The sequence below is a fragment of the Propionispira raffinosivorans DSM 20765 genome (genome assembly GCF_000381065.1).
GTDB classification, from domain to species: Bacteria; Bacillota; Negativicutes; order Selenomonadales; family Selenomonadaceae; genus Propionispira; species Propionispira raffinosivorans.
In genome coordinates this window covers 1-57,671 of sequence record NZ_KB905857.1, presented here as the reverse complement: position 1 = coordinate 57,671, position 57,671 = coordinate 1, and the positions used below count along the sequence as shown (strand labels likewise).

At 37.9% G+C, this 57,671-nt stretch carries 46 protein-coding genes, 4 tRNA genes, 1 pseudogene and 1 other annotated feature (1 of these 52 running past the window's edge); of the genes and pseudogenes, 39 read left to right on the top strand and 12 right to left on the bottom strand.

Going from position 1 to position 57,671, the window contains the following annotated elements; genetic code table 11:
- Positions 1-100: the beginning of a GDSL-type esterase/lipase family protein gene (locus F606_RS21205; RefSeq protein ID WP_019554537.1), read on the bottom strand. 1,334 nt of this gene lie to the left of the window's left edge; the window shows 100 of its 1,434 coding nt (coding positions 1-100); it begins with the start codon at positions 98-100; its stop codon lies off the left edge, out of view.
- 320 nt (positions 101-420) lie between these two features.
- Between F606_RS21205 and F606_RS0114125 the strand changes: the two genes are divergently transcribed.
- The 8 genes from F606_RS0114125 to nifJ all read left to right on the top strand — a co-directional run bounded on the left by F606_RS0114125 (position 421) and on the right by nifJ (position 14,465).
- Positions 421-1,677, top strand: a complete 1,257-nt coding sequence (locus F606_RS0114125; RefSeq protein WP_019554536.1) for an efflux RND transporter periplasmic adaptor subunit — start codon at positions 421-423, stop codon at positions 1,675-1,677.
- Positions 1,674-4,811, top strand: a complete 3,138-nt coding sequence (locus F606_RS0114120; RefSeq protein WP_019554535.1) for an efflux RND transporter permease subunit — start codon at positions 1,674-1,676, stop codon at positions 4,809-4,811. The genes F606_RS0114125 and F606_RS0114120 overlap by 4 nt, the downstream gene beginning before the upstream one ends.
- A 214-nt stretch (positions 4,812-5,025) precedes the next feature.
- Positions 5,026-6,081 carry an AbrB family protein gene (locus F606_RS0114115; RefSeq protein ID WP_019554534.1) on the top strand — a complete coding sequence of 352 codons (1,056 nt, stop codon included), beginning with the start codon at positions 5,026-5,028 and terminating at the stop codon, positions 6,079-6,081.
- A gap of 53 nt (positions 6,082-6,134) precedes the next feature.
- Positions 6,135-6,593: a tripartite tricarboxylate transporter TctB family protein gene (locus F606_RS0114110; protein ID WP_019554533.1), complete on the top strand. Its 459-nt coding sequence runs from the start codon at positions 6,135-6,137 to the stop codon at positions 6,591-6,593.
- 34 nt (positions 6,594-6,627) lie between these two features.
- Positions 6,628-8,100, top strand: a complete 1,473-nt coding sequence (locus tag F606_RS0114105) for a tripartite tricarboxylate transporter permease (RefSeq protein ID WP_019554532.1) — start codon at positions 6,628-6,630, stop codon at positions 8,098-8,100.
- Between the two features lie 99 nt (positions 8,101-8,199).
- Positions 8,200-9,012 (top strand): flagellin, encoded by an 813-nt coding sequence (locus F606_RS0114100; RefSeq protein ID WP_019554531.1) that lies wholly within the window; start codon positions 8,200-8,202, stop codon positions 9,010-9,012.
- A gap of 175 nt (positions 9,013-9,187) precedes the next feature.
- Entirely contained in the window at positions 9,188-10,576 is a 1,389-nt protein-coding gene (locus F606_RS0114095) for an amino acid permease (RefSeq protein WP_019554530.1), read from the top strand.
- Between the two features lie 370 nt (positions 10,577-10,946).
- The gene (gene nifJ, locus F606_RS0114090; RefSeq protein WP_019554529.1) at positions 10,947-14,465 is read left to right on the top strand and encodes a pyruvate:ferredoxin (flavodoxin) oxidoreductase; all 3,519 of its coding nucleotides are present in this window, start codon (positions 10,947-10,949) and stop codon (positions 14,463-14,465) included.
- Positions 14,466-14,544: 79 nt separating this feature from the next.
- Here nifJ and F606_RS0114085 read toward each other — a convergent pair whose 3' ends face one another.
- Complete coding sequence (locus tag F606_RS0114085; protein WP_019554528.1) at positions 14,545-15,390, bottom strand: MurR/RpiR family transcriptional regulator; 846 nt, start codon at positions 15,388-15,390, stop codon at positions 14,545-14,547.
- 366 nt (positions 15,391-15,756) lie between these two features.
- Here F606_RS0114085 and F606_RS0114080 point away from each other — a divergent pair, with 366 nt between their 5' ends.
- The gene (locus tag F606_RS0114080; RefSeq protein ID WP_019554527.1) at positions 15,757-17,160 is read left to right on the top strand and encodes a glycoside hydrolase family 1 protein; all 1,404 of its coding nucleotides are present in this window, start codon (positions 15,757-15,759) and stop codon (positions 17,158-17,160) included.
- Positions 17,161-17,226: 66 nt separating this feature from the next.
- Here the strand turns inward: F606_RS0114080 and F606_RS0114075 are convergent, their stop codons facing one another.
- Together F606_RS0114075 and F606_RS0114070 are read right to left on the bottom strand one after the other, a co-directional pair.
- Positions 17,227-18,153 carry a response regulator gene (locus tag F606_RS0114075; protein WP_019554526.1) on the bottom strand — a complete coding sequence of 309 codons (927 nt, stop codon included), beginning with the start codon at positions 18,151-18,153 and terminating at the stop codon, positions 17,227-17,229.
- A gap of 9 nt (positions 18,154-18,162) precedes the next feature.
- A complete protein-coding gene (locus F606_RS0114070; RefSeq protein WP_019554525.1) occupies positions 18,163-19,449 on the bottom strand; it encodes a sensor histidine kinase in 1,287 nt (428 codons plus the stop codon).
- Positions 19,450-19,793: 344 nt separating this feature from the next.
- On the opposite strand from F606_RS0114070, the gene F606_RS0114065 reads away from it, so the two are divergent.
- The 12 genes from F606_RS0114065 to speE all read left to right on the top strand — a co-directional run bounded on the left by F606_RS0114065 (position 19,794) and on the right by speE (position 32,601).
- A complete protein-coding gene (locus F606_RS0114065; protein WP_026329404.1) occupies positions 19,794-21,200 on the top strand; it encodes a DASS family sodium-coupled anion symporter in 1,407 nt (468 codons plus the stop codon).
- A gap of 106 nt (positions 21,201-21,306) precedes the next feature.
- Positions 21,307-22,386 carry a type II asparaginase gene (locus tag F606_RS0114060; protein WP_026329403.1) on the top strand — a complete coding sequence of 360 codons (1,080 nt, stop codon included), beginning with the start codon at positions 21,307-21,309 and terminating at the stop codon, positions 22,384-22,386.
- 278 nt (positions 22,387-22,664) lie between these two features.
- Positions 22,665-22,878: a binding site (T-box leader), on the top strand.
- A gap of 64 nt (positions 22,879-22,942) precedes the next feature.
- Positions 22,943-23,473 (top strand): acetolactate synthase small subunit, encoded by a 531-nt coding sequence (gene ilvN, locus F606_RS0114055; RefSeq protein ID WP_019554522.1) that lies wholly within the window; start codon positions 22,943-22,945, stop codon positions 23,471-23,473.
- On the top strand, positions 23,454-24,461 hold the full coding sequence (gene ilvC, locus F606_RS0114050; RefSeq protein ID WP_019554521.1) for a ketol-acid reductoisomerase: 1,008 nt from the start codon (positions 23,454-23,456) through the stop codon (positions 24,459-24,461). Before ilvN ends, ilvC begins: the two co-directional genes overlap by 20 nt.
- A gap of 119 nt (positions 24,462-24,580) precedes the next feature.
- On the top strand, positions 24,581-25,837 hold the full coding sequence (gene leuC / locus F606_RS0114045) for a 3-isopropylmalate dehydratase large subunit (RefSeq protein WP_019554520.1): 1,257 nt from the start codon (positions 24,581-24,583) through the stop codon (positions 25,835-25,837).
- A 4-nt stretch (positions 25,838-25,841) separates the two neighbouring features.
- Complete coding sequence (locus tag F606_RS0114040) at positions 25,842-26,330, top strand: 3-isopropylmalate dehydratase small subunit (protein WP_019554519.1); 489 nt, start codon at positions 25,842-25,844, stop codon at positions 26,328-26,330.
- 1 nt (position 26,331) lies between these two features.
- Entirely contained in the window at positions 26,332-27,399 is a 1,068-nt protein-coding gene (gene leuB, locus F606_RS0114035; protein WP_019554518.1) for a 3-isopropylmalate dehydrogenase, read from the top strand.
- A 62-nt stretch (positions 27,400-27,461) separates the two neighbouring features.
- Entirely contained in the window at positions 27,462-29,117 is a 1,656-nt protein-coding gene (gene ilvB, locus F606_RS0114030; RefSeq protein WP_019554517.1) for a biosynthetic-type acetolactate synthase large subunit, read from the top strand.
- A gap of 135 nt (positions 29,118-29,252) precedes the next feature.
- On the top strand, positions 29,253-30,125 hold the full coding sequence (gene rfbA / locus F606_RS0114025; RefSeq protein WP_019554516.1) for a glucose-1-phosphate thymidylyltransferase RfbA: 873 nt from the start codon (positions 29,253-29,255) through the stop codon (positions 30,123-30,125).
- A gap of 14 nt (positions 30,126-30,139) precedes the next feature.
- On the top strand, positions 30,140-30,706 hold the full coding sequence (gene rfbC, locus F606_RS0114020; RefSeq protein ID WP_019554515.1) for a dTDP-4-dehydrorhamnose 3,5-epimerase: 567 nt from the start codon (positions 30,140-30,142) through the stop codon (positions 30,704-30,706).
- The gene (gene rfbB, locus F606_RS0114015) at positions 30,707-31,726 is read left to right on the top strand and encodes a dTDP-glucose 4,6-dehydratase (protein ID WP_019554514.1); all 1,020 of its coding nucleotides are present in this window, start codon (positions 30,707-30,709) and stop codon (positions 31,724-31,726) included.
- 41 nt (positions 31,727-31,767) lie between these two features.
- Positions 31,768-32,601: a polyamine aminopropyltransferase gene (speE, locus tag F606_RS0114010; protein ID WP_019554513.1), complete on the top strand. Its 834-nt coding sequence runs from the start codon at positions 31,768-31,770 to the stop codon at positions 32,599-32,601.
- Positions 32,602-32,679: 78 nt separating this feature from the next.
- Here speE and F606_RS0114005 read toward each other — a convergent pair whose 3' ends face one another.
- The gene (locus F606_RS0114005) at positions 32,680-33,792 is read right to left on the bottom strand and encodes an aminopeptidase (RefSeq protein WP_019554512.1); all 1,113 of its coding nucleotides are present in this window, start codon (positions 33,790-33,792) and stop codon (positions 32,680-32,682) included.
- A 146-nt stretch (positions 33,793-33,938) separates the two neighbouring features.
- On the opposite strand from F606_RS0114005, the gene F606_RS0114000 reads away from it, so the two are divergent.
- The 4 genes from F606_RS0114000 (at position 33,939) to F606_RS0113985 (ending at position 35,331) form a co-directional block, all read left to right on the top strand.
- Positions 33,939-34,014: transfer RNA gene (locus F606_RS0114000), tRNA-Asn, on the top strand.
- A gap of 4 nt (positions 34,015-34,018) precedes the next feature.
- Positions 34,019-34,093 (top strand) — tRNA-Glu (locus F606_RS0113995).
- Positions 34,094-34,098: 5 nt separating this feature from the next.
- Positions 34,099-34,174, top strand: a tRNA-Val gene (locus F606_RS0113990).
- 221 nt (positions 34,175-34,395) lie between these two features.
- Complete coding sequence (locus tag F606_RS0113985; RefSeq protein ID WP_019554511.1) at positions 34,396-35,331, top strand: hypothetical protein; 936 nt, start codon at positions 34,396-34,398, stop codon at positions 35,329-35,331.
- Positions 35,332-35,382: 51 nt separating this feature from the next.
- Here F606_RS0113985 and F606_RS0113980 read toward each other — a convergent pair whose 3' ends face one another.
- The gene (locus tag F606_RS0113980) at positions 35,383-36,267 is read right to left on the bottom strand and encodes a LysR family transcriptional regulator (RefSeq protein WP_019554510.1); all 885 of its coding nucleotides are present in this window, start codon (positions 36,265-36,267) and stop codon (positions 35,383-35,385) included.
- 373 nt (positions 36,268-36,640) lie between these two features.
- Here F606_RS0113980 and F606_RS0113975 point away from each other — a divergent pair, with 373 nt between their 5' ends.
- The 6 genes from F606_RS0113975 (at position 36,641) to F606_RS0113950 (ending at position 42,196) form a co-directional block, all read left to right on the top strand.
- Positions 36,641-37,969, top strand: a complete 1,329-nt coding sequence (locus F606_RS0113975; protein ID WP_019554509.1) for an amidohydrolase — start codon at positions 36,641-36,643, stop codon at positions 37,967-37,969.
- Positions 37,970-38,084: 115 nt separating this feature from the next.
- The gene (gene dcuC, locus F606_RS0113970; RefSeq protein WP_019554508.1) at positions 38,085-39,335 is read left to right on the top strand and encodes a C4-dicarboxylate transporter DcuC; all 1,251 of its coding nucleotides are present in this window, start codon (positions 38,085-38,087) and stop codon (positions 39,333-39,335) included.
- A gap of 144 nt (positions 39,336-39,479) precedes the next feature.
- Positions 39,480-40,013, top strand: coding sequence for a transcription repressor NadR (locus tag F606_RS0113965; protein ID WP_019554507.1), 534 nt, complete (start codon positions 39,480-39,482; stop codon positions 40,011-40,013).
- Between the two features lie 174 nt (positions 40,014-40,187).
- On the top strand, positions 40,188-41,531 hold the full coding sequence (locus tag F606_RS0113960; RefSeq protein WP_019554506.1) for an MFS transporter: 1,344 nt from the start codon (positions 40,188-40,190) through the stop codon (positions 41,529-41,531).
- A gap of 82 nt (positions 41,532-41,613) precedes the next feature.
- Positions 41,614-42,021, top strand: coding sequence for a double zinc ribbon domain-containing protein (locus F606_RS21200; protein ID WP_019554505.1), 408 nt, complete (start codon positions 41,614-41,616; stop codon positions 42,019-42,021).
- A 100-nt stretch (positions 42,022-42,121) separates the two neighbouring features.
- A tRNA-Arg gene (locus tag F606_RS0113950) sits at positions 42,122-42,196 on the top strand.
- A gap of 437 nt (positions 42,197-42,633) precedes the next feature.
- Here the strand turns inward: F606_RS0113950 and F606_RS23970 are convergent.
- From F606_RS23970 to F606_RS22380, 5 genes and pseudogenes are all read right to left on the bottom strand, one after another.
- Positions 42,634-43,674, bottom strand: a pseudogene (locus F606_RS23970) (recombinase family protein); the annotation flags it as partial.
- 160 nt (positions 43,675-43,834) lie between these two features.
- Complete coding sequence (locus tag F606_RS0113945; protein WP_019554504.1) at positions 43,835-44,065, bottom strand: type II toxin-antitoxin system MqsA family antitoxin; 231 nt, start codon at positions 44,063-44,065, stop codon at positions 43,835-43,837.
- Between the two features lie 6 nt (positions 44,066-44,071).
- Complete coding sequence (locus F606_RS0113940; RefSeq protein WP_019554503.1) at positions 44,072-44,398, bottom strand: DUF4258 domain-containing protein; 327 nt, start codon at positions 44,396-44,398, stop codon at positions 44,072-44,074.
- A gap of 105 nt (positions 44,399-44,503) precedes the next feature.
- Entirely contained in the window at positions 44,504-46,168 is a 1,665-nt protein-coding gene (locus F606_RS23500; protein ID WP_211210077.1) for a GIY-YIG nuclease family protein, read from the bottom strand.
- A 193-nt stretch (positions 46,169-46,361) separates the two neighbouring features.
- The gene (locus F606_RS22380; protein WP_019554501.1) at positions 46,362-46,862 is read right to left on the bottom strand and encodes a helix-turn-helix domain-containing protein; all 501 of its coding nucleotides are present in this window, start codon (positions 46,860-46,862) and stop codon (positions 46,362-46,364) included.
- Positions 46,863-46,995: 133 nt separating this feature from the next.
- On the opposite strand from F606_RS22380, the gene F606_RS0113925 reads away from it, so the two are divergent.
- From F606_RS0113925 to F606_RS0113895, 7 genes are all read left to right on the top strand, one after another.
- Positions 46,996-47,247 carry a hypothetical protein gene (locus F606_RS0113925; protein ID WP_019554500.1) on the top strand — a complete coding sequence of 84 codons (252 nt, stop codon included), beginning with the start codon at positions 46,996-46,998 and terminating at the stop codon, positions 47,245-47,247.
- A gap of 75 nt (positions 47,248-47,322) precedes the next feature.
- Entirely contained in the window at positions 47,323-47,910 is a 588-nt protein-coding gene (locus tag F606_RS0113920; protein ID WP_019554499.1) for a hypothetical protein, read from the top strand.
- 58 nt (positions 47,911-47,968) lie between these two features.
- On the top strand, positions 47,969-48,691 hold the full coding sequence (locus F606_RS0113915; RefSeq protein ID WP_019554498.1) for a DNA-methyltransferase: 723 nt from the start codon (positions 47,969-47,971) through the stop codon (positions 48,689-48,691).
- Between the two features lie 411 nt (positions 48,692-49,102).
- Positions 49,103-49,843 carry a hypothetical protein gene (locus F606_RS0113910; protein ID WP_019554497.1) on the top strand — a complete coding sequence of 247 codons (741 nt, stop codon included), beginning with the start codon at positions 49,103-49,105 and terminating at the stop codon, positions 49,841-49,843.
- 551 nt (positions 49,844-50,394) lie between these two features.
- Positions 50,395-51,861 (top strand): adenylate/guanylate cyclase domain-containing protein, encoded by a 1,467-nt coding sequence (locus F606_RS0113905; RefSeq protein ID WP_019554496.1) that lies wholly within the window; start codon positions 50,395-50,397, stop codon positions 51,859-51,861.
- A 19-nt stretch (positions 51,862-51,880) separates the two neighbouring features.
- A complete protein-coding gene (locus F606_RS0113900; RefSeq protein WP_211210076.1) occupies positions 51,881-52,351 on the top strand; it encodes a hypothetical protein in 471 nt (156 codons plus the stop codon).
- Positions 52,352-52,354: 3 nt separating this feature from the next.
- Positions 52,355-53,083 carry a DUF3307 domain-containing protein gene (locus tag F606_RS0113895; RefSeq protein ID WP_019554494.1) on the top strand — a complete coding sequence of 243 codons (729 nt, stop codon included), beginning with the start codon at positions 52,355-52,357 and terminating at the stop codon, positions 53,081-53,083.
- Positions 53,084-53,589: 506 nt separating this feature from the next.
- Here the strand turns inward: F606_RS0113895 and F606_RS0113890 are convergent.
- Complete coding sequence (locus F606_RS0113890; protein WP_154651167.1) at positions 53,590-53,991, bottom strand: hypothetical protein; 402 nt, start codon at positions 53,989-53,991, stop codon at positions 53,590-53,592.
- Positions 53,992-54,341: 350 nt separating this feature from the next.
- Between F606_RS0113890 and F606_RS0113885 the strand changes: the two genes are divergently transcribed.
- The gene (locus F606_RS0113885; RefSeq protein WP_019554492.1) at positions 54,342-56,975 is read left to right on the top strand and encodes a KAP family P-loop NTPase fold protein; all 2,634 of its coding nucleotides are present in this window, start codon (positions 54,342-54,344) and stop codon (positions 56,973-56,975) included.
- The last annotated feature ends 696 nt before the right edge of the window (positions 56,976-57,671 follow it).

Below are 57,671 nucleotides of genomic sequence, written 5' to 3'. Positions count from 1 at the left end.
TATCTTGATCCATCGCTAGAACCAACGGTGTTTTAATCGAAAAAATACTTATTATACTGACAATACTTAAAATAAAAATTTTTTCTTTTCGGTTCAACATCAAACTACCTTCTTTTTTTCATTTTCATTGTTTATCATAGCATTATAGGTATAGGTCTACAAGCAGCAAATCTTTTTCGTTGTTGAAAAATTAGCTATAGCTAAGATGTATACATTATAAGGATCGGAGGGGGAGCTCAAATTACGGTTACTGTCTAGTAAATTCCATAAAATAGAATTTACTAGACAGTATAGGCTAAATGCAGTACTATTCATATAAATAGGAATTATAAATTATAGAGAGTCACGAAAAATTGATGAGGCAGATTTTGGATTCACTGTAGTAAAATTTTGATTTGGTAAAAAGAAGGGACCGGGAGAATGAAGTATAACTTTTTTGTGCAAAATAAAAAAAGTAAAAATATTCTAATTGTTAGTGTTTTTATCCTTGTTTGTTTGAGTATTTTTGGTATCTATCGTTTATCCGTACAGAATGTTGTTGTGTCTAAAAAAAATGTTCAAACTACAGTGATGGTTGCTGCAGTTACGCGTACTGATTTAATTAAAACAATATCTTTGGTTGGGCAGACGCTGCCACAGGCACAAGTTGATATTGCTGCAAAATATCAGGGCAAAGTGAATACAGTCAATGTAGAATTGGGACAGGTAGTTACACCTGGGCAGATTCTAGTTGTTCAGGATACCGGCGATGCCGATATTTCTATTGGACAAAATCAAGCATCCTATCAGCAGGCTTCTGCCGATGCAATGACAACGGCTTCAACGGTAAATGCGAATTATGATAAAGTGCAGGCCGATTATGATAAAGCCTTGGCAAGTTATCGCCGCAATAAACAAGTTTTTGATGTTGGAGGCATATCGCTTGAGGAGTTTGAAACAAGTCAGCAGGCATTGGCTGATGCAAAAGCAAATTTGGATGTAATTGCAAACCAAATGAATCAAGGTGTACCGGCTTCGATTGTATCCGCACAGGCGAATGCTCAAAAAGCACAGACTACAATTGCCGCAGCGCAAAAACAACGGGATGATCTAGTATTGAGAGCACCACGGGCTGGCATAATTGGTTATCGGCAAGTGGAAGCTGGCGACATTGTTTCGCAGGGACAAAAATTATTGAGTATTTATGATAATCGAAAACTGTATGTTGATTGTCAGGTCTCTGAACAAGATTTAGCAGCGTTCTCTATTGGCATGAATGTAGATGTAGGTATTGAATCGATTGGTCAGAGTATTGCAGGACAAGTTATCTATATTAGTCCCAGTGTTGATACGACGAATTTAACCTATACCGTGAGAGTTTTGATTGATAATGAAGCTGGAACCTTAAAAAGTGGCATGTTTACGCGGTCTATTCTAAATACAGTACTGCGTCCGAATACCTTGGTTATTAGTAAAGATGCATTGCTCGAAAAAAATGGTGAACAATATGTATTTGTTGTTGATGATAAGAATGCAGTGCATCAACGAACTGTTAAAATTGGGGCGCGTGGTGATGCAACCGTAGAAATTTTATCAGGGCTTGACGAGGGGGAACAAGTAGCAACAAATAATTTGTCACGGTTAAGAGAAGGCATGACGATTTTGCCAGCGAGTGATGAAGCAGGTGACAGTAATTGAATTTAACACGTTATGCCATCAAGAAACCAATCGGTATATCAATGATTGTTCTGCTGTTCGTTGTTTTAGGACTTTATAGTTTTTATCGCATTGGCGTAGAACTTTTACCAGCTATCAATATACCTTATGTTACGGTCACCGTAAATTATCCAGGGGCGGGTACGGAAGAAATTGAACAAGATGTAATCAAGCCATTAGAAAATTCACTTTCTTCGTTATCGAACTTAAAACATATGACAGCCGTGGCTCGTCCAGAAAAAGCGCAAATTACGTTGGAATTTGAATTTTGGGCGAATGTAGATACCTCGGCGATTGATGCCACCCAGTATGTAAATTCAGTGTTGAATAAATTGCCGACGGGCATAAAAACACCTACCGTTATTAAGCGCGATGTCAATGCTTCACCAATCATGGAAATCTCAGTTATGGCAGATAAACCATTAGGTGATGTTTATACGGTGGCGAATGATGTTTTTGTCGAACGACTGCAACGAGCAAGTGGTGTCTCCGATGTACAGCTCGACGGCGGGCGGGATAAAGAAATTGCGGTAGAGGTTGATAAAGATAAATTAGCCTACTTTGATATTGCCTTGAATCAAATCGCAACTCGAATTGATCAGGAAAATGTATTGACACCGGCAGGGTCTGTATTTAATAATAAACAGGAAACAAATGTTCGATTGGCGGCGCAGTTCAGCTCTCCCTCTGAGCTTGAATCAATCCATCTTGCCAATAGTAAAAATGTAGCGATTCCGCTTAGCAGTCTGGCTACGGTACGTGAACAAGACAAGCGGGTAACGCGTTATGCCAGAACCAATGGACAGGATGTTGTTTCTTTATCTGTTTATAAAAACAGCAATGCAAATATTGTTGAAACAGCGAAAGCGACAATGGCACAATTGGCTTCTTTACGTAGTGAATACCCAGAATACCAATTTGTAATTATTACGAATTCGGCAACGTATGTAGATGATTCTTTGCACAATACATTAGAAGCGTTAATTGAAGGTTTATGTACAACTGGTTTGATTTTATTCCTCTTTTTAAGAGGCTGGAGATCGACCGTTGCTGTCTTGATTGCCATTCCAACCTCGTTAATTACGACGTTTTTTGTGATGTATATGGCAGGGTTTACGTTTAATATGCTGTCACTCATGGGAATGTCATTATGTATCGGGATTTTGGTGGATGACTCGATTGTGGTTTTAGAAAATATTCACCGGCATTTGGCGATGGGCAAGTCTTCCGATGTTGCAGCTGAAGATGGGCGGAGTGAGATCGGTATGGCGGCGATTGTTATCACGCTGTGCGATGTTGTTGTATTTATGCCAATTGCCTTTATGACAGGTATGACAGGACAGTTTTTCCGTCAATTTGGTCTAACGATCGTTTTTGCGACATTGTGTTCCTTATTTGTATCCTTTACCTTAACACCGATGCTTGCATCTAAATTTTATAAAAATGGCTTGTCTGAACCGACAGGAGTCTTTTGGGATCAACTCGCTCGAATGGAGCAGGGATTAATTAACGCTTACGAACGTTTTCTGCGTTGGAGTTTGCATCATCCAAAAAAAATAATCATCTCAGTTACGATTATCTTTTTTGCATCTTTAGCGTTATATTACCCTACCGGGATCATTGGCGGCGAATATATGCCAAAAACGGATGAAGGTAGTTTTCGAATCTCCGTTCAATTCCCAGTTGGTCAAAATATAGATACAACAAATGTTATGGTCAGGGATATTGAAACCTATTTGACGCAAATCCCTGAAGTTACGAATTATTTATCCAGTGTGGGGCAACCAGCCGGAAATTATGGCGGGGTTAGTGTGCAAATGGTTGACCGAAAAGACAGGGATAAAACAGTTTGGCAAGTTACCGATGAAGTGCGGCAATTTTTAAAAACAAAATTTCCGCAGGCCGTAGCACAGGTGAATGAAACGCAAAGTTCAATGCCAGGGGTTTCGGGCGGAACTGGAACTGGTGGCGGTGGCGGCGGAAATTCTGCACCGGTACAGATTGAAATTCGCGGTTCAAACTTAGAATCAATTGTCAAAGCTTCTTATTATGTGCAAGATGTTTTGAATAAAATCGATGGAATTAAAGATGTTCGCAGTTCGTATACAGAAGGTGCACCGGAACTTCGTTTAATGGTGGACCGTGAAAAATTGAAATTTTTCAATACATCAGCGAACGATGTACAAAATGTATTTTCTGGAGCCATTACAGGAACGCTGGCTGGGTATCTGGTCAATGATCCCAATAATGATGGGCAGGATACCGACATTTATGTCCGTCTAAAAGATAGTGATGGTTATAAAGCTTCGGATATACGTTCTATACCCGTTAAGACGAATACAGGTTTTGTAAAAGTTGGCGATGTAGCCTCGGTTGAAGATAAAGTGGGTCCGGTTATGCTGCGCCGTGTTGATAAGCAAGAGTCCATCAATATCGCCGCGAATATTACGGATCGGCAGCTGCAGGCTGTACTCGATGATATAGCTAAAAATATTAGTTCTAAAGAATTGGGCAACAATGTAACATATCGGTTTATCGGACAGGCTGATAATATGAATAGCACCTTTACCGAAATGGGACAGGCACTGCTATTATCACTTCTCTTAGTGTATATGCTATTGGCGACACTTTATGAATCGGTATCTACACCGGCTATTCGGATGCTTTCTCTGCCATTTGGCTTGATTGGGTCACTTGTTTTCTTAGCGATTACCCATAATTCCATCAATCTTTATTCTTTAATTGGTATATTGGTTATGGATGGACTGGTATCGAAAAATGGTACATTACTGCTCGATTATACATTAACATTAATGGAGCGTGGTAAAACAGCTGAACAGGCAATCATTGAAGCTGGTAAAACAAGGCTGAAGCCTATTTTTATGACAACAATCACGATGATTACGGGGATGCTGCCAACGGCTCTGGCTATTACACCTGGAGCTGAAACCAGAGTTAGTATGGCCTGGGTCGTAATCGGTGGGTTATTGTCTTCCACCTTTTTCACCTTGATTGCAATTCCAATTGTTTTTTTGTATTTTGAGAATCATGATATTTCACCTTGGCATATCATACGGGCTTTCTATAAGAAAATACGAGCCTTGCTGAAAATTTAACAAAAATATGCCTTGCCGACTATCATTTGAGCCGGTAGGGCATATTTTTATTATTTTAATTTTTTAAGATATATTCATGAATGGATGCGGCAACGCCGTTTTCTATAATTCGATAGAGCATATTTTTATATTTATGATAAGGTGATTTGACGATGGGGTCTATTCTATCGTAAAATGGAGGGATGAAATACATAGAAAATCAGGTGTTGAGTGTATGATGAATATATGTAAGGTGCTCTGCCTTGGAATTCCGGTTGGTCTTTTGTTTGAATTTTTGCAAGTTCCGCTGCCTTGGACTTTAGGACCTATCGTGGCGGTTTCACTTTATTCGTGGAAAACAGGTCAGCGCATTTATTGGCCGCTAAAGGTTCGGGATACTGCGTTGATTTTATTGGGGTATGCCATGGGGCGCCCATTTACGATTGAAACAGGTCATAAAATTATAGATCAATTGCCGACGATGCTTTGTGCGACATTGATCACAGTGTTTGCTGGTGTTGTGGTTGGGTATATTACGCACAAAAAAACGAACATCAGTCTTACCACTTGCTTATTGGGATGCGTGCCGGGCGGTCTTTCACAGATGGTTGTGTTAGCTGGAGAAATGGATGGAACTGATCAGACGGCTGTGACCATTATGCAGACGATGCGAATGCTATCCGTTGTTTTTGTAATACCATTTCTTACTATGCATATTTTACATGATGGAAATTTAAATATGGTAGAGGCGGCAGCCAGTATGCCAGCGGCGAGTCTTACGACTATTTTTGTTTTTTCTAGTGTGGCAATTGGCGGGGCAGTGCTGGGACGAATCGTCCATTTGCCTACTGCTTATTTGTTGGGACCGATTTTGAGTACAGGGTTTTATATTTTATTGACAGGAACGGAGGCCCCTATCGTTCCTATTTTTTATATCAGTATTGCGCAGATTTGTGTGGGCAGTTACATTGGGTCAAGTATCAATCTGGCTAAAATCAAACAATATCATGGCCTTTTATCCTGTTTATTCAGCGGCGTTGGCGTCGTTCTTTTAATATCTTTGCTTATGGGGTATATTGTGGGCGAATTGACAGGGATGGCCTTCGTTACAGCTTTTTTGAGTACCGCACCAGGCGGCTTGACGGAAATGGGAATTACAGCGTTATTAGTTGGTGCGGATATATCAACAATGACCGCATATCAATTGGTAAGACTTTTGTTTATTATGCTTGCTTTTCCGCATATTGCTAAAATTTTTGTCATTCTTTTTGATAAAAAAGTTACTGTGTAAAAATGTTATGATTCTAGACTGCCCGTTTTGGCAGAGGAGGAAGGAGCAAAGTGATGAAGATTGGTGATAGTATTATCTCTTTTTTTGGACTGGGTCTGTGTGCAGGGGCGTGGATGCTGAATAGTAAAATGCCGAAGGATACTATAAACCATGTAGGTACCGATTTTTTCCCAAGTAGTGTCATTTTATTATTGACTGTGGCTTTTTTGGTTAATTTTGTTCAGATTATACGAAGTAAAAATGGTGATAAGTCCCAACTGGCAGCGGGCGGAACGTGGCGGGTTAGTTGCTTGATCATACTTTGTTTGCTTTATCCAATCGGTTTTAAAGGAATTGGTTTTATTTTATCAACAGGAATATTTACATTTATTATGCTGTATTTAACGAATATGCGAAATATTGGCACAGCTATTTTGGGGGCAGCAGCTACCCCTGTGATTGTGCATAGCTTATTTTGTCGTTTTTTCGATATAGAATTACCACTGGGTGTTTTGCAGATGCTGCTGCATTAATAAAAAGTACAAAGAAATACATAGGTGATTGTTTATGGATACAGGAATTTTTTTGAGTCAGTTTCGCGTGAGTTTGTTTTTGGAGTTATTGCCAATTCTATTTTTAGGTGTGTTTTGTGGAATGTTTTTTTGTCTTACAGCTAAACTCCAAGCGGAAGCTGTTGCAGCTTTTGTACTGCCCTTTACAATCCATTTGCCACTAGCTATAGCTGTTGGCTTAGTACTGGCTGTTTATGGGGGTGGTCGGTACGGGGCATTACTTTTGGGGTCTATGAGAGCGCGTTTTGATTTATCGGTGGCTGCGGCTTCTGTTGCTTCGAGGTTTAGCCACCGAGAAACAACAGAGAAAATTTTTTTTATCGGTCAACTGGCTTCAATTTTTGGTTTTACTACGAGTCTTGTTGTTTTATTTTATGGCATACCAGTGGTGGCGCAATGGAATATAGATCTTGCAACGGCGGATCTGTTTGCAGCACTTGTTTGCATTCTTTGTGTGGCAATCGTTGTTTCGGGGAAATCGGTGGGGAAAGGATTGATTTCAGCGTTACTAGGTTTACTGCTTTGCACAATTGGTTCAGATCCAATTTCGACATATTCAAGGTGGACTTATGGTGTTGAAAGATTATTTAATGGAGTGCCTCCGCTGCCGCTCATTTTAGGTGTTATGGTATTATCGGACATCCTTACCAGTCTGGAACGCTTTGTCTTGTTTGAAAAAACGAAGCATATTGCTGCTTTTTTGCCAAACTGGGGGCAGTTGAAAATGATGTTGCTGCCGATGGTTACAGGAAGTATCCTTGGTCTTCTCATCGGTGTTATACCGGCGGCCGCTCGTGCTGCGGCATTTATTTCATGTTATGATACGAAACGCGCTGCCAGGCGCAAGAAAAATCCTTTTGTTCTTGCTGCCGCCAGTCAGGCAGCTCAGGCTTCAAGCAGTGTTGGCTCTATGTTTTCGTTGCTGTTATTTGGGATACCGGGGACTCGGTTGGGGGTAATTCTTTTTATGACATTTCTTTTACACGGCTTGTCGCCAGCTTCCTTTTTCGGACAGCCTAATATTGAGGTGATTGACAGTGTTTTAGGAGGAGCCTTTGTAACGGGAATGCTCCTCATTGGGCTTGGCTTTTGTGGCATGCATTTTTTTGCTGTATGCAGTCGTTTGGATGGACGGATCTTGCTGCCAATTCTTTTTGTAATAACGGTTGCCGGGGTCTATTTAATTCATCAGAGTTTTTTTGATGTTTATTTGACTATTTTGTTTGGAATCATAGGTTATATTAGAAATCGTTATCGGTACCCTTTGCTGCCATTTTTGTTGGCCTTTATTTTAGGTCCAATTATCGAGGTGAATTTACGACATACCTTAGCTTTTTCGGCGGGTGACTTTTCTATTTTATTAACAAATCCGCTGGCACTGATACTGCTTATTACAGCGATACTTTTATTACTAATGACCTTTTTGAAGCAATGGAGTTATACACGATATATTAAAGAAAATATGTAGTGCTTTTACAGAATTTACATTGATTTACCAGTAAAAATCAATGTATAATACTATATAAGTTCTTAAGTTTCCAGATGAATTGACAAGGAGGCGAAAATAATGGGAATTTCTATTCAGAACTCAGCAGGGATGCTTAAAACACTGAATTCATCATCAAGTGCTATTCAGTCTAGCATGAAGAACATTGCTACGGGTCTTAAAATCAATAGTGCAGCAGATGATGCCTCGGGGTATCAAATCTTAACAAGGATGAATGTGTCAGCGGGAACTTTGGCACAGTCGAGTCAAAATACGCAAACATCCAATGCCTTATTGAAAACAGCGGATGGAGCTATTGGCTCAACTGTCAGTTCTTTAAGTTCACTCCATGACCAACTCTTGAAAGCCGCAAATGGAACAAATAATGATGCGGATATCAGTGCGTTACAGCAGCAAGTGAATCAAACGGTTTCACAGATTAGTGACAATGCAGGAGTTACGTTTAATGATAAGTCACTTCTCGATGGGTCAGCAAAGATTACCGTTGCTGGTGATAATGGTTACAAAAATGTGAGCCTTCCTGATATGAGTGCTCAGACGCTTGGTCTGCAAGATTCTAAAGGGAATTCAACTCTCGATCTTTCTACATCTAAAGGTATATCAAATGCACTAGATGTGGTCGATACTGCTTTGCAAAATGCCTTATCACAGCAAACAAAGATTGGTGCGACACAAGAGGGTCTTGACTTTTCGGCAAGTAATTATACGACGCAGGCGGCTAGTGTAACGGAGGCTGCTTCGACAACGGGTGACAGTGATATGGCAAAACAAATTACAAATCTGAAATCGAGTCAAACACAGCAAACAATTGCTCTACATCTCATGACTCTCAGTAATCACCGTAATACCGATGTTTTAGCGCTTCTTGGTTAAATTTTTCTAATGTTTGACTTTATTGATAGGTGCCTTTTGCAGGCATCTATTTTTTATGCGAAAATTTTGATATGTAAAAATGATACAATTTTACATGTCAAAGAAATATATTATATGATATAATCAGTATTCGTGTAGAGTTTTTTGAGCAAAAGGAATTTAGGGGGAAGCAAATTTGAATATTTTTCGAACAAAAACAATTAAAGCCTATCAAAAAGATGCAGACGGGTCAGCTTTAAAACGTTCCTTAAGTGCAGTGGATATCATTATGCTTGGTGTAGGTGTTATTGTTGGTACCGGGATTTTTGTATTGACAGGAGTAGCAGCAGCAGAATATGCGGGGCCGGCACTTATGTTGTCTTTTGTTATAGCAAGTATTACCTGTGGTTTTGTTAGTATGGCATACTCGGAACTAGCTTCCATGGTTCCGGTTGCTGGCAGTTCATACGCCTATGCTTATACATCGGTGGGGGAATTTTGGGCATGGCTTGTGGGCTGGAATATTATTTTAGAATATACGGTGGGAGCTAGTGCGGTAGCTGGTGGTTGGTCAGCCTATGTTGTTGGTCTCTTGAAATCGGCTGGAATTGAACTTTCCAAAACATGGACGGCTGTACCAGCTGATGGCGGCATTATGAATTTACCAGCGATTTTGATTACGCTATTTTTGTCCTATTTATTGATTCGAGGCATTAGAGAAAGTGCTACAGTTACAAAGACGCTGGTTGGTATTAAGATTGCCGCAATTTTCCTTTTCTTGTTTTTAGCTGGTCCAAGTGTAGATGTTACAAACTGGCAGCCATTTATGCCGTTTGGTTTTGCGGGTGTTTCAGCGGGAGCGGCGTTTATCTTTTTTGCTTATCTTGGGTTTGATGCTATCTCGACCGCAGCCGAAGAAACGAAAAATCCGGCAAGGGATATGCCGATTGGCATCATTGGATCGCTTATTATATGTACAATTTTATATATTGCAGTTACAGGTGTTATGACGGGCAATGTTTCTTATACACAGCTTGATACGGCGGAACCGGTTGCTTATGTGCTTAGGCTGCTTGGTTATAATTTTGGTTCAGCAGTAGTTGGAACAGGAGCTATTGCCGGGCTTACGACAGTACTGCTTGTTATGATGTATGCTCAGACTAGGGCTTTTTTTGCGATGGCTCGTGACGGACTTATACCACAATCTGTTTGTAAAATCCATCCTCGTTATGCTACCCCGCATCGTATTACGATTGTGGTTGGTGTTGCCGTTGCTTTGATTAGTGGTTTTACACCTATTCATATTGTTGCAGAAATGTGCAGCATTGGTACATTGTTTGCATTTATAATATCATCGATTGGTGTTATGGTTATGCGATATAAATATCCAGAAGCAAAAAGACCATTTCGTTGTCCCTGGATTAAAACCATTGGCTGCTTAGCAGTAATTAGCTGCAGCTATGTGATGTATAATTTATCGGCTATGACGTGGGAACGTTTCTTTGTTTGGAGCTTTATTGGTATTATTATCTATTTTTATTATGGGCGCTCCCATAGTAATCTCAATAAAGAAGTTACAAAATAATATGGATTCCTTTATTATAACTGCATAAAAATTCTATTTATGCAGTTATAATATTATTAATATAAAATATACAACATTGGAATTCATCTCAAATTAAGCAATGAATCTTTTGATAAAACGCGGAAATATTATTTACATTGAAATAATCACGGTGTATAATGAACGTGTATATAGTTCAATGAATATGAATAAAATATAAATTGTATTCATAAATATACATAGCATTCTAACACTTTGTCAGGTTGTACATTGTGATGTAGTTTCTATATCTTACATCACTATTTTATTACATTATTTTATGTGAGGGAGTACTTTTTTTGTTAGAAGTACGGTAAAACAGATTTTATCAAATGAGGGGAGCTATTTAAACATGAGTAAAAAAATGAAAACTATGGATGGTAATGCCGCCGCTGCATATATTTCCTATGCATTTACAGATGTGGCTGCAATCTATCCAATCACTCCGTCTTCACCAATGGCAGAAGATGTTGATGAAATGGCAGCCAAAGGCATCAAAAACTTGTTTGGACAAAAAGTGAGAGTTATCGAATTGCAATCAGAAGCAGGCGCAGCAGGAGCTGTTCATGGTTCTTTGCAGGCAGGAGCTTTGACCACAACATATACAGCATCACAAGGTCTGCTGCTGATGATTCCAAATATGTATAAAATTGCAGGCGAACTTTTGCCAGGTGTATTTCATGTAAGTGCTCGTGCACTCGCAGCATCATCTTTAAATATTTTTGGTGATCATCAAGATGTTATGGCAGCGCGGCAAACTGGCTGTGCAATGCTAGTTGAAAGCAGTGTCCAACAGGTTATGGATTTAAGTGCTGTAGCTCATTTAGTAGCTATAAAAAGCAAAGTCCCATTTGTTAATTTCTTTGATGGTTTCAGAACGTCACATGAAATTCAAAAAATCGAAGTCATTGATTTTGCTGATCTTGGCAAGATTCTGGACTGGGATGCTGTTAAGAAATTTAGACATAATGCACTCAATCCGGATCATCCAGTAATTCGCGGTACTGCACAAAATCCTGATATTTATTTCCAGGAACGTGAAGCCGTTAATAAATATTATGATGCATTGCCGGAACTTGTAGAACAGGCTATGGCAGATCTTGCAAAAATCACGGGTCGTGAACATCATTTATTTGATTATCATGGTGCCAAAGATGCAGATCGTCTTGTTATTGCTATGGGTTCTGTCTGTGAAACGACAAGAGAAGCGGTAGATTATTTAAATGCCAATGGCGAAAAGGTCGGTGTACTTACGGTACATCTTTATAGACCATTCTCAATCGATCATTTCTTTAAATATATTCCAGAAACAGTAACGAAAATTGCTGTTTTAGATAGAACAAAAGAATTAGGGGCACTCGGTGATCCATTATACCTTGATGTAAAAGCTGCTTTTTATAATACAGATAAACATCCGGTTATTATTGGCGGCCGCTATGGTCTTGGCGGTAAAGATATTACACCAGATCAGATTTTGGCTGTCTATGAAAACCTTAAACTGGCTGAACCAAAACGCGGGTTTACAATTGGGATTGAAGATGATGTAACATTTAAATCTCTGCCAGCTTATACCAAAGATGTTGATATGACACCAAAAGGGACAACGGCATGTAAATTCTGGGGTCTTGGTTCCGATGGTACAGTTGGCGCAAATAAAAGTGCCATTAAGATTATTGGTGATAAAACAGATATGTATGCACAAGCGTATTTTGCGTATGACTCCAAAAAATCAGGCGGGATCACGATGTCGCATTTGAGATTTGGTAAATCGGCAATTACGTCGCCATATCTTATCAATAAGGCAGATTTCATTTCCTGTTCACAGGAATCTTATGTAATGAAATATGATCTTCTTGCTGGCTTAAAACCAAATGGAACATTTTTGCTTAATACGATTTGGACCGGCAAAGAATTAGATGATAATTTACCAGCCGCGATGAAACGTTATATTGCGAAAAATAACATTAGTTTCTATATTGTTAATGCCGTAGCGATTGCGCAAAGCCTGGGTCTTGGTGGACGTTTCAATATGGTAATGCAGTCTGCATTCTTTAAACTTGCTAATATTATTCCACAAGAAACAGCCGTTCAATATTTGAAAGATGCTGTAGTCACGTCTTATGGTAAAAAAGGTCAAAAAATCGTTGATATGAATAATGGTGCAATTGATAAAGGGATTGAAGCGGTTGTTAAGGTCGAAATTCCGGCAAACTGGAAAGATGCAGTCGATCCAGTTACTACGAAAAAGGCAGTACCAGCATTTGTTAAAGATATTCTTGAACCAATGAACCGTCAAGAAGGCGATAAATTAGCAGTTAGTGCTTTCAATGATCTTGCTGATGGTACATTCCCATCGGGTACGGCTGCCTATGAAAAACGTGGGATTGCAATCAATGTTCCTGAATGGCAGGTTGATAACTGCATTCAGTGTAACCAATGCGCGTTCGTGTGCCCACATGCAGTTATTCGTCCAGCACTCATGACAGATGCTGAAAAAGACGCTGCTCCAGCTGTGATGACTTCGAAACCAGCTGCTGGTGCGAAAGGTCTGCATTACGCAATTACGGTATCACCGCTTGATTGTACTGGCTGCGGCAATTGTGCGCAGGTTTGTCCGGCTAAAGAAAAAGCTCTTGTTATGAAACCTTTAGCAACACAAGAAGCAAATGGTGCATCTTTCGAATATGCAATCAATGAAGTAGCACCAAAAGAAAATCCAATGAATAAAAATACGGTAAAGGGTAGTCAGTTTGAAAAACCTTTACTTGAATTCTCCGGCGCTTGTGCTGGTTGTGGTGAAACACCATATGCAAAACTCGTTACACAATTGTTTGGTGATCGTATGATGATTGCGAATGCAACTGGTTGTTCGTCCATTTGGGGCGCATCGGCACCAGCTATGCCATATACGACAAACCAATTTGGTCGTGGACCAGCATGGGCCAATTCTCTATTTGAAGATAATGCAGAATATGGATTTGGGATGTTCTTAGGAGCGAATGCTGTACGCGAAACATTAGCAACCGATATTCAAACAGCAGTTGATGCTGGTGGTATGAGTGAAGAACTCAAAGCTTCTTTTGCTGATTGGATTGCAAATATTCATGAAGGTGAAGGCACTCGTGATCGTGCTGATAAACTTACAGCTTTACTCGAAGCTGAAAAAGCGGATAATGCTGTATTAAACAGTATTTATGAAAATAAAGATTTCTTTGTGAAACGTTCCCAATGGATCTTCGGTGGTGACGGCTGGGCTTACGATATTGGTTACGGCGGACTCGATCATGTACTGGCATCCGGTGAAGATGTGAATGTGCTTGTATTTGATACGGAAGTTTATTCCAATACTGGCGGACAATCTTCTAAATCAACACCAGCAGCAGCAATTGCTCAGTTTGCGGCAACTGGTAAGAAAACGAAGAAAAAAGATCTTGGTATGATGGCAATGAGTTATGGTTATGTTTATGTAGCTCAGATTGCTATGGGTGCTGATAAAAACCAAACGCTGAAAGCAATTGCTGAAGCAGAAGCTTATAAAGGACCTTCTTTGATTATTGCTTATTCACCTTGTATCAATCATGGTTTACGTTTGGGTATGGGTAACAGTCATCTTGAAACAAAACGTGCTGTAGAATCAGGATACTGGTCTATGTATAGATTCAACCCAACGTTAAAAGATTCTGATAAAAATCCGTTTGTTTTAGATTCGAAAGAACCTACTGCGGACTTTAAAGAATTTATTCTCGGTGAAGTTCGTTATTCTTCATTGAAACGTGCTTTCCCTGACACTGCAGATGCACTTTTTGATAAGACAGCTGCTGATGCCAAAGAAAGATATGAAAATTATAAAAAATTGGCTGGTAAAGAATAAAGCTTAAAATGAGTACAGACCTGTATCTTTTATAGATGCAGGTCTGTTTTTTCATTTCAGGATTATATGTTAGCCGATTTTACTTTAGCAGCATATGTTTTACATTTTTTTTATAGGCTTGTAAGATGTTTTTATTGTTTTCATAGTTATTGCTATATAAAATACCACATAAAACATTTAAAATGTATTGGCAGCAGGTGTCATAAACAATATTTCCAATGGATTCTCGGTGTATATCATTTTGAATTTCAATCCATTCCGTCGCCAATTGTCCTAGTGTTGAGTCGCGAGAAGGCGTCAATAAGATGATTGGGGTGCGGCGTTCTTTTAAGTGGTTTCCAATCTCGACCAGACGACGATTTTCACCAGTACGTGACATGATGATTGCAACGGCTTTGCTTGATGACTGGATTGCCTGATAATATTGTGCATTGGCAGAGTCATGGATGGATACTTGTTTGCCTAGTGCCATCATGCGATAAAGATAGGTTTTTACGAGATGCAGGTTATCATCAAACCCAAAAAATTCAATCTGCGTGCTGCTGTTGAGTAGTTTTGATACATTGGCAATGGTTGTGTAGTTGATGGAAAGTCGAGTCTTTTCGATTGTTTCAATTTCTAAATTGGCAACCTTATTGATAATCGAATAATTCGTCTCATTGATATTAATTGCCGTAGCTGGCGTAGCGTGTGCGGCCAGCGAATTGATTTCATTAAAAAATGTGGCTTTGAAATGCGAAAATCCTTTTTTATTGTTTAGTTTATTGACGAGTCGTATCACGGTCGAGGGACTTGTATAGCTGACTTTTGCCAAATCTTTGATCGAAAAATCGAGGATTGTTTCCGGTGCATTTAGTAGATAGCGGATAATGGTTTGTTCTGATTCAGAAAAATTTTTAGTATGTTGCAGTTGTTCTAAAATCATAAGGTTTTCCTTTCTGTTAGCATGCTATATAGAACGCATTAAAGAAATTACATCCAGTCTATCAGTCTGCCAGAAATTGGGTATAGGGCATCGTTTGCTTCCTGCGTAACGCCACTCAACCCTACACCCCATTCCTGACGAGTGTCATATAAAATGTTTAATGCCATATATATTGTTATTATAGCATAGCTATACCTTGTTTTTGCGGCAGCGGTTTACGGTAATTTGACATACAAATGTCAGGTAATCTACACTTTTTTAGGAAATAGATGAAACAAAGCATCAACTTTTCTGATTTTATAGAGATGTCCGATTTGATTTGTTATACTGCAGTTGCAGAGAAAAAATGATGGGAGCGATTTGCTTATGAAACAGTTTAAACAGGATTTTTTATGGGGTGCTTCTACTTCGGCTTATCAGGTTGAGGGAGCATACGGTGAAGATGATAAAGGTTTGTCCGTGCAGGATGTTAAGGCAGTTTTGCCAGGAACACCAGATTTTAAAGTGGCATCGGATCATTACCATCATTTCAAAGAAGATATAGCTTTGATGGCTGAAATGGGATTTAAAACATATCGTTTTTCGATTGCTTGGACAAGAATCATTCCCGACGGTGATGGGGCAATCAATCCTAAAGGCATTGAATTTTATAGTAAACTAATCGATGAATGTCTAAAATATAAAATTGAACCGTTAATTACGATGTACCATTTTGATTTACCTTTTGAACTGGAAAAAAAAGGTGGCTGGTCAAATCGTAAAACAATTGATGCGTTTTTAAAATATGCCAAAGTGTTATTTGAGGAATTTGGGACGCGTGTAAAATATTGGCTGACCATCAATGAGGAAAACATGATGATCTTGCATGGTGCTGCAATTGGCACGGTAAATGGAAGTGCGGCGGAGGTCCAAAAAATATTATATCAGCAAAATCATCATATGCTGATTGCCCAAGCACTTACAATGAAATTACTGCATAAGATGGTGGTTGGCGCCAAAATCGGTCCAGCACCAAATATTAGTTATGTATACCCTAAAACCTGCAAACCGGAAGATATTTTAGCTATGCAGAACTTTACGGCAATTCGCAATTGGTTGTATCTGGATATGGCGGTATATGGTCGTTATAATACGGTTGCATGGAATTTCATGGAAAAAACAGGAATTACACCAGCGATTGAAGCTGGTGATATGGAAGTGCTAAAGGATGCGAAACCAGATTTTATTGCTTTTAATTACTATGCGACGGCTACCGTAGCCGATGGCAGTGCAATTTTTGAGGATGATGAAAGTGGCGATCAACAGATTTCGATTGGTATGAAAGGTTTTTATGCGGGCTCTAAAAATGAATATTTACAAAAAACACAGTTTGGCTGGGAAGTTGATCCAGAAGGTTTCCGCATTACACTAAGAGAAATCTATGATCGGTATCATTTACCGCTCATTGTTACGGAAAATGGTTTGGGTGCGTATGATGAAGTCAATGAAAATGGTGAAATCATCGATGATTATCGCATCGAATATTTGCAAAAACATATCATGCAGGCTAAGCTCGCGGTAGATGATGGTGTAGAACTGCTGGGGTATTGTCCGTGGTCGGCCATTGATCTTATTAGTACTCATCAGGGGTTTGTTAAACGTTATGGGTTTATATATGTGAATCGTACGGAAGACGACTTGAAGGATATGAAACGTTTGAAGAAAAAATCTTTTTACTGGTATAAAAAAGTAATTGCCAGTAATGGAGAAGATTTAACAAATAACAAATAGGACATAAAATAAAAGGCACACGATCTCAAATTATTGGTTTGAAATTGTGTGCCTTTTTGTGGTGAATCAATCTTTTTTCGCTTCCATAAATAATACTTTGATGAATTTTTTACTATTGATATGAATCTGCGACATATTTACTTTTTCGTTGCTTTCGAGAGTCAGCATAATTTTACGTACTTCCGTAAAATCAAAAAATTTGGCAGCATATTCCTCGAACTTTGGATTTGCATAATCAATGATGCCCATTGAGGCAAGATTAACCAGAGCTTGAAAAATGGTGCGGCGCAAACGTTGCTCCAAAGCTTTGTATTCTTTCTGAATTTCAATTGTATTTTCCTGGCCTAGTTTTGCTTCGGCAATTTTTGTGAATATAATTTTAAGTGAGGGAAAATCTTTTTGCATTAGAGTTTCCTGTTCCTGTTTTTGTAAAAATTGCAGGATATCCAAAAGATCTTTACAGCCTTTTTCACCGCCAATACCCATTTCTGTTAACATCATTTCGCCTTTTTGTCGAATGGTCAGCGGCAGGGGCGTATGTCTTATCGTATTAGCTATTTCGGCAGAATGATTGGATCGTAAAGCCGTATGAAGATTTTTTTCGATATTGTGAACAAGATTTTTAAGCTGCATGTGTTCACTGACCGCTCGGATGACACTAACAACTTCATTACGGTTGATTGGTTTGGTAATATAGTAATCGACACCTAAACTATAGGCATTGCCAATCATTTCTTTGTTTTCAACTTGTGATAACATGATGATCTTTCCTGTAAAATCGGCTTTGATTGATTTTACCGTTTGTACACCATCGCGTATCGGCATGAGCATATCAATTACTAATATATCGATTTTTTTCCTTTCCAGCAAAGCTGTATCAATCAGCGAACCGTTGTCAGCTTCGCCCGCAATTTCACCAAGGTCATAATCTTCAATGATGTCTGAGAGCATCGTACGGATGACTTCATCGTCATCCACAATCATAAAACGCATAAAAGGGAATCATCCTTTCAAATTTAGTAAAGGGATTGATAAGAGAAAAGAGGTCTTATCTTCAACCGTTACAATTATATTTCCATGCAGTTCTTCCGTGAGATGTTTTACATAAGCAAGACCAACTCCCGTCGATGGATTGCCTATCGAGTCGAATTTTGTTGTATAACCAGGTTTAAAGAGTAACGGTACTTTTTGCGGTGAAATACCTATGCCAGTGTCCGAAATCTGTATTTTTATCATATCAGCCATTTTGGTAAAATGAAGTTCAATGGTACCAGATTTCTCGATTGCTTCTACGGCATTTGCAACTAAATTATTTACCAAAGATAATACTGTATACACATGCAAGGCCGGGAGCTGCGGGTCGACGTGACTGGTGAAGGTGATTTCTTTTTGTAAAGCCTTAGCATATTTGCGATTTGATTCTATAATGAGATCAACAAGTGCAGTCGTTGGCATATAATCTTTTAGTTCACGGTTATTGGTTAACTGACGGAGCCCTGCGTAGATTCGCTGGTTGTCTTTTTTGATTTCGTGGACTTGACCAGCAATGCTTAAAATTTCACTGGCTAATTTTGTCGGGTCGATTATCGTAGCTTGATCCTGCAAATTTTCATAGATTTTATAACAATTAAGGGTAACCGCTTCGGCATTCTTTTGTGATTTATTCAGTTGGATTACTTCTTCATATAGATTGGAGATCAAAAGCAGCATGTGCTGCTTTTGCTGATGTTCATGGTTAGCCCTTGTTTCAGCCTGATAAATTTGTGTCAGGAAGAAAAAACTTAAGATAAAGAAACAGCGTAAGAATGCAATCGCGGATATTTTGATCAGAACCGAAAGTGTTATATTGAAATCACTGCTGGCATAGATGCTTGTCATAGTAAGTTCAGCAATGCTGGCAGCGATTTCGGCTAGAATGGACCAACCGGCAATTTGCAGCGCTTTATTGTAGAGTGCTGCATTAAATTTAGGGATATGAAAACAAGCGGCATACGTCAAATAATAGAAAAATGTCGGTCCGTGCAGCCCCAAACTCGTGGAAAATGAAATTGTCGTAGTCCATAGATCAAGGAAAATTCGAAATATTGTAACAGCTAACCCAACAGAAAAACCGGATACAACAAAAGGAACATTACGGAGCCAAAGCAAAAATAGTAAAAAGAGTGGTGAGCCAAAACTAACGCGGAAAGAAGCAAGATCCCCTGTAAATGGGTGAAATTTTGGTTCACCTGCAAGCGGAACGAGCAAGAGCATTAATGCAAAAAGTATTAGATTTCGATGTTGTTTCATAAATAACCTCAATGATAAAATAATATAAGAAAAAATCATTAGCTCAATTATAGCATGAAATAGAAATTTGTGGCTATGCTTCTTATTTACATATAATATATTTATTAAATGTATCAATATACATACTTGTTATTAATGATAAGATATTATATAAAAATAGTCAGAAAATTTTTACTTAGTTTCTTGTCGGATTCTATAGACCTCTTAGTATATTGAGATTGTACATTATCGTATTATATTCTTTAGATTTATTAGGAGGAAATATTATGGCTGGAAAAATGAAAGCAATGCCGGTGTCCCAGACTGGGACGATAGCGGCTGGTCAAAGCGCAAAAAAAAGTTTTTTGCGCGGTAGTTTAGGAAAAGGTCTTTTATGTGTTTTGATTGGAGCTCTAATTTGGTTTTTGCCAATTCCAAACGGAGTTAAACCACAAGCGTGGCATTTACTCGCTATTTTTGTGGCAACGATTGCGGGATTTGTGTTGCAACCTTTATCGATTGGTGCTGTATCCATTATCGCCTGTACAATGCTGGTGGTTCTTGGTGTATTGACACCATCTGAAGCTTTGGCTGGCTTTAGTAATGGAACGATATGGCTTATTGTATCGGCATTTATGTTTGCCGAAGGGTTTATTAAAACAGGACTTGGCAAAAGAATCGCTTATGTTTTATTGAGTCGTTTCGGTGGCAGCACATTAAATGTAGCATATGTGCTTTCTGTAGCTGATTTTATTGTAGCACCATTTACACCTTCCAATACAGCACGTGGGGGCGGTATTATTTATCCGATCGTGCGTAGCATTTGTTCAGCCATTGGCTCGGAACCTGATTCGGAAAAAAATAAAAGAACGGGTGCTTTTTTGATTTTTAGTTCCTATTGTGCCGTTATTACGAGTGCTTGTATTTTTTTAACGGGTGCATCGAATAACGTGTTGGTTGTTACTTTATCCAAAGAAATGTTCGGCGTTGATGTCAGCTGGCTGGCATGGTTTGCTGCTTGTATCGTTCCGGGATTGATTTTGTCCGTAGCGACACCATGGGTTTTATATAAACTGATCAATCCGGAACTTAAAGAAACGCCAGAAACAAAAGTTATGGCGAAAAAAGAACTTGAAGAAATGGGTTCAATGAGTTTAGCGGAAAAAATGCTCTGCGGAATTTTCTTGTGTGCTTTAGTTCTGTGGGCAACGAGTTCCATTCATGGGATTGACTCAGCGTTTGTGGCGCTGTTAGGTCTTTCAGCGATGCTTATTACGAAGATCATTGACTGGGCAGATGTTCTAAACCAAAAAGGTGCATGGGATGTATTGGTTTGGATGGGTGTTTTAGTCAATATGGCGGCTTTTTTGTCAAAGCTCGGTCTGATGACTTGGTTTGCTGGCACGGTTGGTCAACAAATGGAAGGCACATCATGGCTGTTTATGTTGGTTATCTTGGCGATTGTCTATACGTATGTACATTATGGTCTGGCAAGTAATAGTGCTCATATTATGGCCTTGTTTGGTGCTTTTGCAACAATTTTAGTTGCCGCTGGTGCTCCGGTACTTGGTGTCTTGATTCTTTTTGGTGCACTCGCAAACAGCTGCTCTTTATTGACGCATTACGGTTGTGGTGTTACACCGATATTTTTTGGCTCAAATTATATGCCGCAAGGACAATGGTGGAGAATTGGTTTTATCATAACGACACTGCATCTTTTTGTCTGGTTATGTATCGGTTTGCCATGGATGAAAGTGCTGGGATTGTTTTAATATATAAAACGGAAAAAGATTGTCTGCTAACAAATGGACCAACAGAGCGCAATTTTTTACTTCGTTCTATATAATGTGTAAGATATAAAAAATAAAAGGGGTGTTCTTGTTGAAAAAAAGTGTAGGTATTATTCTTATGGCCTTATTGGTAATGGTTTTTGGGGTGCAGAGTGGATTCGCAGCAGAAACAGCAAACAAATTGCCCAATATTAAAATATTGGCCACTGGTGGTACAATTGCCGGCAGTGCTGCTTCAGCAACAGCCACAACTGGCTATAAAGCGGGAGCTTTGGGTATTGATGTGTTGATCAATGCCGTACCAGAAGTCAAACAGTACGCAAATGTTTCAGGTGAACAAATCTGTAGTATTGATAGTAAAGATATGACAAATGAAATCTGGCTGACCTTAGCGAAACGAATCAATGTATTGCTGGCTGATGACAGTGTAGATGGTATTGTCATTACACATGGTACGGACACATTAGAAGAAACGGCATATTTCTTGAATTTGACCGTAAAAAGCAATAAACCGGTTGTTTTAGTTGGCTCGATGCGTCCGGCAACAGCAATCAGCGCCGATGGTCCGATGAATCTATTGAATGCAGTCCGCGTTGCAGCAAACAAAGCAGCTGTTGGTAAAGGTGTTTTAGTAGCGATGAATGACGAAATCAACGGAGCACGTGATGTGACGAAAACGAATACAACAAGTGTAAGCACATTTAAGGCACCAGAACTTGGTTTCTTGGGATATATTAATGATGGTAAACCAGAATTTTATCGTGAAAGCACGCGTCGCCATACCGCTGACAGTGAATTTACGACGAAAAACCTAGCACAGCTTCCTTACGTAAAAGTTATTTATGGACACGCCGATGATGATGGTATCTTTGTTGATGCAGCAGTAGCAGCTGGGGCAAAAGGTATTATTTATGCAGGGACTGGCAATGGAAGCATCCATAAAAATGCGGAAGCAGCCTTGGCTAAAGCAGCCGCTAAAGGAATTGTAGTTGTACGCAGCTCACGGGTTGGTAATGGAACAGTAATTGATGCGGAACAGTCTTATATCGATGAACATTTCTTAAATGGAGATTCTTTGAGTCCACAAAAAGCGCGCATTTTATTATCGCTTGCTTTAACAAAAACCTCAAATTTAGCTGAAATTCAAAAAATGTTTAACGAATATTAATATGAAAGTTTTATTAAAAATAAAGTAGAATACAAATTTAACACAAAAACTGTAGTGGCAAGTTGAATGAGACTTGTCATTGCAGTTTTTTTATACAAGAATAGCGTTGCTGTATGGCTTATTTTCCATTTGTGACGTATGTTTTTTTCTTGTGTGTATATATATTAAATAAAAAGTTACAAAAATTGATTGACAAATATTATAAATACTGTAATAATGTATACATGGTTACGATATTACACATTGATTTTCACATAAATGTGTAGTACAATAGAAAAATAGCAGTGATGAGAGGGTAAAAAGTATTTTTTAATTCCTTGCAGAGAGCCGATGGTTGCTGTAAATCGGTAGGATTTGAATGCTTGACTTCGCCCCGGAGCTTTTGTGTCGATTGTTTTTACAGGAGGCACAAACGTTTTTCAGCGTTAATGGAAGTCTATTAGAGACATTGAGTATAATGTAGGGTGGTACCGCGGAATATCCGCCCCTGCTGGCATGACGTAAAACGTGCCGGTAGGGGCTTTTTATTATCTTTTTTTGAGAGGGAGGGTGACACATGAAGCATGTTTTATCTGTATTAGTACAAAATCAGCCAGGTGTGTTAGTGCGCGTTGCCAGCATGTTTTCACGGCGTGAATTTAATATCGACAGTTTGTCAGTTGGTGTTACCCAATCTCCAGATTTTTCCCGCATAACCGTTGTGGTTCATGGTGATGAAGCAATTGTCAATCAGATGATCAAACAGTTGGAGAAGTTATTGGAAGTTGTCGCTGTACAGCGTTTAGACGCTAGCTCAGCTGTATATAGAGGAATGACTTTAATCAAGGTGCAAGCCAGTGACAGCAATCGTTTGGATGTTCTGAAATTAACAGAACTTTTTCGGGCGCATGTCATTGATGTACAATCGACAACACTTATTTTTGAGATTACCGGCGATGACGAAAAGGTGAGTGCATTTATGCGCCTGTTGTCACCGTATGGCATTCTTGAAGTCATTCGTACCGGATTGATTAGTCTGGAACGAGGTGAACATACTATTTATGAACATTGTGAGGAGAGCGAGTATTATGGCAAAAATTTATTATGATCAGGACGCAAATTGGGATATCATGACAGGTAAAACAGTAGCAATTATCGGTTATGGCAGCCAGGGACATGCGCATGCACTAAACTTAAAAGATAGTGGTGTAAATGTTATTGTAGGTCTTTATGAAGGCAGTAAATCAAAGGCTAAAGCAGAAGCTGCTGGCTTAAAAGTTTTTACAGTAGCAGAAGCTGTGAAACAGGCTGATATTACGATGATTTTGCTTCCAGATGAAAAGCAGGCTGATATCTATAAGGCTGAAATCGCTCCATATCTTAAAGCGGGCAGTTCTTTGGCATTTGCGCATGGTTTTAATATTCATTTCCAGCAAATCATTCCACCAGCGAATGTTGATGTATTTATGGTTGCGCCAAAAGGACCTGGTCATTTGGTGCGTCGCGTATTTACGGAAGGCGGCGGTGTTCCTAATATATTTGCTGTCCATCAAGATGCTACAGGCAATGCCTGGCAGATTGCTCTTGCCTATGCGCGCGGTATCGGCGGTACACGTTCTGGGGTTATTAAAACGACGTTTCAAGAAGAAACAGAAACAGATCTTTTTGGTGAACAGGCTGTTCTCTGTGGCGGGGTTACAAAACTTATCACATCTGGTTTTGAAACTTTGGTTGCAGCGGGTTACCAGCCAGAAATTGCTTATTTTGAATGTTTTCATGAAATGAAACTAATTGTTGATCTTATGTATGAAGGCGGAATGGCCAACATGCGTTATTCAATCAGTGATACAGCAGAATATGGCGATTATATGATTGGACCTCGTATCATTACCGATGAAACACGGAAAGAAATGAAAAAAGTATTGACTGAAATTCAAGATGGTGTGTTTGCTAAAAACTGGCTCTTGGAAAATAAAGCCAATCGTCCGGAATTCTTGGCAAAAAGACGTAAGGGTGCAGAACATCAGATTGAACAAGTTGGTGCAAAATTACGTGGCATGATGTCTTGGCTCAAGGATAATAAAAAAGAAGATTAAGTTCTGTTTGCTATAAAATTTGACGATGCAGGAATTGAATTTGAATCGGCTTACGCTTACATATCGTATGGGAGTGTAGGCCGGTTTTTCTAAGAAAAGCTATTAGGAGGGTTTCATACATGGGAATGAATATGACTGAAAAAATCTTGGCAAAACATGCTGGACTCGAGTCTGTTGTGCCAGGACAATTAATTAATTGTAAGCTTGATATGGTTTTGGCGAATGATATTACGGCACCACCATCGATTAAAGAATTTGAAAAAATCGGCAAACCGGTTTTTGATAATACGAAAATTGCTTTGGTGCCGGACCATTTTACACCAAATAAAGATATAAAAACGGCAGATCTCGCAAAGGCCGTGCGTACTTTTGCTAAGCAGCATAAGATCGTAAATTATTTTGAAGTAGGTCGCATGGGGATCGAACATGTTATTTTACCAGAAAAGGGTTTGGTGGCACCTGGTATGCTTACTATTGGTGCAGATTCCCATACTTGTACGTATGGGGCTCTAGGCGGTTTTTCAACTGGTGTGGGGACTACAGATCTTGGTGTGGCCTTGGCAACAGGGGAAGCTTGGTTTAAAGTTCCTGAGACGATTCAGGTCAAATTAACAGGCAGCCGTCCAAAAGGGATTAATGGAAAAGACGTTATCTTAACTTTGATTGGTAAGATCGGCGTGGATGGAGCGAGGTACCAGGCTCTGGAATTTACGGGTGAGGGTCTTGATTCTTTGTCGATGGCAGATCGTTTTACAATTGCGAATATGGCAATTGAAGCGGGCGGGAAAAATGGTATATTTCCCGTCGATGAAAAGACCCTTGAATACATCAAAGATCGGGTAACGAAACCATATGAAATCGTTGTATCGGATGCCGATGCACAGTATGTGCGAACGGTTGAAATCAATCTCTCCCAGCTGAAACCTGTCGTAGCCTTCCCTCATTTGCCGGGAAACACAAAACAGGTTGCCGATATAGGTGAAATTAAAATTGATCAGGTGGTAATTGGTTCGTGTACAAATGGACGGTTGGAAGACTTGAAAAATGCAGCGGATATACTGAAAGGTCATCAAGTACATAAAGATGTACGATGCATTGTTATTCCAGGGAGTCAGCAGGTATATCTTGATGCCATGAAGCTTGGTTATATTGAAATATTCATTCATGCTGGAGCTGCTGTGAGTACGCCTACCTGCGGTCCATGCATGGGTGGACACATGGGGATTCTGGCGGCGGGCGAACGCTGTGTATCAACGACAAACCGTAATTTTAGAGGCCGCATGGGGCATGTAGATAGCGAAGTATATCTGGCTGGTCCACATGTAGCGGCAGCAAGCGCAATTTTAGGCAGAATTGCCACACCAGAGGAGGTTTAATAAAATGGAAATAGAAGGAAAAGTTTGGCGCTATGGCGACAACATAGATACAGATGTAATTATTCCGGCGCGATATTTAAATTCATTTGATCCACAGGAACTAGCCAGTCATTGTATGGTTGATATTGATGAAACGTTTGCCCAAACTGTACAAGCTGGGGATATTATGGTTGGCGGCAAAAATTTTGGCTGTGGATCGTCCAGAGAGCATGCTCCGATTGCAATCAAAGCATCAGGGGTTCCAGTCATTATTGCCGCAAATTTCGCTCGAATTTTTTATCGAAATGGCATTAACATTGGATTACCTCTTCTAGAAATTGGCGATGCGGTTGCCAAAATTAAAGCTGGCGACAAGCTGCGGGTGAATATTGCAACGGGTACGATAGAAAACGTGAGTACCGGGGATGTGTTTCAGTCGCAGCCGCTGCCGGGATTTATTCAGGATATCGCGAAAGCAGGCGGGCTTATAAACTATATCAAGGAGAAAAAATGATATGGCAAAAAAAATTGTTGTGATTCCCGGTGATGGAATCGGTGAAGAAATAACCAATGCAGCGGTGCTGGTCTTGAAAAAGATTTCTGATAAATTCCAATTGGATTTAACTTTTGAAAGTCATGCCGCTGGTGGGACTGCTTATGATTTATACGGAACCCCACTACCAGAAAAAACCATTTTAGCGGCTAAAGCTGCCGATGCAGTGTTGTTTGGTGCAGTCGGTGGTGCGGTGTGGGATAACGTTGATCCGGCACTTCGTCCGGAAAAAGCTATTTTAGGGTTACGTAAGTCCCTTGGTTTATATGCGAATCTGCGCCCGATAAAAGTCATGGATTGTTTAGTGGAATATTCACCGCTGAAAAAAGAAATTGTCAGTGGCATCGACATTGTGATCGTTCGCGAACTAATTGGCGGAATTTATTTTGGTGACAAATGTGAATCCGAAATGAAAGACGGCTTTGAACGCGCTTGGGATTTAGAAAATTATAGTGTGCCGGAAGTTGAACGCATTGTGAAACTTGCTATGGAAATAGCCCAAAAACGAAATCATAAAGTAACATCTGTTGACAAAGCAAATGTTTTAGCGACTTCACGTCTATGGCGCCGCACTGCAGCCAAAGTAGCAGCAAGCTATCCAGATGTTAAAACGAATGATATGTATGTAGATAATTGTGCAATGCAGCTCGCAATTCATCCGACAGAGTTTGATGTAATTGTTACGGGTAATTTATTTGGTGATATTTTAAGTGATGAAGCAGCCGTGCTTGGCGGGTCAATTGGTTTGATGCCATCAGCAAGCATCGGCGAATGTACAAGTCTTTATGAACCAATCCATGGATCGGCACCCGATATTGCGGGACGTGGTATTGCCAATCCCATCGGCACCATCTTGTCGGCAGCGATGCTGCTTAGACATTCGTTTTCTGCAGAAATAGCGGCTTTGGCCATTGAAAAAGCTGTCGAAAAAGCATTGCTGGATGGGTATAGAACAATCGATTTATATCGTGATGGTTTTAAAAAAGCGAATACAGAAGAAATGACACAAGCCATTTTGGATAGGATATAAAAACGCAGCAGTTTCTGAAAACTCAAATTGTGATACAGAAAATAGATTGGAGGTGTGGATTTATGAAGGGAGCACAAGCCGTTGTTGAATGTCTGGTCGAAGAAGGGGTAGAAATCGTTTTTGGTTATCCGGGCGGGATGATTTTACCCTTGTATGATGCCCTATATGACGATACGCGGATTCAGCAGATTTTAACGACGCATGAACAAAGTGCGGCTCATGCAGCAGATGGCTATGCTCGTGCTAGTGGCAAGGTCGGAGTCTGTATTGCGACATCGGGACCGGGGGCGACGAATCTGGTTACGGGCATTGCGACGGCATTTATGGATTCAATACCCTTGGTGGCTATTACCGGGCAGGTTGATACGACTTTATTAGGTCGGGATGCTTTTCAAGAAACGGATATCATTGGGGTTACTATGTCCGTCACAAAGCATAATTTTAAGGTGAAAGATCCTAAAAAGCTAATTTCTACATTACGGCTTGCTTTTCAGACAGCTAAATCAGGGCGGCCGGGCCCGGTCTTAGTTGATGTTCCACGTGATCTTTTTTTTGCAGAGACTGTATTTGAAGCACCGTCAGCAAGTAAGGTATTTGCTAAGCCAGCCGCTGATTTTCTGATTTGTGTTGCCGAAGCCGCAGAAGTGATTCAAAAAGCAAATCGTCCTGTAATTATAGCCGGAGGCGGCGTCATTTCAGCTGGAGCTAGTCGTGAACTTTGTCTGTTTGCTGAAAAATTCAATCTCCCCGTAGCCAATACCCTGATGGGAATCAGTGCATTTCCGCATGATCATCACTTGTCATTGGGTTTTGCCGGCATGCATGGCTTAGAGACGGCAAATAATGCGATTGCTGAGGCGGATCTCATCATTGCGGTGGGAAGTCGTTTTGGTGATCGCCAGACGGGAAACCGCGATAAATATACGCGTAATACGCACTTTATTCATATTGATATTGATCCGGCAGAACTTGACAAAAATGTTGCCAGCAGCATTGGGCTTGCGGGGAATATGAAAGTAATATTGACACTACTGATGCAATACGAACCATTGCGATCACTGGATCGCTGGTGGAATGTTTTGCAGGGCTGGCAAGATAAATACAAACGCGATTACGATGGAACCTATCTTAATGTTCCTTGGGCAATGAACTGTATCAATCAGTTGAGCAAAGACAAAAACATAGCGATTGCTACGGATGTTGGGCAGCATCAGATGTGGGCGGCACAACATCTGCGGCTGCAAGAACCAAGAACGTGGATTTCATCCGGCGGTCTAGGTACAATGGGGTTTGGGCTGCCAGCGGCACTTGGCGCACAGCTGGCTTTCGGGAAAACACGCCGACTTATTCATATTGCGGGTGATGGCGGTATAAAAATGACGGGCAATGAATATTATACGATTGCCAGACTCAACTTACCGGTTATTTCGATTCTCATCAATAATTCTAGTTTAGGAATGATTCGACAATTGCAAAAGGTACAATATAACGAGCGTTATATTGCCTGCGATATGACATATCCGATGGATTATGTCTTATATGCGAAAAGTTTTGGTATTGAAGGTGCAGCGGTAAGTACAACCAAAGCGTTTAAACAGGCACTGCAGTATGCTTTTTCGGTGGATAGACCGCAAGTTATTGTTCTTAATATTGAACATGAATTTGTTCAGCCCATGATAAAATATGGAGCTGAAATCAATGAATTTGTCGAATTTTGATAAGATATACCGTAAATTCACGATTGAATTTACGGTATTTTTTTCGATTGTTTGATGAAAACAGGAAAAAATTTTTGTTTTGGGTTATAATATAATAGATGTTTTGTTTATAAAAGGAAACGCGGAGGTTTTTTTATGATAAAAAAAGGAATTATTCTTGCGGGCGGCTCTGGTACAAGATTGTATCCATTAACAAAAGTAGTAAGTAAGCAGCTTATGCCAATTTATGATAAGCCGATGATTTATTATCCTTTAAGTACGTTGTTATTAGCGGGTATCCAAGAAATATTGGTTATTACGACACCACAGGATGCTCCGCTTTTTCAAGCATTGCTGCAAGATGGCAGCCAATGGGGGATACAGATTGAATATGCAGTGCAGCCAAGTCCGGATGGTTTGGCACAGGCTTTTTTAATCGGTGAGAAATTTATTGGCAATGATGGCTGTGCATTGGTCTTGGGGGATAACATTTTTTATGGTGCTGATTTGGCTGTTTCGATGCAGCGGGCAGCAGCTCAAAGTGATGGAGCTACGGTGTTTGCTTATTATGTAAAAGATCCAAAGCGTTATGGTGTAGTTGAATTTGATAAAGACGGTAAGGCTGTAAGCCTTGAGGAAAAACCAGCAGAACCTAAGTCGAATTATGCGGTTACAGGTCTTTATTTTTACGATAATCAAATTGTTGATATTGCAAAAAATATCAAACCATCAACACGCGGCGAACTTGAGATTACCGATGTGAATAAGGTCTATCTGGCACAAGCAAAGCTTAAGGTGGAAACCATGCGTCGAGGTTATGCTTGGCTTGATACGGGAACACATGAATCGCTTTTGCAGGCATCATCCTTTGTCCAGACGATTGAAGGTCGGCAGGGATTGAAAGTGGCTTGTATCGAAGAAATTGCGTATCGCATGGGCTATATCAATGCTGAGCAAGTACTTCGACTCGCCGAACCATTGAAGAAGAATGACTATGGTCAATATTTGTTGCAGCTGATCAAGGAATAATAGGAGTGGAAAATATGAATGTAATTGAAACAACCTTAAATGATGTGTACATAATTGAACCTAAAGTATTTGGTGATAATCGGGGCTGGTTTATGGAAAGCTGGTCAAAACGAGATTTGGCAGCAGCGGGTATTCATTGCGACTTTGTGCAGGATAATCAATCTTTTTCCGCGCAAAAAGGAACTCTGCGGGGACTTCATTACCAGCTGAATCCAAAATGCCAGTCGAAAATAATTCGCTGCACAAAAGGTACCATCCTTGACGTAGCGGTTGACATTCGTCAAGGTTCACCTATGTATAAAAAATGGATTGCAGTAGAATTATCGGCTGAAAATAAAAAGCAGCTTTATATTCCGCGTGGTTTTGCTCATGGTTTTGTTACGTTGACGGATGATGTGGAAGTGCAGTATAAAGCGGATAATTATTATGCACCTGATTGTGATGGCAATATTCGCTATGATGATCCGGACATTGGTGTTGACTGGGGAAACGGCGATTTTATCTTGTCTGAGAAAGACCAAAAAGCACCTTATTTAAAAAATCGTACGAATCTAAATTTTGTTTATGGGGAGAATAAATAAATGAAACTTATTGTAACTGGTGGAGCAGGGTTTATTGGTGGTAATTTTATTCATTATATAATGAAACAGCATCCGGACTATAAAATAATTTGTCTGGATCTGCTTACGTATGCAGGAAATTTAGAAACATTGGCACCTGTCATGAAATCGAGAAATTTTCAATTTGTAAAAGGCGATATTGCGGATCGCGATTTTGTGTATAGTTTATTTGAAGCTGAAAAACCAGATATGATAGTCAATTTTGCGGCAGAAAGCCACGTAGATCGGTCTATTGAAAATCCAGAGATCTTTCTTCAGACCAATATTATTGGGACCAGTGTTTTGTTGGATGCCTGCCGAAAATATGGTATTCAGCGTTATCATCAGGTATCGACCGATGAAGTATATGGCGATTTACCACTCGATCGACCGGATTTGTTTTTTACAGAAAGCACACCTCTTCATACATCGAGCCCTTATTCTGCATCAAAAGCGTCTGCGGATCTTTTAGTGCAGTCTTATCATCGTACGTATCAACTTCCAGTTACGATTTCACGTTGTTCGAATAATTACGGACCGTACCACTTTCCCGAAAAATTGATACCTTTGATGATTGCCAATGCTTTAAACGATAAAAAACTGCCGGTTTATGGTACAGGGGAAAACGTGCGAGACTGGCTTTATGTGGAAGATCATTGTGCAGCGATTGACCAAATTCTGCAGCATGGTATAATTGGAGAAGTATACAATATCGGTGGGCATAATGAAAAGACAAACCTTGATGTTGTGAAGACGATTTTGCGTGAAATTGGCAAATCGGAAGATTTAATTGAATTTGTTACGGACCGCAAAGGGCATGACCGCCGTTATGCGATTGACCCATCCAAGATAAAAAAAGAAATTGGTTGGGAACCGACAACTGATTTTTCTTCAGGAATTAAAAAAACGGTACAGTGGTATTTAGAAAATAAAGAATGGTGGGAACGCATCTTAGGTGGCGGCTATCAATCTTATTATAAAAAAATGTATGATAATCGATAAAATTTTTATCGATTAAACTAACAAACAGAGGAGTCGTTTTTATGCAATTATGGTGTACAGAAAATGAGACCGAATACTTAGGTCTGACAACAAGGGTTAAAGAAACTTTATTTGCGGGGAAATCTGAATTTCAGGATGTAGCCGTTGTTGATACGTATCAATTTGGTCGTATGCTGGTTTTAGATGGTGTTTTTCAGACTAGTATTGCTGAAGAATTTGTCTATCATGAAATGATTGCCCATATTCCGTTATTCATTCATCCAAATCCTAAAAAAGTCTTGGTTATCGGCGGTGGCGATGGTGGTGCAGTTCGCGAAGTAGTTCGTCATGATACGGTAGAAAAAGTTGAAATGGTAGAAATTGATGGTTTAGTGGTCGAAGTTTCTAAAAAATATTTGCCGCAAATCAGTAAAGCAATGTTGGAGAATAACCCTAAATTGGATCTTAAAATCGGTGATGGCATTGGACATATGGCAGCGGCTGAAAACGAATACGATGTAATTATTGTAGATTGTTCTGATCCAATCGGTCCTGGTGAAGGCCTGTTTACGCATGCTTTTTATCAAAATGTCTATAAAGCACTCAAACCAGATGGTTTATTTGTGCAACAGACGGAATCGCCATTTTATCATCAGCCGCTTATCCAGCGTTTGAGCAAGGATATAAAAGATATTTTTCCAATTCATGAAATGTATTTGGCGCATATTCCTATCTATCCAGGTGGGATGCATTGCTTTACGATTGGTTCAAAAAAATATGCATCCAAGGATGTAGATTTAAGCAATCGTCAAAAACTTGAAACAAAATACTACAATGAAGAATTACAAAAAGCGGCGTTTGCATTACCTAATTTTGTAAAAGAACTGATTAAATAAGCAAAGTCTTTTGCTGCTATTTTTGTTTACACAAAAGGGCGATCTCAATTTTTTTGAGATCGCCCTTTGCTTATTCTATTATTTGAGATTTTCAGGGTTTAGGCCTTGTAATTCTTCTAAGACAAAACGGCCGTCTTTACGTACGAGAACATCATCCAAATAAATTTCACCGCCGCCGTATTCTGGTGTCTGGATGCAGACCAGATCCCAGTGGATAGCAGACTTATTGCCATTATTGGCTTCAGCATACGCATTGCCTGGTGTAAAATGAAAACTGCCACGGATTTTTTCATCAAATAATGTATCTTTCATTGGTGTTATGATGTAAGGATTTAAACCGAAAGAGAATTCACCGACATAACGAGCTCCAGCATCTGTGTCGAATATTTGATTGATTTGTTCTGTATGATTTGCCGTCGCTTCAATGATTTTTCCATCTTTGAAGGTAAGTTTGATATTTTCATACGTAACACCTTGATAAACAGCGGGTGTATTATAAGCCAAAGTACCATTGATGCTGTTTTTAATTGGCGCAGTATATACTTCACCATCAGGAATATTGCACGTGCCGGAACATTTAATCGCTGCAATGTTTTTTATCGAGAATACCAAATCCGTTCCTGGTCCAACAATATGTACCTTGTCAGAACGTTCCATTAAATTTACCAGTGGCGTCATGGCCGTATCCATTTTTGCATAATTCAGGTTACAAACGTTGAAATAAAAATCTTCAAATGCTTCGGTGCTCATATTGGCAAGCTGTGCCATGGGGCCGTTTGGATAGCGCATTACGCACCACTTTGTAAGTGGAACGCGGATTTCACTATGGACAGGACTTGACCAGTATGTTTGATAAAGGCTCATCTTGTCGGATGGTACATCACCAAGTTCACTAACATTATCACTGGCACGAACCGCAAGATAAGCATCCATTTCTCGCATCCGCATGGATTCATATTGCGCAATCAACTGCATTTGTTCTTTGCTTGCATGCATGAGCAGTTCACGTTGGAGCTCATTGTTTTTGCTTGATAAAAAAGGTATGCCGCCAACTTTATAGACTTCCTTTATGATAGCTTTGGCGAGGGGATTCCCACTATCGAAAATTTCAATTAATATTTTTTCACCTTTTTGTAAATTCGTTGAATACTGAATTAGATTTTTCGCAAGAGTTTCTATTCTTGGATCCATACGATACGTCTCCTTTATAAATTAATTTATTTAAGTATTGTACCACTAAATGGGATTCATAGACAAGAATTTGCCAAAGATAGAGATGTAAAAATAAGAAAAGCTTGCATTTGTATTTTAATTGCATTATAATAGTTAATGTTCCTTCCTTGATAGCTCAGTTGGTAGAGCAATCGGCTGTTAACCGATCGGTCGTAGGTTCGAGTCCTACTCAAGGAGCCAAAATGGCGCGTTGGTCAAGCGGTTAAGACACTGCCCTTTCACGGCGGTTTCATGGGTTCGAATCCCATACGCGTCACCATTTTCGGGCGATTAGCTCAGCTGGGAGAGCGCCTGCCTTACAAGCAGGATGTCGGCGGTTCGATCCCGTCATCGCCCACCAATGAAATATTTATGGATTAACGAATCCTTTTATATAGTATATTTACTGCCTTGTCCATTAAGGATGAGGTTTTTTTGTTATAAATAAAAGTCTGTGCATTATTACTTTGATTTGCTATAATCGATAATAATAACGAGTATTTAGCGTTTATTGAGAAATGAATTGTTTGTCGAGTGAAATAAATGTTTCGTGTACCAAAAGGGAAAAGGGGGGAGAAATTTTTGAAATTGAATATAGCCGTGGCTGGAAGTAATACGATGAATGCCGAAGAAGTTCTTGACGCCGTGCGTTTGATTTTAGGGAATCTTGTACGAGATGCAATGCTCGTTATAACCAAGGAAATAACAGATACCAATATGGCAGATTTGTTTATTTGTGCGACAACGCAGGCGGAAGAATTGGCAAAAAGAGTGCCTTCTAACAAGATAATTGTTTTAGATTTACAACCAACGTCACAATTTTTTGTTGAAGTAGCTCGTATACCGGTTGGACAAACAGTATATGTGTTCAATTCAAATTCAAAATATGCAAAGCGATTGGTTGAATCTTGCCATCGGGTGGGAATTCGGGAAGTTGAGTTCATTTTGCTTGGGTATGAAGAATTGTCTGAACAAAAGCTTGCAGCATCTTTGCGAAAAGCAAAATATATTATTGGTATAGCAAAGCAAGTTGGTGAGACTATTTTGCTTTCTCCGCCGTATGCAGATTTTTTGCGAACGGATGTACATATTATTGGTATTCATCGTGTCGCTTCCATGCAGTCTGCTTGTCTATTGATTCAATGGAGTGCAGCTTATTTTCAACAAACGGTAACTCGGCAGGTAGCGATGCTTACCACTAAATTGCGGCAGGCGGTTGTCCAGAATCAAGCGAATGACGAGATCGGTGATTTGTCATGTATAGCAAATGAACTTGAATGTTTGCTAACGGAAAGCAATCAGTTGATTTTTACAATGCATGATGCGGTTATGAAATCTTTTGCCAATCAAATTTCACCGCATATAACGATGGTCGATTATTATGAAAAATCCACTAATAGCAAAACAGCCGATCAGGATGGTTCATCAAATCGGGAAATTGTTGAGACCCTTGAAAATATCAGTTCGCTTAATGAAAAATATTTAAGTTTGTCAAAAAAATTAAGCACAATAAAATAACCATGGAAAATAAAAACGGACCGTTGCAGAAATTGTTGCAGCGGTCCGTTTTTATTCATTTGACAGGGCGTTTTTGATAAATTCGATCAGCGTTTCGGCTGCATGCGATAAGTGATTGCTTTTTTTGATGGCTAGTCCGAATGGAATATATAATGGTGGGTCTATTGTTAGGGAACAAATGCTTTTGTCATCTTCTAAAGCCTCGGCGGGCAGCAGTGAAATTCCACTGCCACAAACAATGAATCGTTTAATTGTTTGCACGGAATTTGAAGAAAAACTGATTATTGGTTCAATTTCGCTACGATGAAACATATCGAGTAAAATTTTTCTTGATAAACAATTTTCTTTAAATAAAATTAAGTTTTCGTTCGCTAAATTAATGAGTTTAAGCTGTTTTTTGTCTTTGAACATATGATAAGTTGGCAGAGCAATACGAAACTCCTGCTGACCAAGGGGGTGAATTTCAAGCATGTCGAGCGAATCTTTTCCAGAGATACTGATAATAGCAAAATCGATAAGACCTTCTTCTAATTGTTTTTGAAGTTGCAAGGAGCCATCTTCAATAAAAATCAATGAAAGAGAAGGGTATAATGCATGGAATTTTGCTAGAATAAAGGTTAATACCGAGACGCCGGTAACAGGAGAAAGTCCGATTCGAATGTTTCCGTTGTTAAGGTTTTTTAGTTCGGTAACACTGGTAATTGCTTTGGAAACATCATTCATAATGATCTCAATATGATTAAAAAAAACGCGGCCTTCAGCTGTGAGTGTGGCATTCTTTTTATTGCGGATAAAAAGCTGAATCCCTAGTTCTTCTTCGAGACGTTTGATGGCGGTAGTTACGCCTGGTTGGGATACGTACATTTGCTCGGCAGCAAGTGTAAAGCTTTTTAATTTGCTTACTGTGAGAAAATACTCAAGCTGCTTTAATTCCATGCTTTAAGCTCCGTTTCCTTACACGCAACTATAAACCAGAACATCTCGATTGATTTATTTTTATTATGGTTCTGGCAGTCGGTGAAAATAATAAGTGTTTTTATTATAACATAATAAAGGCTTGATTTTTAAACAAAAAGATTTATATTCTTATTAAATCACATTTATATTTATCGTAGAATAAAAAATTAATATAATAAACAAATTGTCATCTGTTATAATAAATACATGCGTTACAGTTTCATTGTTATACATATTGTTTTTATAAAACGACCTTTTGTTTTTATCAAGAGGATATTCGCGGAATATAAAATCGTATTTCATTAAAATTTTTATGCGATTCATTTTGCACCCTTGGAAAGAAGTGATTGAGATGGTATTGGATGAAAAAGTTGTTGTGCAGGTAGATAAATTGAAACAACTTACAATTGAACGACGAAGATTTTTACATGCCTACCCTGAACCGGGATGGACGGAGTTTCATACGGCAGCTTTTGCAGCAGAAACATTGACAAATTTAGGGTATGCGGTATCACTGGGGGATGCGGTTCTTGATCCTGAAAAGATGATGGGTGTACCCGGGGCGGCAATTCTTAAAGAGGCAGCACAGCAAGCTATAAAAAGCGGAGCGAAGGCCGAGTTTGTCAATCAAATGGCTGGTGGTAAAACGGGTGTTATGGCTGTCTTTAAATTTGCGTTGCCAGGACCAGTCGTTGCCTTGCGTTTTGATATGGATTCTAATGATGTTTGCGAGGCACAAACAGAAGACCACAGACCATATAAATGTGGTTTTGGTTCAAAAAAAAATGGTGCCATGCATGCGTGTGGTCATGACGGACATACTGCTGTTGGCTTAACGGTAGCGCAGGTTTTGATGTCACTAAAAGATGAATTGGCTGGTACAATAAAGCTGATATTCCAACCCGCAGAAGAGGGCGTGCGTGGGGCAAGGGCAATGACAGCTAGCGGGATTGTTGATGATGTTGACTATATGCTGGGAGCGCATTTTGGTTTTAAAATGAAGCATACAGGACAAGTAGCTTGTGATGTTACGGGCTTTTTGGCTACGAGTAAATATGATGCAGAATTTATCGGTATACCTGCACATGCCGGAGCGGCACCAGAAGCCGGGAGAAATGCTCTATTGGCCGCAGCGTGCGCAACTCTTAATTTACATGCGATCTCTCGCCATGGTGATGGTGCTTCGCGTATTAATGTTGGTAGTTTAGTGGCTGGAAGTGGCCGCAACATCATCGGTGATAAGGCTGTGCTAAAACTTGAAACACGAGGTGCAACAAGTAAAATTAATCAATATATGGCTGGCGAGGCATTGCGAATTATAAAAGCAGCAGCAGCAATGTATGATGTAAAGATTAAAATTAGAGAAGTTGGAAGTGCTGCCGGGGGCAGCAATACGCCAGAATTATCAAAGAAAGTTCAAATGGTTGCCGAACGCCTTGCAATTTTTGATGATATTGTACCAACTGCTGATTTTGGGGCAAGTGAAGATTTTTCTTATTATATGGAACGTGTCCAGGAAAAAGGTGGCCAAGCTGCTTACATGATGGTTGGTGCCGACCTAGCTGCTGGTCATCATGATTCATATTTTGATTTTGATGAAACGGCATTGGACTATGCTGCAAAGCTTTTAAGCAGTGTCACTGCACAGTTATTGACAGATAAATTCATAGAGAAAGTTTAGAAACAATGAAGTTTCAATTTGCGGTAGAAAAGGCGTTTCTGGTTTTATTGCTGGAAACGCAATTTTTTTCCGCTTAAATATAGATACTTGAAAATTTGGGAGTGTTGTAATTGTGATGATGATCGTAGGACTTTTTATAGTTATTGCTACAGTGTATTTTTTAATAAAGCAGTATGATGCAAGATTTGTTTTACTGGCTTCCGGTATTATTATGGCCTGTATTGGTGGTGTGCCCATGAGCTCACTAGACTCTTTCGCTAAAAATATGACAAATGGCGGTTTGATCCAGGCAGTTTGTTCCGTTATGGGATTTGCTATGGTGATGAAGATTACCCAGTGTGATAAACATTTGATCAATTTTATGGCTAAAGCGTTATCTCGGTTCCGCCCGTTTTTGATTCCTGGGGTAGTTTTGGCTACGTATGCGGTCAATGTTGCCTTGCCAAGTGCGGCTGGTACGGCAGCTGCAGCTGGAGCAATTTTTGTTCCACTGATGATGTCGGCTGGTGTTCATCCTGCAATGGCGGCAGCTGCAGTCAAATGTGGTACGTATGGAAGTATGCTCAATCCAGGCTTGGCCCATAATCCTTTTGTTGCGAAAATTGCCGGTGTCAGTGTAATGGATGTCATCAGTTTTCACTATAAAGCCAATATAGCATCCTTACTGACGGCCGCGGTCGTTATTACATTAACGGCTTATTATTTAAAAGAACATAAAGGCTATCAATCCACCAGATTTGAAGCAGATGAATCGTTTAAGGTTAATTATTTATATGCATTAATGCCGATTTTGCCAATTGCTATTCTTATCGTATGTTCAACTCTTTTTGTTGACAAGGTTAAAATGGACGTGCCACAAGCTATGCTGATTGGAGCTGCCATTTCGCTCTTTGTAACAAGAACGCATCCAGTTAATCTCAGTAATGCTTTTTTTGAAGGCATGGGGAAAGCCTATGGCAGCATTATAGGGATTATCATTTCAGCAGGAGTCTTTGTATCAGGCCTTACGGCGATGGGGCTGGTCAGTGATTTTATGGATATCATGCTGAATAATCCAGCCATTGTAAAAATTTGCGCGGCTGTTGGTCCGTTTGTTCTTGGTGTCATCATGGGTTCCGGCGATGCAGCAACTTTTGCCTTTAATGAAGCCATCACACCACATGCACAAGATTTTGGTTTGTCACAAGTTCAGATGGGGAGTATGGCCACGTTAGGTGGAACATTAGGTCGAACTATGTCACCAATTGCTGGTGCAACGATTATTGTAGCTGGTATTGCTGGCGTAAATCCAATGGAAATTGCCAAACGTAATTGTCTGCCAATGATTTTAGCGATGGTTGTGGGAATGTTTTTTCTTTTAAATTAAAAATTTCAGGATTTTTCTACTCTTTAAAAGAGTCTTCCTTTTGTGAAGGCTCTTTTGTTTTATATTGCTTTTTTTGTTTGATCTATTATAATAAAGAAGATTCATACGATTAAATTTGCAAGTAGCATTGGAGGGGATTCCAATATGAATACAGAAGAACGGCGTGAAAAAGTATTGCAGCGTTTAGTGGCTTCACGTATTCCAGTTACGGGAACAGCACTATCGAAAGAATTCAATGTCAGTCGGCAAATTATTGTGGGTGACATTGGAATTATTCGTGCGATGGGTACTCAAGTGTATGCAACGCCACGTGGTTATGTGATACCAGATCATGGTGAGACAAAAAAATTAATCGCTATGATTGCCTGTCGGCATGACAATAATGGTTTAGCGCGCGAATTGGAAATTATTATTGATAATGGCGGTAAAATTTGTGATGTTTGCGTAGAACATCCACTTTATGGTGAAATTCGCGTAGATTTATTACTTTCCACTCGTAAAGATGTGGCTAATTTTCTAAAAAAAGTGAAAGATTGTGCGGCAAATTTATTGCTTATTGTTACGGGGGGGGTTCATTTACATACGATTGAAGTTCCCGATGAGGAAACCTTGCAGGCTATCAAACAAGATTTACGCTCAGAAGGTATTTTGATTGAAGAAGCAAATGAACAGCGGTAAATAGTCTGCCATTGCTATATAGAGTGCATATTTAATGCAACTTAGGAGCACTTGACACTGTCCGGTATTTAGCTGGGCGGTGTTATTTTTTATTAAAGCAGCTCTTGTCTTTCCAGCGATTCATCGTTATAATGAGAACATGACAAATTTACTGTAAAGACAGGTGTAAATAACATGGACTTAATTAATCGCTTAGAAAGAATACCCGTAAATAAATTTCACTATCAATTACTTTTTGTTACTGGACTTGGCTGGATGTTTGATGCGATGGATACAGGCATTATTGCTTTTGTTTTACCAACGTTAGCAAAAATTTGGGGCTTGTCAACGCCGCAAATGGGGTATATTGGCAGTATAGGATTAGTTGGAATGGCAATTGGAGCTGTATTGGCGGGAGAACTAGCTGACCGCTTTGGCCGTAAAAAAATGTTTATGGCAACACTTCTCCTATATTCAGTAGCAACGGGCCTTTGCAGTATTGCCTGGAGTTTTGAATCCTTGTTGGTTTTTCGATTTTTAGTGGGGTTTGGACTTGGTGGGCAATTGCCGGTAGCGGTGACCTTGGTAACAGAGTTTGCTCCAGCTCATTTGAGAGGGCGCTTCATTGTTCTGCTGGAAAGCTTTTGGGGGCTGGGCTGGCTTGCAGCAGCTCTGATTTCTTATTTGGTGATCCCGCGCTTTGGCTGGCACGTTGCTTTTATTTTGGGAGCACTACCGGCTCTTTATGTATTTTATATTTTCCATATGGTACCAGAGTCCGTTCGCTATTTAATCAATAAAGGAGATTTTGTGGCGGCTGATAAAATTGTCAGACGGATTGAAAAACAGGCTGGTATCATTAGCCCAGACAGTTTACTCGATGCCGAATCTGCTTGCCTTGAACAGACGCTATTGCCTAAGGTGAAAATTTCTTTTCGTGAACTTTTACAGCCTGCATTTTTAAAAAGAACTTTGATGTTATGGTGTCTTTGGTTTGGAATCGTCTATTCTTATTATGGGATCTTTACCTGGCTGCCGTCGTTGATGGTGAGCAATGGGTTTACGGAAATTAAAAGTTTTGAGTATGTACTGATTATGACGATCGCACAATTGCCAGGATATTTGGCAGCCGCTTATTTTGTCGAACGAATCGGCAGGAAAGCAACGCTAGTGAGCTTTCTCGGGAGTTGTGCAGTGTGTGCCTATTTTTTTGGACAAGGTGGTACAGCCGGAGTAATTTTGATTTGGGGAAGCTTGATGTCCTTTTTTAATCTTGGTGCATGGGGGGTTGTCTACAGCTACACGCCGGAACTTTATCCAACGCGGATTCGGGCGATTGGTTCAGGCTGGGCGGCAGCAATTGGTAGAGTTGGTGGAGTTTTAGCGCCAACCGTTGTTGGGATCATGCTGGCGAGGCAAAGTGGGTTTGAAGACATCTTTTTGATGTTTACGCTTGTTATGCTTGGTGTGGCTGGTATTGTTGCTTTATTTGGACCGGAAACAAAAGGCTTGAAACTAGATGAAATCAGCAAAGGCTAAGTCGTGGTAAGGAAAATGTATCTGATCGACAAAATATGTTATAATAGAAAACATGAAATTTATTTATTGGCAGGAGGATTTTATGTTTCATTATATTATGCTGTTAGCAGGATTGCTTGCAGCTGTTTGGGTGTATAAAGATGCAAAACAGTGGGGTTATACAAAGCTGTGGATTATACTTTGGTCAATTGGAACCTTGTTTACGGTGTATTTATTTTTCCCTTTATATTTAATTCTGGGCCGCAAACCTCAGCTGAAAGCGAAACCGGAAAATAAAGACACCATGGAAAATATTACAATTGAAGCAGAGGCGAAATTTTCAGGAGTGGTTATTGACTGCCCAATGTGTGGGAAACAGGTCAATGAAGAATACAATAATTGTCCACATTGTGGTTACACCCTAAAACTTTATTGTGAAAAATGTCAGTATGAACTGGAACGTGATTGGAAAGTCTGCCCAAATTGTCAGACGAAAACACCAGAAAAGTAAAGTGGAAGAATCCGACGAATGACTTTTCATTTTGTAAAATTTGGATTTTATTGGACATGAATCAACAGATATGCTATAATAAATCCTGTTCCGATGATGTGCGCCTGTAGCCCAGTGGATAGAGCGTTGGCCTCCGGAGCTAAAGGCGTGAGTTCGATTCTCACCAGGCGCACCAACAAACTCCAACCGGTACCGAATCCTTATTGTATCAGTAGTTACAATAATCTTTTCGATGAAAGCATTGATGAGTGCACGTAGTCGTGTAGCATCATTGCTGTGCAAGTCATCGCGGTATTTATCGATATATTTAACAATCTGCTCTTTTGAGAGTGGAGGGATAGAGCTGTTTTCTAATTCCGTGTGATCAGCGCGGAGGGAGAGCAGCTCTTTTTTTGTTTGCTTCAAACGTTCAAGGTCAAATTCATCTGCTTCGCCATCTTCAATGCTTGTGTAAATATTATTTAAGCGACGGCGTGCGGCATTTTCTTTTTTTTGCAGTTCAGCTAACTGCGTGGTTTGGTTATTAGCTCGATCATTATAAATTTTCGTGACGCGATCCATCAGACTATCAATCGCTTTTGGGTCAAGATAGATTTTTCCCATTTCTGCTAAAACCAGTCCCTCAAGGTCGTCTGCGGATACATTTCTATTTTTGCAAACATGAGTACCCTTATTGTTTTTGCGGCTACAACGATAATATCGGATAGGCTCACCGTTGCGTTTACTACTCATAGATCCCGTCATAGCAGAATCACATTCTCCACAAACGATAAGACCCGATAAAAGGTAAGTGTGCTTGGCTCGATAGGCACCAGGTGCGTGTTTATTTGCTTGCATTTTTTCAGCAACCTTTCGGAATAGTTCTTTATCAATGATAGCCGGGCAGGCATCTTCTACAACAATTAAATCTTTAGGGTCAGGGCGGTGGTTATTTCGTTTGCCGTTTAAAGATTTTGTGTTTTTGCCAAGGATGCAGGTACCAATATATCGCCGGTTCGTAAGCATATCGTGGATGGAGTTTTTTCCGAAGGTATTGCCACGCCGAGTGCGGTATCCGTGACTATTGAGCCAGTTGCATATCGCAATGTAGCCAGAGCCATTGTAATAGGATTCAAAAATATATTTAATGGCTACTGCTTCGTAATCATTGATGACATATCGTTTTTGTGTATCAACACCATAGCCAAACGGTGGTTTACCACCAGTGAGCAAACCAGCAAGAACATTTTCTTTTAATCCTTTTTTTACCTCTTTGGAAAGGTTTCGGGAATAGTAGGCAGCAAAACCAGCTAACTGATTTTCCATTAAGGCGCCTTCTGGTGTCGAGCTGTCGATGGGTTGAGCAGAAAAATCAACATGTACGCCCCAACCGTTAAGCCTAAACTTATTTGTGTAGTACTCGTACTCGTCGCGCCCCATACGGTCAATCTTGTGACAGATTAAGGTTTCAAACATACCGTGCTCGGCATCTCTCATCATTTGTTGCCAACCTGGTCGATTATCATTTGTGCCGGTCATCGCTTCATCGGCATACTCTTTGATAATAGAGTATCCTTTTCGTTTACAGTATTCGCGTCCAGTACGCAATTGGGCGGTAATACTTTCTTCGCGCTGATTGTCGCTTGAGTAACGAGCATATAGTGCAGCAATCATAAAATCATCCTTTCAATTAATAAGTTTTTGTTTTTTTGTATAAAAAATAGACCTCCTTGCAAAAGGTAGGTCTATCCATTATAATTCAAAGTGTAGTGGAGGATTGACCTTGGTTAATCGTCTTCGGCCGTTCCTGTTGACGCAGGGGCGGCTTTTTTATTTAAGCAGCATTTGGTGGGTAATTTACTACAGCAATTTCAGTAAGAGAAGCACGCATGGTACTAACAATTTTCTCAAGTTCTTTAGCCACTTCATTGTTATAGGAAACTTCACCGCACTGGGAGCAAACTTGTGAAGGTACATTTTTTACAATGACGATACATTTGCCCAAATCAACCATAAAGGTTGTAAGTTTATCTTCTAGATGACCTTTACACATAAAGCATTTCATATAAATCTACTCCTTTCGAGTTTTTAAATCAGATTCCCATTCAGTGGGGTTAGGATAATATGCTGTTATCAGCCATAAATCAGAGTCACCTATACCACATACAACGTGAAGATAGATACATTGATAAGATATTCCTAAAACCAAATGGCTGGGATATGGATAATCGTTGGGATAACTTTCTATAATTTGACCATGTATTAAAGCATGGGAGACATCTTCTGTCGAAATTCCGCGTTGCAAAATACGAGCTAGAATATGATTTGTCCAGCGTAATGCACCAGCTTCACATAGTTCTCGAATTCTGACAATATTAAGATCATTATTTAATTCCATACATACTCCTTTTCTATAGGATATATTTGTTGCCATCATATTGTTAATGAAAATTTATATGGGTAAAATTTTGTCGTTCTTGCTGATGTAAGAGCGGTTTTTTTATTATGCAGAAATAAATTCTTCTGAAACAGAAGTGTCTTCTTCAGCTATTGAAAGTGATTGATGATATTGTTCTGCAAACATTGTTTTGTTGAATTCAGCAGTTGGATCAAATTTATCAACCAATGTTTCAATATCATCCAAAGGAATTTTAAAAAATTCTTTGCGAGAATTAACTTTATTGAGACGATTTGATTCCAGCGCAGTGTGAAGATCGGATTCTAATTGAACAGCATTTTCAGAAAATATAAAGCTATGGACGTCAAACCTGAATGGAACACTGGCATTGCTTAGCTCATCAATGCGTTCCTGCGGGTCAAGACGTCTTGTCATTCCGACTTTAAAGACATCATCACCGAATGATCCTAAATTACTAATAACGTAAACGTAGCCTGCTTTACCATTTTGAAGATTAATAATCTCTTCTTTTTTATCTTCGATGTTTTTTAATTGAGCTTCGAGTTCTTTTGCTTTTTCTAGAAGTTGCTGTTTCTTTTCGGTATCTGTTGAAGATAGGAGCTGTTGATTAATATTCTCAATTTCTGTTTTATATTTAGATGATTCTTTTTCCATTTGTTCTGCTTGTTCTTTCAAAATGCGGCGTTCTTCAGCTTCTTCCCGCATTTGTTCGCGCAAAACAACTTGTTCTTGTCGAGCAGCTTCTTTTTTTGTGTAATATTCGTATTCGATTTTGACTGAATCAATAAAAAGAGGTTCCAATTCACCGATAAATTTTGCCAGGGTTGAGGAAATTGTTTGGCTGCCATCTCTAGCGATATTTAAATATTTATTGGTGATTTCCTTAATGGCGGCTATCGCTTCATTTAATTTTGAGTATGTGAGGGTGAATAATACATTTTGTAATTCAGCCCGTAGCCCGATGACCATTAATTGATAAATAGCACGATTCGTTTTAGTGGTATAGCGTCCTTCATATCGGGTTAATGTTTCATCAATAAGCTTTTCGTTAGCCTTGAAAGCACGACGTAAATCTTTGTAATCCATACTGTGAAGTTTTAGAGTGATTGATGGAGCCAACGTTGTTATATCTTTAATAAATTCTTGCGGAAGAACCAATGATTGATCATATGGTGCTGTTGAGTTTTTGAAATAAGTTTTTATTGCATTGTTTACACTTTTTTGAATAGACATAAGGTGGTCTATCTTTTCTTGGCGAGAACTTACTTTTTTATCTAGTGAGGTGATTTCTTCTTTTATGCGATTCACTTCGTTGATATAAAAATCTTTTTTTTCAATTTCAGCATTTATATTTGATAAGTGAGATTTTATATCTACCAAAGATGCTTCTGCATCGGCAGAAGCATCTTTGATTATTTGCTCCATAATAGATTGGCGGTTAGAAATTTTTTCATCTAATGAAAATAACGATGCAGTTTTTGAGCGTTCGATATCTTCGGCCTTGTTTTCAGCTGCATGAATGATATTGGAGGCCGTTTCTTTAGCTTGCTCAATATCTTTTTTGATTAGGTCTCGTATGTCATTGTAATGTTTTTTCATACCTTTAAATCGTAGGATAAGAGGTGGAAGTGCCAAAAAAGAAATAAAGGGGATAAAGGTTCCAAGGCAAACAATAGCAATAATGATTACATTTGATAAATACCATGGCGTAGGATATTCATATTCTTCCATATAAACAACTTCTTTCATTGATATAGTTACAGCCGTTGTGCGGTTTTTTCATGCCTTTTTATGTGTCGTGAGAATTCGGAAAATTATTATTACTAGTTATGAAAGGATGGATAAATTGACACAAATTGAAAAAAATCATTTATACTTTTTTCAATTGTATAATAAAAAATAGTCATATTTAAAAGATATTTACCGCCTTTGAGCGGTTTTTTTATTTTGCTTTTTTTATTTCGTCTGAATTTTCGTAAACTAATTGCGCCCGTTTTTCAGCCTCTAACTCCTGCCTGTAATCTGAGACCTCTTGTTCAATATTATTTGGAACAGGTTTTTGTTTTTCGATAGATGGAGTGGTCTTAAGTATTTCAGCAACATTTACCACGTGATTAAGAATTTCAGCACGTTGAGTGGATGTGAGTTGCAGACAGTAGCGAGCTACATTTTGTTCAGCCTTTGTTAAGTTATATTTTTCTGCGAAAGCGGTGAATAGAGAATCATCAGATTCTATAAGCATATCACCTTCATTGGTGCGCAACCAATCTTCATTGATATTAAAAAGAGACGATATTAAACGAATATTTTGATCAGAAATATTATTTCCGTCTTTTTCCATCCAACTAACACCACTTTGAGTAAGTCCTAGTCGATCAGCAAATTCTTTTTGATTGAATTTGAAATGGTTTCGTACGGTTTTTATTCTCTGGTTTAAATTCATGCGGGCACCTCCTTGTAAATAATAATACAAGTCACTTGTAAAAAAGTCAAGACATATTGTTGATAAAAATGAGTAGGTAATATAATGTATATCTAAACAAACAAGCCACTTGTATTATTGAGGAGAATTACAAGTGGAAAATCACATAAACTCAAAGGGAAATTTAAAAAGTGCTAATTTGTTTTTGAAAATAACGAAAGCGAGTGTCACAAGTTCTCCATGGGTGAAAATTCGCAGTTATGGAATCGTTGGCATTGTTGAAATTATCGCAAAGATCATTGAAAAAGTAGTCAATAAGGCAGCGGTAGAAGAACCGAAAACAGTTGAAGTGGTTGCGCCAGTAGAAACGCTCGAAAACACATCAACGGAACAAGTAGTGCAATAAAAGACAAAATCAGAAATGCCCTACATTATCCTGTAAAGGAAGTGCCGGGCATTTTCTTTCTTATGGAGGGAAACTATGGATTTTATAAAAAATAATTGGAAAAAGCTATTGATAGGTATTTTACTAATATTGCTTATTGGGGCGGCGGTATATTATTTCTATCAGAAGCAACAGACAACCGAGGCGGCATTGCAAGAAGCAAAAATATTGACGGAACAACAGGTGAAAGATATGAACGTTTTGCAAAATGAATTGCAGATCTCAAAGCAAAACGCAGAACTTTTATCCAAAGCAATTAATAAAGCTCAAACCAATCAGGTGCAGCCCGTGACGCATATCACGGTTCAAGCACCCACAATAAAACAGGCTTCGGCTGATGTAGTAGAACGTATCAATAAAAAAGATGATACGTTGCCACCGGCAGCCTTGGAAAAAACGGACAGAACGAGTGTGGTACCACAGCCGGAAAATACAGAATATCAGGTTGGCGTTTACAAAATCAATTTGCAAAAAGATCATCGAGTCAAAGTGGGGGCCACGCTTCTGGACGATAAGATTTATGAAACGGTTGGTTATGAGCAAAACCGACTCGAATCCCTGGTACATTTTCAAGGAACAGATTTAAAGGGGGCAACTGTCACGTGGACGGCTGCGCAGTGGTAATTTAAAACAAATCTATAGCAAAAGACGTAGCAATATAATTAATTATGAGGTGTAATAGATGCAGCAATATTTGAATAAAATCATAAACGGAGATTCACTAGAAGTTTTAAGGAAATTACCATCTAATAGCGTAGATGCCGTAATAACAGATCCGCCATATTCTTCTGGAGGGAAAACTATAGCTGAAAAGTGTCAAGATCCAATTATGAAATATCAGCAGTCTGGTAATAAAAATGCACATCATCCAACTTTTTTAGGTGATAACAAAGATTCAAGATCATGGCTTCATTGGTGTAATCTTTGGATATCTGAATGTTATAGAGTATTAAAACCGGGTGGATATTTTTTGATGTTCACGGATTGGCGCCAACTACCAACAGCGAGCGATGCGTTGCAAATTGGGGAAATTGCTTGGCGTGGTGTGATTGCTTGGGATAAAACAGAAGGCTCAAGGGCACCACATAAAGGATATTTTCGGCACCAATGTGAATATATTGTTTGGGGAACAAAAGGCAAATGTCCAAAAGCAGAACACGCTGGACCATATCCAGGGTGCTTTCGCTTTCCCGTAAAGCAAAGTGATAAATTCAATTTGACGGAGAAACCGACGCAACTTATGGAACAGTTAGTTTCTATTGTGCCGGAAGGTCATATCATTTTAGACCCATTCGCTGGATCAGGTACAACCCTTGTTGCAGCAAAACATATGAAGCGACAGTTTATAGGGATTGAAAAAGATACCGGTTATGCAGAGATAGGATTGAAAAGAATCGCTGAATAAAGTGAACTATAAAAAAATAAATTGTTAAATTTGAATATAAGTATTAAGTGCAATAAAAGGCGTTGACCTTTAAATTTCCCTATTAAAACAATAATGACCATGAAAAATCATATGCAAGACAAGAGCCTCGGCATCTTTTATTGGGTGTCGAGGCTTTTTCTATATATATTTATGGGACGGTTTTTGTTCATATTTTGTGGTAATGTAGGTTAAAGGTCGTATTTAAAATTGTAGGATAAATTTGAGGTACGGATTGGTGCCAACTAGCGACACGGTAAGGGAAGGTTGTATCATTTTTATATTGCTTTTGGTTATACTGCTTTACGTTTTATGTAAAAACTTTACGTTTTTAAAACGTAAAATATTGACAAAGATGTTTTTACGTGGTATTATAAAATAAGAGGTGTAAAGATGAATGTAAAAAACAGACTAAAAGAATTGGATGTTAAATTATCCTATTTTGCTAATGCGTTGGAAATGTCTAGGCCTACTTTAAATGCTTATATTTCAACGTTTGAAAAAAATGAGACGCTGCCAAATGAGAAGTATCAATTAATATTTGAAAAGCTATTTAATGATAGCATTAATTCGAAAGATGATTTTAATCGCATATTGTACAAGTATCATAATTTGATTAATAGAGATAAAGTTCTTGGGACAATCGAATTTGATACAAAATCTACAGATTTAATAACTTCAATTTTGAGTAGAATTAAAGTTGACCTTCAACAAGAGGATTTTGAAGAATCCGTATATATTTTTATTAACATGTTAATTGGCAGTTATCGTAGAGAGCCAATATTTAAAAAATTTGCAGCGTATTTCTTATATCTAAATAGCAATAATGATTTGTTGCAAATATCGGATAATGAAAAAATATTTATTTCCCATTGTTATAAAATAATGTCTCTTGAAAAAGAAAATAAATTAACACTTGATGAAGAATATTATGAAAAATTCAAAAAAAGAGTCAAAGAGATTAAGGATGCTGTTGACAAAAATAAAGAAAACAAGACCAAGGAAATTTTTAAAAGGAATATAGAAAATACACTTGATTTAGAGATTCAAGAACAATTAAAACTTGGAGTAGATATTGAAGATATGGATGTTGAAAAAATTATTAACAAAATTGGGTTAATAAAAAAAACATAAGAAAATTTTGCAATTTAAAATAAAAACCTCGTAATACATTGAAATGTATTACGAGGAATATACAATATGAATTCTCTTAATGGTTTTAAATTGGATTGGAAAACAAGACGAATACTAATAAAATTATTCTCAAAAAAAGAGAAAATTCAATAGATTGCCGTCTATTGAATTTTTGCAAAACATATTTACATTAATTAGTAAAATTCTAATCAAAATAATTTTACCTTAGGTTAATGCAATTTGTCAATGTTTTGTAATAAAGTATGTGCAGGAAGAGGAGCGAATTTGCATTGCACTGTCTTTTTCGAGAAATTAATATAGATTGATTATTTGGAATCATAACGTTTTAGACCGATATTGGTTAGTAATTTATTTATATTGCTAGACGTTATTAATTTTGTCGTAGATTGTGGACTGATGATATCCATAATCATGAGCCTGAATTACTATAAAACCTTGTTGAAATGGCATTTATATTGAGGATATTAGTAAGATTGACAGGGTGAGAATGGGCTTTTTGAAAAAAATATAAATATATATTGGAGGAAATAATGGATAAAACATGTGGATTTCACTTTTATGTGAATATTAAAAATATAGTTGAAATTATTAACGGTGATGAAGGTAAGAATGATGATTTAAAGAGATCTATCCATCGATTGCATACGTATTTTTGTGGTCTGACCAAAGTGGTACGAAAATATGGCGGTACGGTTGAAAAGTTTACTAATGGACGTTGCCATATTTTTCTTGAAAAAAATGAAACTGAAACAGATGGTAACTATAAAATTCGCATTAATGATCTATTGGTAGCGACAATGTATTTTAGTGATGATATATTTAATTCAATTCCTAAATATAAAGATTATACTAGATTTAAAGTTCAAGCAGGATTAGATTATGGTGAGTTTTATAAATACGACATTGAAGGTTTGGACGAGTTTACTACCATTGGGGCTGTTGCTAATGTAGCAGCAAAACTGACGAGCTTTTCATTGGCAAAAGAAATATATATTACAGATGGTGCTAGAGAACAACTAGCTGTTGAAGATAAAAAAATGTTTGAGAGTGTAGATGAATCTAAAGCTAAAGAAATTCAAGAATGTCTCAAGGGAAGTCCGTCAATTTATTATTCAAAATATATGTTGCTTAATAAGCGAGATGAAGTAACATCTTTTTTAGAGACAATTCGAGAAGAATATAAAGCTCTAGCTAATTCAGTTAATTTATCTGAAATTGAATTTGAAGATGCACGAACAAAAATTGACTTTAAACAGCTTAGTTTAAAGAAAAACAAACAGATTACAGCAGGAATTTTATTCGCGGATATTCGTGGGTTTACAAAACTTTTTAATGTTTCAGGAAATAATTTAGATAATCTTAAACTGATTTTAGTACACTTGTATAAAAAAATGAATTCAGCTGTTGAAAAACATGATGGAGTTCGAGTACAATTCCAAGGGGATCGGATTGTTGCGGTATTTAATAAAACTTATAGTCAGCGCTGTGATGAAATGGTCAGAATGTTTGAAGCTGCACTTGAAATTAAGGCGGGCGTGAAAGAAATTAGTGATAAGTATGCTGATGAGTTAAATAATAAACAAATTAAGGTCGGAATTGGACTTTGCTACGGAGAATTTTATGCGACATGTTTAGGTACACGTGGGCATAAAGATAAATTGGTATTGGGGAGAACAGCGTCATCTGGAGATGTTGCCGAAGATCAATATGCATTACATGACGAAATTGTGTTATCGAAAGAATGTAAGGAACAAATTAGTAAAATTGCTGAAGAAACATTACCAGAAGGTATTGTAATTGAAGAAAAATTAGAGCCTGTTAGTACTACTGGGTTCTATCGGACAAATATCGATGAGTCTACTTATAAAAAAGAAGTAAAAGATGTAGAATTAGAACTAAGAACTGTCGATGAAAATAAAAAATCAGCAATTGCGATGACAAATGTGATGGGAGTGAATGCAAAACGTGAGAACGTTGTTCGACCTCATAGAAGATAATGTTTCTATTGAAACAGATATGGAAAACCTTATTAAAAAATTCCCGCAGTTGAAAATGTATAATATTTTTGCAGAAGGGCCTGCTTTAGCAGGTCCCGTTTGTTTACCATCAGTGTTAAGTACAAGAAAAAGAATACGTGACAAAGAATCAATTTTTGTTAGTGTTATATATAACGACTACCCGAAGAACTTTGCAAAAGTGTATGATGTAAAGCGGAAAATTGATTGGGCTGCAGTTCCATATGAGCATAAACATGATAATGGGAACGGTCTTGTCTGTACACATCATGACAAAGAACTGAGTCAGCGACAACCTTGTAACAGAACATATTTATCGATTTTGAATGTTCTTAGACTCTTTTTTGCAGTAGAGCAATATAAAAAGAATTCGATTTGGAGCTTAGATGAATTACCACATGGCGATAGAGGAACTCAGTTGCTCTTAAAAGAGGATAGTTCTACAAAAAAACATATTACAAAGAGGAGGTAAACTTTGGATAATGGGTTATTGTTATTAATAAAATTAATAACAGGTCATCTTTTAGGTGATTTTGTATTTCAAACTAATGGTATTGCTAAGAAAAAAAAGACAAGTCTCTCGTATTTATTTATTCATATTATGGTTATTTTTGTTTCATTGCTTATTTGTACAGTAGAATACTGGGATTTTCGCTTTATCTCGTGTATTGGATTAATGGCTTTAACTCATTTGATTGATAGAGTGAAGCAAGGAACAGGATTAACGGGTTTTTTACTTGACCAAATATTTCATATCGCATTGATGATTTTCTTATTGGTTTCTTTTGGCTATATTCATTACTTATTTTATCAGAGTATACTGGTTGAGAGTTATCAAAACTTTACAATATGGATTTATATATTAGGCTATCTTTTTGCAGTAGTTTTCGCACGATATTTTATTCAATTATTGTTCGTGGCGCTAAACTTAATACCTATACCTAAAAAATTTGTCAATGTTAAAAATGAAGGAAAATCTCCACTTAGTGCATATATTGGAATGAGTGAACGAACTTTAATACTTACATTGGCTCTTATAAATCAGTATACTGCTATAGGTTTTGTATTTATGATAAAAGGTATTGCACGGAAGACATTTGTTGAACAATGTAATGAAAACGGAGAGTTCTTTTTCTTGGGAACATCTATTAGTTTTTTAATAGCTATCTTGACGGCTCTTGCAATTCAAAAAGTAGTCCCATAAGTTCATTCATGTATGCCTACAAAAATTATTGGTCAATGGGGTGTGGCTGATAATATTGGTGAAATTTTGTTATATGAAAAATAAAAAAATGTATGTAATACATCTAGAAATAATATGCAGAACCGTGATGCTGTAAAGCACTTCATCTATTGAACCTAGATTATTATGAAACGATTCTAAAAAACTAGTTCGAACGTGCTGTGCTGAAAAACTTTATAATTAGTTTTGAGCATATTTAAAGTGTGGCATTATTTAAAATTAATTAACATATATATTTATAGAAGAAACTCGATTTACAATGGATAAAATCGCAAAATTAAAATCTGGTTTCATAATGACAAAATGGTGGCACCAACACAAAATCTGTATCGGTGCCACCATTTTGTCATTATGAAACCAGTAAAATACGGGAAAAGTAAATGCTTGGTGGTTTTAAAACAAAGCAGTAAACATGGAGTGGTTGAATTTTGATGATATAAAAAGAAGTTCAAAAGTAGAGCTTTTTATTATGGTGTGGTTCCATTCAATTCATCTGAGTATTCAACACCCCATAGTTGTTTATATGCGTATTTGAACATATAGTACGAGTAAGCATGGTAATCATTGATGTAACCTAGGTAGCCATGAGATGTAATATACATTTCTATTTCAGAATAATGATATAGGGGTATAGCTATCCATTGATTTTTATTTTCGTTATAAAATTGTGGCAAACTATGACCATCTTTTAGTTGGCGATAATGCCGTATGTGATATGAAGAACCACCACCGATAACTACACCTACATACCCGACCGCAAATTCATATTCGTCAGCATTATTGAAAATAAAGGCGCAGGAGTTTAAATCAACATATTCACGATAGTTGGCGTGATAATAGGAAACAGGGAAATTAGGATCATCGTTCAAATAGTGCCAATCAGCGTAAGCCGTTGAATTGGTCTGTGGCAATATTGTGATTGTCAGGCATAGTACGAATCTAAAAAGTAAGAGCAAGCCCTTTTTTTTAACATAGTATATCATCCCTTTTTAAATTGATTTCATTTAGATTCTATCATTAAAAAGAATGCAGTATCAATACATTCTTTAAGTGGATTATTCCATTCTGCCTTTTAATTCATTGTATTATTTGGTGGTTAATATGTTGGTGCTGATTACAACATCGATTATAAAAAGGATAATATACATGGTAAGTAAAAAGGTATTTTTACAATTCTGTCAAATAAAATGCTACAGGAGTAAAAAACGGAGTATATTATATGAAATCAAAAATTGAAATAATATCAAAGGTGTCAAAAATACTATCTAGTATATCGTCTTCTTATAATACAATAAAAAATCATCAATTTTATATCTGCATAGGAGTAATTATTTTATTTTTTTATAAACATTTTGAAAATCAAATTTTTATTGATAAGATACCTTCATTTAATGACATACTAACTAATAATTTCTTTATGGGATTAGGAACCTTGTTATTATTCACATGTTTGTTTTTTTCATGTATCTATTTATTACCAATTAAACCTTTTACGGTCAGAGTAGATAAGGTTTTAGTTTTATTTCCAATATGTTTTTGGAGTATGCTTTTTGTGGGAGAACTGGCATCATCTACTTTGGTACGTGGGATGATATTTACGATTTTGTTTTTAGCCTTTTTTCTTTTGCGATATGGTATTAGCAAACTAAAAAAGTGGAATGAAAAAACCAGGAAAGAGTCCAATATGAGAAGCTGTTTTAAGACAGATGCTCCCATTGAATCTTCTGCGGATGATTTATTTAAACGAGAAAATTTTTATAACAAAATTGCTAAGTTTATTTGTAATCATCATAGTACGCATAGCTTTGTAGTGGGAATAACTGGTAAATGGGGGAGCGGAAAATCATCTATCATTAATATAGTTTTAAAAATTGTTGAAAAAAATACTTTAAAACAGGATGGTCCATATATAGTAAAATTTAATCCATGGAATTATCCGGATCAAAAACAATTAATAGAGCAGTTTTTTAATGCACTTTCTAGTCGATTGCCAGAAGATGAAATGAATATAAAAAAAGTTTTAGGTACATATTTTTTCTTACTTGAAAAAGTTTCTATATTAGCATTGCCACAAATAATGGGGTTTTCCAATATGATATCTTATTTGAAAAAATTTATTTTTGATAAAGATGAAATACAAGATTTACAAAAAATTCGAGTTCAAATTAATGAATCATTTCAAAAATTGAAGTTCCCTGTGGTTGTGGTAATTGATGATATTGATCGCCTTAATAATACTGAACTGAAACAAATATTCCAGTTAGTAAAATCTGTCGCTGATTTTCCAAATATGATTTATTTATTATCCTTTGATAAAGAAATTGTAAGCAAAGGACTCTATTCCGAACAATCGAGCATTTGTATGGGGCAGAATGAGGATATCCAAAAATTTGGAGAAGAATATTTAGAGAAAATTGTTCAATTATATTTTGAAGTTCCATTAATTCCAATGATGGTAATTTATAAACAATTTATCAATGAATTTAATTTTTTACTCAATAAAAAGAAGAACGATGATAATAATTATAAAGATGTGAGAACGGATAAATATTTTAATGATATATGGCATAGTGGAATGAAAAAATTTTTAAAAAATCTCCGAGATGTCAATAGGGTGATAAATAGTTTTTCTTTTAGATATGATCTAATGGAAAATGATATAAATGAAATAGATTTATTAACAATCGTAATATTTGAACTTTATGATTTTGAAACATATCAATGTATTAAAAATAATAAAGAGATATTTACTGACTATTTTGATATGGGAGTGACACATTCTCAAGATGAAAGAAAAAAAATAGTCGATACCATTCTTAATAAGTCTTGTGACAATAAAAATATATTATTACAATTATTTCCTCAATTGCAATATATTTACAGTATTCCGCCACGAAGATATGAAAAAGACTATTTTGACTCATGTTTCGTGCAGCGCCGTATATGTCATCCACTTAATTTTGAATTGTATTTTGATTTGAATGAAATGGAAATCATGCCTTCGGAAATTGAAAATATTTTAAAGTCACTTTCAGATGAAGTTTTGTTTACTAAACATGTTAATCGCTTAATTGCAACCGACAAAATAAACATTTTTTTAGATGTTTTTTCATCTTATATAGGTGCTGAAGAAAATTTTCCTAATATTGATTATAATAATATAAAAAATGCTTTAAGCGTTTTACTTAGAGAAGGTGATGAAATTTCTACGCTTTCGGATTTTATAGGTAAAGATATTTTTGGGATTGTACTTAGATTATGTAATAAATTTCAAGATCAAACCTTAAGAAATAAAATCATATTGGAGGTAGTAAATCATATTTTTTCTGATAATGCTTTCAAGGGAATTTTCTCATATGTTGGAGTAGTATATATTTTTGACCAAGAACATGGTAGATACGATTTGAAAAAAGATCCAGAACCAGAAGAATTCAGAACCTTTTCAGGAACAACACTAGATGAATTAGAAAAAATAAGTTTAAGAGAAATAAAAAAATGGACCACCGATCAACCATATTCAAGAAATAAAAATTTGGGAACATTGCTTTACATTTGGAATGTTTGGATCAATAAGTGGGAAAAAAATAATGACATAGTAAAAAATTATATTCGCTTATATATAGAAAAAGATAAGCTATTCATACATTTCTTAAGCCTATTTATTTATGAAAATATGCAAGTTAGCATTGGATATGAAGGATATAATAAATTTAAGGTTTTTAATTTGCAATCATTTCAAGTACTTGTAGGAGAAGATTTTCAATCAATAAGCAAGCGAATAGGAAAATTTAATTTTAATGACTTGTATGATGAACAAAAAGAGATATTAACACTAGTTAGAAATAGTATATAATTAAAGTATTTTATAAATTTGATTAAGATTTAGCGTTGTTATATAATCAAACATGGTTAAACAAATTTAATACAGAAAAACAGCCGACACGTTATGTGACGGCTGTTGATTTATGCAGCTAATCGACTTCGGCTGTATATAATATAGAAGGTAGCTGGTTGGAGTGTGCTTGGTACTAGACCAGGCGCACCATGTAAACTCAAACTTGAACTTGAGCGTGTTTGTATCGCGTGAAACGACAACTTTATCAATAAATGACTGAATGAGAGTGCGGAGATTATCTGCACTCTTATTTTTTATTTGTTCACGGTATTTTTCTATATAGGTTGTAACTTGATCTACTATAAGTTGTTGGTTAGGGCGGTTATTGAATTCGGTCAGCTTTGCACGAATGGTCAGTAGAGTGAATAATATGGTCCAAACTACACCATCAGCCCGGCTTTAGGAAACCGGCCTACCGGAAAATTGGAAACCGCGATTCCGGTCATGGAAACCAATTCGACCTATAATGGAGTTATACACCATTCGGTGTAAATTCATTTTTATGGAGGTTATTTCTATGACTCACTATCGCGAAATCCTACGCCTGCACGTATTAGGATTCAGCCAACAGAACATCGCATATAGCTGCGGTGCCTCAAAGAAAACCGTAAACAAAATCATTCGGTTGGCTCAAGAAAACAATCTGGCGTGGCC

Coding starts and splice junctions, on each gene's coding strand:
- F606_RS0114125 (WP_019554536.1), top strand. CDS start 421: ATGAAGTATAACTTTTTTGTGCAAAATAAAAAAAGTAAAAATATTCTA.
- F606_RS0114115 (WP_019554534.1), top strand. CDS start 5,026: ATGATGAATATATGTAAGGTGCTCTGCCTTGGAATTCCGGTTGGTCTT.
- F606_RS0114110 (WP_019554533.1), top strand. CDS start 6,135: ATGAAGATTGGTGATAGTATTATCTCTTTTTTTGGACTGGGTCTGTGT.
- F606_RS0114105 (WP_019554532.1), top strand. CDS start 6,628: ATGGATACAGGAATTTTTTTGAGTCAGTTTCGCGTGAGTTTGTTTTTG.
- F606_RS0114100 (WP_019554531.1), top strand. CDS start 8,200: ATGGGAATTTCTATTCAGAACTCAGCAGGGATGCTTAAAACACTGAAT.
- nifJ (WP_019554529.1), top strand. CDS start 10,947: ATGAGTAAAAAAATGAAAACTATGGATGGTAATGCCGCCGCTGCATAT.
- F606_RS0114085 (WP_019554528.1), bottom strand. CDS start 15,390: ATGATTTTAGAACAACTGCAACATACTAAAAATTTTTCTGAATCAGAA.
- F606_RS0114080 (WP_019554527.1), top strand. CDS start 15,757: ATGAAACAGTTTAAACAGGATTTTTTATGGGGTGCTTCTACTTCGGCT.
- F606_RS0114075 (WP_019554526.1), bottom strand. CDS start 18,153: ATGCGTTTTATGATTGTGGATGACGATGAAGTCATCCGTACGATGCTC.
- F606_RS0114070 (WP_019554525.1), bottom strand. CDS start 19,449: ATGAAACAACATCGAAATCTAATACTTTTTGCATTAATGCTCTTGCTC.
- ilvN (WP_019554522.1), top strand. CDS start 22,943: ATGAAGCATGTTTTATCTGTATTAGTACAAAATCAGCCAGGTGTGTTA.
- ilvC (WP_019554521.1), top strand. CDS start 23,454: ATGGCAAAAATTTATTATGATCAGGACGCAAATTGGGATATCATGACA.
- leuC (WP_019554520.1), top strand. CDS start 24,581: ATGGGAATGAATATGACTGAAAAAATCTTGGCAAAACATGCTGGACTC.
- F606_RS0114040 (WP_019554519.1), top strand. CDS start 25,842: ATGGAAATAGAAGGAAAAGTTTGGCGCTATGGCGACAACATAGATACA.
- leuB (WP_019554518.1), top strand. CDS start 26,332: ATGGCAAAAAAAATTGTTGTGATTCCCGGTGATGGAATCGGTGAAGAA.
- ilvB (WP_019554517.1), top strand. CDS start 27,462: ATGAAGGGAGCACAAGCCGTTGTTGAATGTCTGGTCGAAGAAGGGGTA.
- rfbA (WP_019554516.1), top strand. CDS start 29,253: ATGATAAAAAAAGGAATTATTCTTGCGGGCGGCTCTGGTACAAGATTG.
- rfbC (WP_019554515.1), top strand. CDS start 30,140: ATGAATGTAATTGAAACAACCTTAAATGATGTGTACATAATTGAACCT.
- rfbB (WP_019554514.1), top strand. CDS start 30,707: ATGAAACTTATTGTAACTGGTGGAGCAGGGTTTATTGGTGGTAATTTT.
- speE (WP_019554513.1), top strand. CDS start 31,768: ATGCAATTATGGTGTACAGAAAATGAGACCGAATACTTAGGTCTGACA.
- F606_RS0114005 (WP_019554512.1), bottom strand. CDS start 33,792: ATGGATCCAAGAATAGAAACTCTTGCGAAAAATCTAATTCAGTATTCA.
- F606_RS0113980 (WP_019554510.1), bottom strand. CDS start 36,267: ATGGAATTAAAGCAGCTTGAGTATTTTCTCACAGTAAGCAAATTAAAA.
- F606_RS0113975 (WP_019554509.1), top strand. CDS start 36,641: ATGGTATTGGATGAAAAAGTTGTTGTGCAGGTAGATAAATTGAAACAA.
- dcuC (WP_019554508.1), top strand. CDS start 38,085: ATGATGATCGTAGGACTTTTTATAGTTATTGCTACAGTGTATTTTTTA.
- F606_RS0113965 (WP_019554507.1), top strand. CDS start 39,480: ATGAATACAGAAGAACGGCGTGAAAAAGTATTGCAGCGTTTAGTGGCT.
- F606_RS0113960 (WP_019554506.1), top strand. CDS start 40,188: ATGGACTTAATTAATCGCTTAGAAAGAATACCCGTAAATAAATTTCAC.
- F606_RS21200 (WP_019554505.1), top strand. CDS start 41,614: ATGTTTCATTATATTATGCTGTTAGCAGGATTGCTTGCAGCTGTTTGG.
- F606_RS0113945 (WP_019554504.1), bottom strand. CDS start 44,065: ATGAAATGCTTTATGTGTAAAGGTCATCTAGAAGATAAACTTACAACC.
- F606_RS0113940 (WP_019554503.1), bottom strand. CDS start 44,398: ATGGAATTAAATAATGATCTTAATATTGTCAGAATTCGAGAACTATGT.
- F606_RS23500 (WP_211210077.1), bottom strand. CDS start 46,168: ATGAAAGAAGTTGTTTATATGGAAGAATATGAATATCCTACGCCATGG.
- F606_RS22380 (WP_019554501.1), bottom strand. CDS start 46,862: ATGAATTTAAACCAGAGAATAAAAACCGTACGAAACCATTTCAAATTC.
- F606_RS0113920 (WP_019554499.1), top strand. CDS start 47,323: ATGGATTTTATAAAAAATAATTGGAAAAAGCTATTGATAGGTATTTTA.
- F606_RS0113915 (WP_019554498.1), top strand. CDS start 47,969: ATGCAGCAATATTTGAATAAAATCATAAACGGAGATTCACTAGAAGTT.
- F606_RS0113910 (WP_019554497.1), top strand. CDS start 49,103: ATGAATGTAAAAAACAGACTAAAAGAATTGGATGTTAAATTATCCTAT.
- F606_RS0113905 (WP_019554496.1), top strand. CDS start 50,395: ATGGATAAAACATGTGGATTTCACTTTTATGTGAATATTAAAAATATA.
- F606_RS0113900 (WP_211210076.1), top strand. CDS start 51,881: ATGGAAAACCTTATTAAAAAATTCCCGCAGTTGAAAATGTATAATATT.
- F606_RS0113885 (WP_019554492.1), top strand. CDS start 54,342: ATGAAATCAAAAATTGAAATAATATCAAAGGTGTCAAAAATACTATCT.